Origin of the sequence: Helicobacter cetorum (genome assembly GCF_900198405.1) — a bacterium.
GTDB lineage: Bacteria > Campylobacterota > Campylobacteria > Campylobacterales > Helicobacteraceae > Helicobacter > Helicobacter cetorum_C.
In genome coordinates this window covers 1-57671 of the sequence record NZ_FZMR01000010.1, presented here as the reverse complement: position 1 = coordinate 57671, position 57671 = coordinate 1, and the positions used below count along the sequence as shown (strand labels likewise).

Sequence of the window (57671 nt, the reverse complement as noted above, 5' to 3'; positions counted from 1 at the left end):
TTTTTCAGGCGAAAAATACGCCTTAGAGTTATTAAAAATGACAGGCATTGAGTGCGTTAAAAGTATTAAAGACAAAGAGTGTTTTAAGCCCAAAGACACTTTAATGGAGATTAGGGGGGATTTTAGCATGCTTTTAAAGATTGAACGCACCCTTTTAAATATTTTGCAACATAGTAGCGGAATCGCTACTCTAACAAGGCGTTTTGTAGAAGCTCTAAATTCTAAAAAAGTGCGTTTGTTAGACACAAGAAAAACAAGACCCCTTTTAAGAGTGTTTGAAAAATATTCGGTGCTAAATGGGGGGGCAAGTAACCACCGCTTAGGTTTAGATGACGCTTTAATGCTAAAAGACACGCATTTAAAACATGTGAAAAATTTAAAAAGCTTTTTAGAACATGCCAAAAAGAGTTTGCCCTTTACGGCTAAGATTGAAATTGAATGCGAGAGCTTTGAAGAAGCCAAAAACGCTATGAGTGCGGGAGCGGATATTGTGATGTGCGATAACATGACAACCGAACAAACCAAAGAAATTGTGGCTTATAGAAACGCACATTACCCCTTTGTATTATTAGAAGCAAGCGGTAATATCTCACTAGATACAATCCATTCATACGCTGAAAGTGGGGTGGATGCTATTAGTGTGGGGGCGTTAATCCACCAAGCTACTTTTATTGATATACATATGAAAATGTCCTAAAAATGGACTTGGAGGCACATTTTTTTAAATGGCTCAAAAAAACGCCCATTGCTCAAGGGATAGGCGATGATGGCGTGGTTTTAAGCGCTTCTTTAAAAGGGCATTTTGGGGTTGTTCCTACAAGCCTTAAAGATAAGGTTTTGGCTTTGGATTTGTTTAGTGAGGGAGTGCATTTCAAAAGAGAGTGGTTTTCTTTAAAAGCCCTTGTTCAAAAAGCCTTTTTAGTCAATATTTCTGATATTTTATGCATGAATGCTATACCTAAATACGCTCTTTTAGGCTTGAGTGTGCCAAAAGATTTTGGCATTAAGGAATGGAAACTCTTGCAAGAGGGGATTGAAGAAGTGTGTTTAAAATGGAATATTAAGCTTATTGGGGGTGATACCATTACTTCTAATACTCTTAGTTTTGCGATTACTATGATAGGCGAAACTAGGGGGCGAGCGTTATATAGAAAAGGGGCTAAAAAAGGGGATTTGATTGTGAGTAGTGGTAGGGTTGGCTCTAGCTACAAGGCTTTGCATTCACTTTTAAGGGGAGGGAGTGCTTGTAAAAAATCTCGCTTTTTTCAGTTAGGTTTTAATGTAGATTTCTTTAAAAATTTGACTCGTTTTATCCGCATAGGGCTAGATATTTCTGATGGCATTTACACAGAATGTAATCGCCTCTCTAAACTCAATAAACTAGATTTTAGGCTGTTTAAAAAAGATGAGCGTTATAAGAGTGGCGAAGAATATGAATGGTTGTTTTGCTGTTCGCCTATTCATAAGGTGCATTTAAAGCGGTTGGCTAAACGCTATAGGGCTAAGATTGAAATCTTAGGGCATGTAAAAAGAGGGCGTTCAAGTTACAAAGAAAAGAAGTGGCATTAAGTTTTATCTCTTTTGTTTTTGTGATATTCATTAAAACTTGCTAGAATAGACACAAAAATTATTTTTAAAATCTATGGTTTGTGTTATAGGTTTTATATGAAATGGATGGTTATAGCAAAGATGACAAAGCAGTTGTTTAAGGGGTTGTTGGTAGTTTCTATGGGACTTTCTCTAGCTTTACATGGTGCAGAGGTTAAGGAAAAAAAGCCGGTTAAAGAGAATCCTCAAGAACTAGCTGCTAAAAGGGTTGAGGCGTTTAATCGTTTCACTAATGTGGTTTCAGAGATTGAAAAAAAATATGTGGATAAAATCAGTATTTCTGAGATTATGACAAAAGCTATTGAGGGTTTGCTCTCTAATTTAGACGCACACTCAGCGTATTTGAACGAAAAGAAGTTTAAAGAGTTTCAAGCCCAAACTGATGGCGAATTTGGGGGTCTTGGTATCACAGTTGGCATGCGTGATGGCGTTTTGACCGTTATCGCTCCTTTAGAAGGCACACCAGCGTATAAAGCAGGAGTGAAAGCGGGCGATACAATTTTAAAAATCAATAAAGAAAGCACGCTGAATATGAGTATTGATGATGCTATCAATCTTATGCGAGGCAAGCCAAAAACTCCTATTCAAATCACTGTAGTAAGGAAAAACGAGTCAAAGCCTTTAGTATTTAATATTGTAAGAGATATTATCAAAGTTAAATCTGTCTATGTGAAAAAGATTGAAAAGACCCCTTATTTATATGTGAGAGTTAATTCTTTTGATAAAAATGTAACTAAATCCGTTTTAGATGGCTTGAAAGCTAATCCTAAGGCTAAGGGCATTGTTTTAGATTTAAGAGGGAATCCGGGTGGCTTACTCAATCAAGCGGTAGGTTTATCTAATTTATTCATTAAAGATGGGATTTTGGTCTCTCAAAAAGGTAAAAATAAAGACGAAAATTTAGAATACAAAGCTAATGGCAGAGCTCCTTATGCGAATTTACCTATCGCAGTATTAGTTAATGGTGGCTCAGCGAGTGCGAGTGAAATCGTAGCTGGAGCGTTGCAAGACCATAAGCGAGCCGTTATTATTGGGGAAAACACTTTTGGTAAAGGAAGTGTGCAAATGCTCTTACCGGTCAATAGAAATGAGGCGATTAAAATCACTACTGCACGCTACTATTTGCCAAGCGGCCGCACGATTCAAGCTAAGGGTATCACGCCTGATATTGTGATTTATCCGGGAAAAGTGCCAGAGAATGAAAACAAATTCAGCTTGAAAGAGGCAGATTTAAAACACCATTTAGAGCAAGAGCTTAAAAAAGTTGATGATAAAAACTCTAATACTAAGAGTGCTAATAAAAATAATAAAAGCGAAGAAGAGCAAGATATTACGCCAAAAATGGTCAATAATGATATTCAGCTAAAAGTTGGCATTGATAGCTTAAAAACTTGGACAATAATAGATGAGACCAAAAAATAAAGAATAGAGTTTAATGGGAGTGTACTTGGAATGGCTACAAAAAAATATGGAAAGCTTTTTCAAGTTAAGCAAAGGGGCATTGTCATCACTGAGATTAAAAGCGGTTTGAGTGTTTTTTGTGCTAAGAAATTAGCTAAAAAGATTAGAAGTGTTTTAAGCCATACAATTAGTGCATCGATTAAAAGCATGGGTTTTAGAAGTGAGTTTATCGCTTATGCTTAAGCTAGGGTTTGGCTTATTTAATAGGAGTAGAGATTTTTTTGCTAGGGGGACTAGTCTTAATGTTTATTATTCTTGCAATAACAAGTCCTGTAAAAAGCTTGATATAAACCACTTTAAAAAATATTTAACCCATATTTTAGAACATGGATTTTTAGAGTGTTTGAGAGATTTTTGTGGGTTAAGGGGGAATGCGTGCAAGTAGAAGTGCGTATTTTCTTAAAAGAGGGTGTTTTAGACCCAGAGCTTAAGGCACTTGAAAAATCACTAGATTCTTTAGGTTTTAAGAGTATTAAAAAAATTGCTTTAAGCAAAAGCGTGTTTTTAGAATTGGCAACTACAGATAAGAAACAAGCCTTAGAAGAGGCAAAACAAATGGCAGAGAGGCTTTTAGCTAATCTTGTGATTGAAAACTATGAAGTGCTTTTAAAATAATGATAGTAATTTTAGAGTTTTTAGGCACAAATTGTCAAAAAGACATGAGGCGTGCGTATGATTTTGTGCAAGTTAATAGAGCTTGTAAAATTTCAAGCGTAGTAGTGGAGCATACGCAAAAATCTTTGCCAAAAGAAACGAGTCTAGTGGTTATTCCGGGTGGGTTTAGTTATGGGGATTATTGGCGTTCAGGTTGCATGGCAAGCCAAACACCTATCATGCGCTCAGTTTGTGCGTATGCGCATAATGGAGGGAGAGTTTTAGGAATTTGTAATGGTTTTCAAATCCTTACAGAAAGCAAGCTTTTAGAGGGGACTTTAATGAAAAATAAAGGCTTAAAATTTATCGCTAAAAGTCAAGAATTGCAAGTGGCAAACAATGATAACGCTTTTTTAAAGGATTATAGCCCTTATGAAAAGATTGTATTGCCTATTGCGCATGGAGAGGGGAATTTTTATGCGCCTAAAGAAACTTTGGAACGCTTAGAAGAAAACAAGCAAGTTTTGCTCCGCTATAGCGATGATGTGAATGGCTCTTTAAATCATATTGCTGGCATTTGCAATAAAGATAAGAATGTTTTTGCGCTCATGCCTCACCCTGAAAGGGCTGTTGGGATTAATCAATCTTTGCAAACACCCTCTATAGATGGGGTTAGAATGCTTTTATCTTTGCTTGAGGCGTATTAAAATGCGAATAGTATGGTTTTTAGTGGCTCTTTTTGTGGGGTTTATGCGTACAGAAACGCTTGATGAAAAAGAAGAAGATGTCAAAGCTAAAGTGGTCTATGTGAAAGCTGAAAATTTAGAGACTTTAGAAAACACACCCGTTTATGTGGGGCAAACCATTGCAGTTGCTTATAGTTTATTGCTATTTGATGCGCAATTTTTAGAGGCTAAGATTGAGGGAGAAATCAATAAAGACCAACTAGAGCTTGTCAATAAGATGCCTAAATGGAGAGGGGTAGAAAAGGAGCTGTTTAAGGCGACCTATTACTATAAGATTAAGGGCATTCAAGCTAGTATTCCTGCTTTAAAGGTCAGCGCTTTTTCTAATAAAGATAAATATATAGATTATTCTATAGCCCCTAGCATTGCTTTGCAAGTAACAGATTTATCTCAAAATTCTCGCTATGCAGGAGTGATGGCGCAAAATTTAAAGGTCGTGCAGTATAAGACTAAGGATTATGATAATGAGCATAATATTTTGGTTATGGAACTAGCTTTTAAGGGGGCAAATTGGGAGAGTTTTACGATTAAAGAGGCTATTAAGCAAGGCTTTGATAATTCGTCTTTGGCTCAAAGCAAGGCTAAGGAGGGGAGCGTAATTTATTATTGTGTGTTGCCTAAAAAAATCCAAAGCCTTTCCTTTGATTATTTTTCATTAGAAGATAAGAGTTTTAAAACCTTGCATTTTTCAGTTGTGCCAATCAATGATGCGATTAATGTGCAAAGCGAATTAGTTCCTAAAAATAATTTTTTAGTGTTTTTTAATGTGGCTTTATTAATCTTGTGCGTGTTTTTCTTGCTACTCTTTCTTTTTTTAGGTCGCAAGCTTATTTTCTTATTGCTTGGGGTATTGTGCTTAGGTTTTGCGCTTTATAATTTATTGTTCCAACAGCGTTCGGCTACTTTATTAGCTCAAAAAGAAATCCGCATTCTTCCTACGCAAAATTCTACGATTTTGGGCATTTCTAAGAGTGAAATGCCTATTAAAGTGATTGGTTCACACCAAGATTATTATAAAATTATGACAACACATGAGCAAATAGGATGGGTTAAACGCCATGACATCAAATAAACCAAGAGCCATTTACAGAGCTTTAGTAATCGCTATAGGACTAGCTATTATCATTATTTTTAACTATTTTAATCGCAAGAATAATAACGCTCGTTCTACTCGCAGAGGGTGTCGTTCTTTTTTTCCTTTAACGGGTGTTACTTTAGAAAAAATTGGTGCGTTTGATAGGGAGGCAAGACTGATTGTATTAAACCATCAAAGCTTGCTAGATATTATTTATTTAGAGGCTTATCACCCTGAAAATATCTGTTGGATTGCTAAAAAGGAGCTTGGAGAAATCCCTTTTTATGGGCATGCTTTAACAGATACGCAGATGATTTTAATAGACAGAGAGGATAAAAAAGGGTTAGTTTCATTACTCAAAGAGAGCAAGCAAAAATTAGATGAAGGACGGCCTTTAGTGATTTTTCCTGAAGGTACTAGAGGTAGGGGGCAAGAGGAGTTTTTACCTTTTAGACAAGGGGCTAAAATCATTGCTGAAAAATTCCAGCTTAAAATCCAACCAATGGTCTTAATCAATTCTCGTAAAATATTTAATTCCAAGCCCTTAGAGGCTTTTAAGGCACGCACTCGTTTAGTGATGATGGATAGTTATACGCCTGATTTTAGCTCTAAAAATTGGTATGAGGAACTAGAACAAAAAATGAAAGAAGAATATTTAAAGCATTATCATGAGCTCAATGCTAACGAAAGCTAAACTCACTCTATTATGGCGTGAATTTCTTCAGGGTGAATTTAAAAAGCCTTATTTTTTAGAGATAGAAAGGCGTTATTTAGAGGCCCTAGAGCGTTCAAGCTGTATTTATCCTATAAGCACTAATTTATTTCAAGCTTTGAACTTAACGCCCCCACATGCGGTTAAAATCATTCTTTTAGGACAAGACCCCTATCATTCCACCTACCTAGAAAATGGTATTGAATTGCCTATAGCTATGGGCTTAAGTTTTAGCGTAAATGCTAAAGCACCCATTCCACCAAGCCTAAGAAATATTTATAAGGAATTGCACGATAGCTTAGGTGTTCCAATACCTAAAAGTGGGGATTTGAGTGCATGGGCTAAAAGAGGCATGTTGTTATTAAACGCTGTTTTGAGCGTAGAAAAAGGCAAGCCAAATTCGCATAAACATATGGGTTGGGAGCAATTTAGCGATAGGATATTAGAACGCCTTTTTGAAACTAGGGAGCGTTTGATTGTGGTGTTACTAGGTAAAATCGCTCAAAAAAAGAGCGCTTTTATTGATAAAAAAAGCATGTTGTTTTAGAGGCTCCTCACCCTAGCCCTTTAGCAAGAGGTTTTTTAGGGAGTGGGGTTTTTGTGCGTTTGCAAGAGGCTCACAGAGAAATTTATGGCAAGGATTTTGATTTTAGCTTGTAAGCCAGTTTAGGGCTTGAGGCTTAATGAATAGGGCGAGCAGATGTGAATAAAAAACATCATTAACGCTTTTGATAAGGACATGCTAAAGACAATAAAAACTAAGCTTTCATAGAGTAGCGTTATAATATTTAGTGGTTATTTCTGTATTTTTTCAATTTTTTATTTAGTTTTGTCTGTAGTTTAAGAATGGTTAATTTAAGTCTAATTGTGCTAAAATAGCGTATTTTTAGGATAAAGGGGACACTATCAAAACGCCAATTAAAATCGCTATAAACGGAACCGGACGCATAGGTTTGTGTGCAATAAGGGTAGCTAGTCAAAGAAAAGATATAGAAATTGTAGCTATCAATTCTACTGCTGAGATAGAAACTCTTTTGCATTTGCTACGCCATGACAGCGTGCATGGGCATTTTGAGGCTAGTCTCAATGAGGATAACACGCTTAGTATCGGACATAGTAAAAATATTTTAGTGTTGAGTGAGCGAGATATTAACAAGCTTGATTTTTCTGTAGCCAAAGCTGAAGTGGTTATAGAATGCACCGGAAAATTCAATTCTCTAGATGCCTCTCAAGCACACCTAAAAGATAGCGTTAAAAAAGTGGTTATTTCAGCTCCAGCAAAAAATACGCCCACCTTTGTCTATGGAGTAAATCATACAGATTATCATAACGAAAGCGTGGTTTCTAACGCCTCTTGCACGACTAATGCTACTGCTCCGGTATTAAAAATCTTAGATGAGGCTTTTCATATAGAAAACGCTCTTTTAACCACTATCCATAGCTACACCAACGACCAAAACCTTTTAGATACCAAGCACAAAGACATCCGCCGAGCTAGAGCGGCAAATCTTAATCTTATTCCCACAAGCACCGGCGTGAGTAAAGCTATTTCGCTAGTTTTACCGCATTTAGGTCCTAAAATTAGTGGACTTGCCATTAGAGTGCCTACGCCTAATGTGAGCTTAGTAGATTTGTCTCTTACTTTTAGTCAATCTGTTAGCAAAGAAAGCATTCAGCACGCATTCAAGGAGGCTTGCAAGAATGAATTTAAGGGGCTTGTAGGCATTGATGAAGAAAAGCTTGTTTCAAGTGATTTTATTTCTTCGCCCTTAAGCGCGATAGTGATTGATGACCAAATTATTATCTTAGGAGAAAAAAACGCTAAGGTATTGGCGTGGTATGATAATGAAATGGGCTATAGCGAGCGTTTAATTGATATGGCACAATATATCGCACGGAAATAAAAAGGGGTTTTAAGTGTTGTGTTTTCGCTCTTATTATGATTCTAAAATCTCTCAAAAGCGTTTAGATGAATTATTTAGAGCGCTTGTTAATGAGCGAGAACTTCAAGTGAGTGGCTACTACCGCTTGCCTTATGTGATAGACGCCCTAGAAGATGCCAAAGAATACGCTTTTAAAAATTCTAAATTTTTAAAAAATATAAAAAAGCTTGTGGTTTTAGGGGTTGGAGGGAGTTCTTTAGGCTTAAGAGCGATTGATAAAATGCTTAAAAGTTTGCATAGGCGTAAAGACATTCAATTAGTATTCTTGGAATATACCGATGCAATTAGTATCACTCAATTAAAACTAGACATTAAAGAATGCTTGTTTTGCGTGATTTCAAAAACAGGCACCACGATTGAAACTTCTAGCTTAATGAAATACGCCATGCAACGCTATGATTTATTGAGGCATAAAGAGCATTTATTATTCATTACTGATAAAAATTCTGCCTTGCATGGTTTGGGTAAAGATAAAGAAATTACTACTATTACGATTGATAAAGATATTGGGGGGCGTTTTTCAGTGCTTTCTAGTATTGCCTTAGTGCCTCTATATTTGCTTGGATACCATATAGAAGAGCTTTTAAAGGGTGCGAGATTTTTTATGGATAGTTTTTTTGAACACCAAGAAAACCATCTCTTAAATAAAGCATGCCAGCTCTTTGATGATTCTTTAAAATACCCCATGCACGCACTCTTTTCATATTCGGATATTTTTAGAGGGTTTAACGCATGGTTTGTGCAATTAATAGGGGAATCGCTTGGTAAAATCAATGCGCATGGTAAAAAAGTGGGTTTGACCCCCCTAGCCCTTATAGGCAGTAGCGACCAACATTCGTTTTTACAACTTCTAAAACATGGGCCAAAGGATAAGAGTGTAACATTTTTGAGTTTGTGCCAGAATTTGCATTTGGAATTTGATGAGCCGTTAGTGCCTAGTTTGAATTTGCCTTATTTTGAAAATACCAACTTTGTCAATCAAACGAGTTTTACACGCCTTTTAGATTTGCAAAAATTAGCCACTCTAAAGAGTTTGATAGAAGAAGGCTTGCTAGTAGATTGTATTGAAATAGCCGAACTAGGCGAAAAAAGCGTGGGAATGCTCATCGCTTATTATGAGTTATTGACTTCAGCGCTTGGGATTTTATTTGAAGTCAATGCCTATGACCAGCCGGCTGTGGAATTTGGCAAAGCGTATTTAAAAGAAATGTTTTCATTACAAAATTAAAAAGGATTTTTATGTTAGCTAAAATAACTTTTATGCAAAGCGTTAAGAATATCCAAGAGGTGGATATTAAGAATAAGAGAGTGTTAATTAGGGTGGATTTTAATGTGCCTTTAGATGAGAATCTTAACATTACTGATGACACTCGCATAAGAGAGAGTTTGCCAACCATTCAGTTTTGTATAGATAATCATGCAAAAGATATTGTGTTGGTCAGTCATTTGGGTCGTCCTAAGGGTGTTGAAAGCCGTTTGTCTTTAAAGCCTTTTTTAAAGCGTCTTGAGAGACTCTTAAGCCAAGAAGTGCGTTTTGCACAAAATTTGGAGCAAGTCAAGCGGTTTTTAGAAGAGCCAAGCACAAATTCTAGGATTTTTCTTGTAGAAAATATCCGTTTTTTAAAGGGCGAAGAAGAAAATGATGAAAATTTAGCCAAGGAGTTAGCGAGCTTGTGTGATGTGTTTGTTAATGATGCCTTTGGCACAAGCCACAGAAAGCATGCCAGCACTTATGGGGTAGCTCAATTTGCTCCTATAAAAGTAAGTGGATTTTTGCTTAAAAAAGAAATTGATTCTTTTAATAAGGCGTTTAACCATCCTTTACGCCCTTTGCTTTTGATTGTAGGCGGAGCAAAGGTCAGCTCCAAGCTTACTTTGTTAAAGAATATTTTAGATTTGGTTGATAAACTGATTATTGCGGGGGCGATGAGCAACACTTTTTTAAAAGCTTTAGGGCATGATGTGCAAGATTCATTAGTTGAAGATGGCTTGATAGAAGAGGCGCTAGATTTACTAAAAAGTGCGAAAGAAAAGAAAGTCAAAGTCTATTTGCCTATAGATGCTATTACAACTGATGATATTTTAAATCCTAAAGAGATTAAAATATCGCCGGTTCAAGACATCGCACCTAAGCATAAAATTGCAGATATTGGTCCAGCAAGTGTCAAGCTGTTTTCTGAAGTGATAGAAAGTGCACCTACCATTATATGGAATGGTCCTTTGGGCGTGCATGAAAAGCAAGAGTTTGCTAGAGGGACAACTTTTTTAGCCCATAAGATTGCTGATACTTATGCGTTTTCATTGGTAGGGGGTGGCGATACGATTGATGCTATCAATAGGGCTGGCGAAAAGGATAATATGAGTTTTGTTTCTACGGGCGGTGGGGCGAGTTTAGAACTTTTGGAGGGTAAGATTTTACCTTGTTTTGAAGTGTTAGACCAGCGCCATTGACCTTTTTTGCAAGGAGAGTATATGGTAAATGTGTTTTTTAAACGCCAAGAATTTGTTATTAAGAAACGCTTTAATGATTTTAATGGCTTTAATATGGAAGAAAAAGAGGTCTTATGGTTTGAGCTTATCAACCCCACTCCAAGCGAATTAAGAGCCTTGAGCCAACAATATTCTATGGATTATGAGGCAGATGAATCTGAGCGTGTTTCTTTGGTAACTAAATATTGGGAAGACAGCTCAAGTGTAACTATTAACGCGCTTTTTGTCAATCAAGATGATGGAGATATGTTTCATGTAGAAACGACCACTTTCATTTTAGCACACAACATTCTTTTTACCGTATATTATGGCACTTTGCAAATTTTTAATGAAATTCAAAAAAAGGTCTTAGCTAGTCCTAAGAAATTTGAAAATGGCTTTGATGTGCTTGCAAAAGTTTTTGAGGCGTATTTTGAAAGAGGGGTGGAATACCTAGAGTGGATTCACAAGCAAACAAGCTTGCTAAGAAAAAGCATTGTGTTTAGAAAGACTTCATGCACGCATGATGATGTGCTAGTGCGTTTATCCAATTTGCAAGAATTTAATATGGCATTACGCAATTCTTTATTTGATAAGCGTAGGGTTATTACCGCATTATTGCGTAGCGATAAGGTGGATAAAGACACTAAGAATAACTTAAATATCATTATGAAAGATTTTAGTTCTTTAGTGGAGTCTGCAACGGTCAATCTCAATTCATTAGATAATATTCAAAACTTATTTGCCTCTCAAGTGAATGTAGAGCAAAACGAGATAATTAAGGTCTTTACCGTTGCTACAATGGCGATGATGCCCCCCACTCTCATAGGAACGGTTTATGGCATGAATTTCAAATACATGCCCGAATTAGAATGGCAGTATGGCTATCTTTTTGCGCTCATTATTATGGCGATTTCTACGATTTTACCCGTGATTTATTTTAAGAAAAAAGGTTGGCTATAGGTTTTATGGGAAATCTTGGCACACTGCTAGACGCTCTTTCTGCCATTTTTCTTACTTGGCATGGCGTTCTTTCACTCCTTACACTCACGCTTTTAGAGATTGTTTTAGGGATTGATAATATTATCTTTCTAGTTGTGATTGTTAGCAAATTGCCAAAGCATCAGCAAGATAAGGCACGCATTTTAGGGCTTTCTTTGGCCATGCTAACTCGCATCATGCTTTTGGGGGCATTGTTTTGGGTAAGCCATTTAGAAAAGCCTTTATTTTCAATCGCTACAATCAGCTTTTCTTGGCGTGATGTTGTGCTAGTTGTTGGGGGTATTTTTTTGATGTATAAAGGGCTTATGGAGTTGAAGTCTCAAGCTTTCTTAAGTGAAGAGAGTTATCAGACTAAGGCGTTAGGATTTTTTGTAACTTTAATAGAAATCATGCTCCTTGATATAGTCTTTTCATTAGATTCAGTGATTACGGCAGTAGGCATTGCCAAGCATTTGGAAGTTATGGTTTTAGCGGTAGTATTAGCCGTAATTGTGATGTTATTTTTTTCTAAGATAATTGGAGATTTTATTGAAAAATACCATCGTGTGAAGACTCTAGCGTTTGTCTTTTTATTTTTTGTGGGACTAACTCTGATTTTAGAGGGAGTGCATGTGCATATCAATAAGAATTATTTATATGTAGGCATAGGGTTTGCATTATTAGTGGAGTGCTTAAACATCTTTATAGAAAAACAACAAAATAAAACATAAAAGAGTAGCCACAAAACTACAGAAAGCCAATCAATAAGCCTAGTTTCTTATTATTGCTTTATAAATTGCTTGTCTTTTAAGGCATTTGAATGAGATTTAAACGCTTTTAAAAATAAGAGTTGGTTGGGGCAATCAACTCTTAAAAGCTTTTCTAGCTGTCTTCTTTGAGAGTGTAAGCAATAGGAATTTTTAAATGCACAGCTTCTTCAGGTTTAGGAAACAAGCTTGCAGCGTTTTTAACTGCCTCTAAAGCCGCATGGTTTAAAATCTCGCTAGTATTGCTTTTAACGATTTTAATATCTGTTACACTGCCATCTAAATTAACAATGAAACTCACCAGCACTTCACCTTCAATCCCTCTGATTTGTGCCATTCTTGGATAGCGGTTTTTAGATGAAATTGCCATTTGAATCTTCATCAAAAATTCATCGTTGACACCGGGGTTATAGGCTTGAGCCTCAGAGGTTGCACCCTCAGAAGTTTTGTTAGACTGCTCTTCTTTTTTCTTGTCTTTTATAGGGTCTTTGGTAGCCGTTTTTTGAGGGGCTGTTTCTTCCTTGGTCTCCTTTTTAGGTTCTTCTTTTTTAGGCTCCTCTTTCTTGGGTTCTTCTTTTTTAGGTTCTTCCTCTTTTTTTGGCTCAGGTTTTGGAGTGGGCTTAGGCTCAGGCTTAGGCGTTGGTTTTGGAGTGGGTTTAGGTTTTGGTGTTGGCTTGGGTTTGGGCTTAGGCTTAGGGGTGGGTTTTGGCTTTTCTTGTTTCTTTGGGTCTTCTTTTTTAGGCTCTTCTTTGGGTTTAGCAGATTCAGCGTTAGTTTTTACATTAGAATTGGTGTTAATGCTTGCTAAACTCATTGTAACCTTAGTTGTGCCAGCTTGAGCTAGAGCCATAGGGGCATCTTCGCGCAATAAAAAATAGGCTAAACCCCCAGCATAGAGTAAAAAAGTGATGATAAAGCCCGAAAGGGTTGAAACCTTAATGAGCTTGTGTGGAGATAGAGAAGTTTTCATGGTTATGCTCTTTTAAAATATCCATAATGCTAATGAAAGTCTCAAAGCGTGAATTTTTATCGCTCTTCAAGTCCACAAGGGTTTTTGGGTCAGCTTGCTTGATAATTTCTCCGAGTGCCTCTAAGGTTGTAGGCTTATCATCTACAAAAAGACCATCATGTTCATCTACGGAAATAACAATGACTTTTTGCTCGCTTAGCTGGGATTTTTCAGCGCTTTTGGCACTAGGAAGATTAACTTTAATTTTGCCTTGAGCGATAAAAGTAGAAACGCTTAACACAATCGCTAGTAGCACTAGCATGATGTCAATAAAGGGGACAATATTGAGTCCATCACCTCGCTTGATACTTTTCATTTTGTCATAATCCTAAATTTTTCGCTCAAAACATCAGACTTTCTAAGCAAGCAGTTATAAGCAATCAAAGTAGGAATAGCTACAGCAAGACCTAGGGCCGTCGCCTTTAAAGCCAAAGAGAGACCGACCATAATCGTTTTAGCATCCATGCCACCACTAACGCCCATATCATAGAAAGTTACCATAATTCCTAGAACCGTTCCTAATAATCCCACATAAGGTGCGTTTGAATAAATCACATAAAGAATAGTCAAATTCTTAGTTAAATCAATATTAAGAGCATCAATATCTTGGTAGGCGTTTAACTTAACTTTAGAATAAAAAATAATTCTCTCAATAACAAACCATACCGCTAAAAAGCTTGCAATTCCAAGTGCAACAAACACGAAAAGATCTACATAATCTTTCAATAATTGAACTGAAAAACCTTCTCCCATAAGAAAGCTCCTTATTTTTTGAAATTTAAAGACCATAGTCAAAGCATAGATGCTCAAAAACACAAAGGATAGCATTGAAACAAAATATTCGCATAAATGCTTTAATAATGATAGAAAATACTAGGTTGTTTATTATATTGATTTAATAATAACAAGTCAATAACAACCGATTTGATAATTATAACCAATTTTAAAAACTAAGCAAACTACCATTTTACAACTACAATCAGTATTACTTAAAATATTATTAGATTATTCTAAACAAATGGTTTTTAAAAAATGATTAAGTTGGAGTTAATATAAATTTAGTAGCATGCAAGTGGTGTCTTAAGCATTGGGTAATAAGCAAGACATTAGAGTTGGTCGGCATAATCGGCATAATTAAGGAGATAAATTTTATTTTTAATAAAATTTGTTTTTAGTGTTGATTTTAGTTAGAATAAAGAAGAGCTTTTGGCTTAGAAAGGGGCTTTTATGGATACACATTACAAAGAAGATTCAACGATTCGTTTTTCAGTTTCTTTACAACAGAATTTGTTAGATGAATTAGACAATCGTATTATTAAAAACGGCTATTCATCTCGCTCAGAATTAGTGCGCGATATGATTAGAGAAAAGCTAGTAGAAGATAGTTGGAAAGATGGCGATCCTAGCGAGGAAGATAAAATCGCTGTTTTAGTGGTGATTTATGATCATCATCAACGAGAGTTAAACCAGCGCATGATAGACATTCAGCATGATAGCAACACCCATGTATTATGCACCACTCATGTTCATATGGATACACATAATTGTTTGGAAACGATTATTTTAAAGGGAAGTTCTAGTGAAATCCAGCGTTTGCAACTAGAGATTGGGGGGTTAAAGGGTGTAAAGTTTGCCAAATTGACCAAAGCGTCTAGCTTTGAGGCTAGTGAGTAGTTTTTGCAATCAATAGATTTAAAACTTAAGGGGAGCGAGATAGCTCTCTATGGGGGGAGCTTTGACCCCTTGCATAGAGCGCATTTAGCCATTGTTGAGCAAACTTTAGAATTACTGCCTATAGCCCAACTGATTGTTTTACCAGCCTATCAAAACCCTTTTAAAAAACCATGTTTTTTAGATGCAAAAACTCGTTTTAATCAATTAGAAAAGGCTTTAAAAGGTTTTGAAAGAGTTATTTTGAGCGATTTTGAGATTAAGCAACAGCGTGCTGTGTCAACGATAGAAAGTGTGCGTTATTTTCAAGAGATTTTTGAGCCAAAGACGCTTTATTTAGTGATTGGAGCGGATTGTTTAGCTAGTTTGCCCTCATGGAAAAACGCTACAGAGCTTTTAGAAAAAGTTGAGCTAGTGGTTTTTGAAAGAATTGGTTATGAAAAAGTAGAGTTTAGGGGGCTTTATTTTCCTTTAAAAGGCATTGATGTGCCTATTTCATCAAGTGCGATTAGGGCTAATCTAGCAAGACTTTAAGCGTATTTTTGATGCGTTTTGATATGGCGGTATGCCTCTTGAATGATAGCAAAGCGCTTGGCATACAAGGCTTTTTGTTCTTTATGGGCATGCAAATCAGGGTGGTAAGTTTTAGCAAGCTCTAAATAGCGTTTTTTAACAATATCAAAATGCTCGTGCTTGATAAAGCCTAGCGTTTTATAGCATTCTTTCAGTTTTCGCTCTGCCATAGTGGTATAGCTCTCATTATCAAAGCCGTTAGGATGGCTAAAATGCAAGCATACATTATGCACGATTTTATTTTCATTGAGCGTTAGCACTAATTCCCAAAAGCGTTCCGTGCTACCTCTAGTATGCAGTTCGTTATCGGCGTCTAGGACTATATAGGGGGCAAACCTTTGGCATAAGAAACGCTTGGCAATAGGGTGTTCAGTGATAAACAGCACATATTCCACCCCAAAAGCTAAGACTTTAATTTCAGCGTTTTCTAAAAGGGCGTTTTCTTTAATGATTTTAATGCGTATAGGCAAATGGCTTTTTTGTAACACCACATCAAGTGAGTGTTCGCTGATATCTTTATTATGCTCGCATTCAAGGGCGTGATAGACCCAATTAAGCAAGTAATTTTTCTTAAAGCATTCTGTATCGTTTAAAATCAATAAAGATGAAGAGAGCATGTGGCATTGGCTAAAATGCTTTTTGGCGTATGCTAAAACTTTTTTAAGCAAGGAATGGTCATTTCTTAGCGAAATTTGTGTGTAATTCGCCAACAATTCAATTTTTGCCATTTAGCTTTAAAACTCCCTAAAAATTTTACTCAAAGTTTAATTATATCTAATCTTAAAATATATAGCGCATACCAAGATTACCCATAGTGCTAATGTTAGTATAGCTAAGATTAAAGCGCATGCCAACACCTAAGTTCACATATAATGAACGCCACAAACGCATTTCGCCTCCGGTAGTGAGATTAGCAAAAGTGCCATAAGCTTGTCCATTTCTATAACTCAATGAATTTTCCCCTACAAAACGCACGACCTTATCGCCCAAAGAATGCAAGAATAAATCCCTACTAACCCCAGCAATAACAAAATAATAAGAATTTTTTCCATAGTAATGGCGTGTTTCTAACGCAAGCTCTAAATCTAAAACTTGTTTGTTAGCGGGGTCAGCACTAATTTTAAACTGCTCATAAAGGGGGTCAAGTTTCTTGCCTAGCAGTTGGCCCACGCCAATGTAATAATAAGTCAATCCTACTTGAGGTTTAATAACAATGGAGCGGTTTTTCAATAAAAAATCATAGCCATAATTGCTTGCAATTTGAGTGGTGTAAGTGTTGTAATCATATTGTTGGTTTAAGGCAGAGAGAATGCGGTTGTTAGAAAATAATTGGGCGTTATTCCCCCCATAAGTTTCATTGATTCTAAAAGTTAATTCTTGGCGTTTGAAAAATTTCCTTGCATAAAGCCCTACGCTCACATTATTACCATTATTATGCGTTAAACTCCCTCTAAAACTGCTATACGCATAAGCAATATAACCCCCTAAAATAGTGTCTTTAAACAAGCTATCTGCACCGATATTCATTCCATAAAGAGTGCCTGAGCCTTGAGGAATCAAGCTAACCCCACCAATAGCGCTTGCCCAAAGATTATAGCGGTATTTTTTAGGAGGTTTATAAGCGATAAGAGACAAAATATTTTGATTAGAAGAGCTTGCTAAGCGTTCGTTTTTATAACGCTCAATGCTTTCATCAAATTCAAAAGGCACTCTAGCGTTAAAATCAGAGAGCTTGACTAAACGATTCATTTGGTCAATGTAAGTATTAGTTTGCAAATCTTGGGTGGCTTGGGATTTTAAAGAAGTGTTAGAGATTTGTTCTAAAGCGTTGTCTAAGTCTCTAAGGATTTTTTCTAAGGCTTGCACGCTAGTGGTTTTGAGATAAGAGGGAGCAAAAAGAGGGCTATGAGCCTCTACAATAAGCTGATTAAGCCAACTTAACCCTTGATTACCTCCTAAAGATTTAATACTATCTAGGGCTTTTTGACCCATGATTTCTTTAATGTATTGCGAGATATTAGGAGCGTTAGAAGTCAAACTAGCATTACCGATAGCCACACGGATTTGATTGTAGCCTAGACTTAATTCCATCGTTTCATTTTGAGAATTAGTAAAACGCACAATCAGTCCATTATCTAAAATTTGAACGCTTTTATTATCATAAGTAAGCTTGCCATCAGTCCATGTTAAGTGGTGGTTGTTAAAATCTATGAGCGTATAGAGTTTTAAATAGTCTTTGAGATTAGACATAACATTAGCGCCATTTAAAAAGTAGTTGATGCCTTGCTTGGCGTTTAAAAGCGTGTAAGTGGTGTTATTAGCGTTGAGATTAAAGTTTAAAAAGGCCTTATTGGAAGAGGCATAGATATTAGCTTGCTTATTAGTGCTTAAAGTAGCGTTGTTGCTAAGCGAGAGATTAGCCCCACTAGAGAGAGTGAAATTACCTTGAATATCTTGGTTGCTTTGTAATGACATAGATTGTAAGATATTAAGATTATTGGCTTGCAAAGTGGCGTTAGCGCCTAAAGAAAGGTTGCTAATAGTTGCATTAGTATTAAAGGTAGTTTGAGCGTTAGAATTAATGCTCCCCTTATCAATAAAATTTTTAGCTGTGATTTGGATAGAGTTGTTTTGAGCGCTGATAGTGCCTTGACTTACGCTAAGATTATTGCCTTGAGAATGAATGTTAATACCATTACTAGCATTAATACTTTGGATTTGTATGTTAGAAAGAGCATTAGATTGCAAATTCAAAGTCCCACTAGCATTTTGAAAATTAAAGCTCGTCTTAGGGCTAAAATTCAAACTTTTAGCGCTTTTAAAATTGATTGTGCCTCCATTAGTGAAATTAAAGCTGTTAGTCCCTAGTATGTTTAAATCATTGGCGTTGCTTGTGAAATTTAAAGTTCCGCCATCGCTATAATTAAACGAGTTAGTCCCAGAGAAATTGAGCGCATTAGCGCTAAAGCTGATTTGTCCGCCATCTTTGAGAGTGAAAGAGTTTGTTTGGCTAATGTTTAGGGTATTAGCTTTAAAGTTAAAGCCTCCGCCACTATCATCGCTAAAAGAAGAATTGAGAATTTGGAGTGCTTGGTTGGAACTAAAAGTTTCAGAAGAAGAATATAATCCCACATAGCCATTTGTGATGGTGGCTTGATTAAGTGTAAGGTTTTCGCTCGCCTTAAAGCTGAGATTAGCTGAACCTCCTGTATTAAAGCTATTGCCCGTTACTAAATGATTGGTAAAAAAGATGTTTTGAGCGCTAAAAGAACCTGTAATTTTACCCGTTAAGCCACCTTGCAACCCTGTCCCTCCAAAACGAATGGTGCCTTGAGTTTTGCTCGTAGTTGCTTGATTATTTCCTATAACCAAAGTGCCATTGTTGGCATTGACATTAAAGCTCCCACCACCTAAGCTATAAGTAGTTAGAGTGTTTCCGCTCTGCCCGCTTTGATTGGGGGCATTAGGGTCAATATAGTAAATGCCTTTTTGTGAATGAGTTTGATTAGTAAGGTTATAGACGCCATTCCAAACAGATTGAGATAATACTTTTGGGGTTGGGGCAATGGGCGTTGGTTTTGGCATTGGTGTGGGTTTTTTAGTAACCCCTAAAAACTTGGTTTTAATAGAATTTTGCGAAAAAGTCTCTTGAATGGTTTCATCTTGGTTGTTAATATCATAAACTACATCATAAACGCCATTGCCTAAACTTTTATCGCTAATAGCCTTTTGACCTTGATAATCAATCAAATCCCATAAAGAATTGGAGTTATTGCCATAGTTGATTGTCCCATTTGTATGAAGAATGTCATAAAATTGATTTTTAGAAAGCGTTTGATTGATGTTAAAAACAGCGTTAGAGCTAAAGGATACATTCCCCTTAAGGTTCTTAAAAGGCGTTTTTGAATTTAAGGTGTTTGTGTTAGAAAATTTAATATCATTAGAGCCAAAACTAAAAGAGATGCCTTGATTGAAAGTATCGCCATTAAAGGCTATATTGCCACTACTAAAATTATACACCCCACTATTAAAAGTCGTGTCATTGAAAGTTGCTTGGTCTTTAAAATCAATGTGTGAAGTGCTATTATTTGTTAATTGGGAGTTGGTTAAAGTAGTGTTGCCATTAAAAGTAAGGCTAGAGTTATTGGCTACTTGGATATTGGCATTATTAGCGTTGATATTAGAGCTGTTTAGATTTAAGGTTGTATAACCGCCACCTTTGCCTATTGTTAGAGAGTTGTTAAGGTTGATGGATTGAGCGTTAATAGCGTTATTAACTTGACTGCTATAATAGCTATAAAAATCATCATTACTTAAAGAAATACTAGATTGTTCCAAATTAAAGGTTATATTACCGCCCGCATAAGTGAAGCCATTAAGCGTATAGTTAACGCCTTTATCGCCGATTAAAGTTCCACTTGTTCCACAATAATAACCAAAGCAATAGTAACTTCCCCAATTATAAAGAGTGCTTATACTCCCACTGCCTGTTTGATAGTTATTAGCATTCATCCAACTAACAATGTCGCTATTTTTTCCTAAATCATAGCTTTGCGCCACCAATTTATTCTCAAAAAAACCTAGCAACGCTAAGACAGAGATAAAACTTTGATTTAATAAACATTTATAAATATTATTTAATTTTTTTAAGGCTTTCATGGGCTTTATCTTGGTATAATAATAGGTTAATACACATAACCTATAAATCGGCTATTTTAGCATGCGTTTGACATGTGAGCGCTTAAAAATGGTAACCATAAAGGGTTTTTGTGCTAGACTACAAGCCAATAATCAATTAATGAAAGAATGGAAAATGAAAATAGCCGTATTACTAAGTGGGGGCGTGGATAGCTCTTATAGCGCTTATAGCTTAAAAGAACAAGGGCATGAGTTAGTGGGGATTTATCTCAAACTCCATGCGAGTGAAAAAAAGCATGACTTATACATTAAAAACACTCAAAAAGCATGCGAGTTTTTAGGCATTCCTTTAGAAGTTTTAGACTTTCAAAAGGATTTTAAAAGTGCGGTTTATGATGAGTTTATCCTAGCTTATGAAAAAGGGCAAACCCCTAATCCATGTGCTTTATGCAACCCTTTAATGAAGTTTGGACTAGCCCTAGATTACGCTCTAAAATTAGGGTGTGAAAAAATCGCTACCGGACATTATGCGAGAGTTAAAGAGATAGATAAAGTCAGTTACATTCAAGAAGCCTTTGACAAGTCTAAAGACCAAAGCTATTTTTTATACGCTCTAAAGCATGAAGTGATTGCTAAATTAGTGTTTCCTTTAGGGGGTTTGTTGAAAAATGATATTAAACCTTTAGCTTTAAAAGCGATGCCTTTCTTAGGCACTTTAGAGACTTATAAGGAATCTCAAGAAATTTGCTTTGTAGAAAAAAGTTACATTGATACTTTAAAACAACATGTTGAGGTAGAAAAGGAGGGCGTAGTCAAGAATTTACAAGGCGAGATAGTAGGTTCGCATAAAGGCTATATGCAATACACTATCGGCAAACGAAAGGGTTTTAGTGTTAAGGGAGCGCATACACCGCATTTTGTCCTTAAGATTGATGCTAAGAATAACGAGCTAGTTGTGGGTAAAAAAGAAGATTTAGCCACGCATTTTATAAAAGCCACTAACAAATCCTTGATGAAAGATTTTAAAAGTGGCGAATATTTAGTGAAAGCTCGTTATAGAAGTATCCCCACAAAAGCGTTCGTAAGTTTAAAGGGCGAGATGATTGAAGTGGAATTTAAAGAGCCTTTTTATGGTGTGGCAAGCGGACAAGCTTTGGTAGTCTATGAAAATGATGTAGTGCTTGGTGGGGGCGTGATTATTTAAGGGCTTACTATCGCTTGTTATGCCATATTAGCTCTTGTATGATTTGATTAAAGACGCTTGGCATTTTTATTTTTTAACTTAATCCACTTTTATTTAAAATTTTCTAAGCTAGGAAATCCATGCGAATCTAAGTGAATGTATTTAGGATTTGTTAAGCCCCTTTCATCGCTAGAGATTAAGGGCTTTGGATAGGAAAATTTAGAATGCCCTTTGGCTAGAGTGGCTAGAACTTTTGCGTTTAATGCCATAGTCTCATTTAAAAATGCCATTTGTTTAGTTAATTCGCTTAAAAATTCTACGCTTAAGGTTTTTAGAGTGTGCTCATAATTCGCTAAGATTAGGGCTTGCTTTTCTTTATTGCCCTCAGTGTTTTTTAACTCTTTGTCTCGCTCTATTAGGGCGTTTTGATAGCGGAGTTGCAATTGATTGGCACATGATTTTAAATGTTTTTTGTCGCATAAGAATTGTGATTTTAAAGTCTCTAGGCGTTTTTCTAGGGGTAAAAAGGTTTGTAGGGCGTCTTCTTTGGCTTGAATTTGATTTTTAAGCTCATTGTGGAATTTTTTCAAACGCAAGGCTTGGTAAGCTTGAAAATCCTTATTGACTAAAGCGTTGTATTCTAAGGTCTTATTGTGGAATTTTTCATTTTGCATTTGATTTTCTAAAACCTGTTCGCACAAGATTTTTGAAGCACTCATTAAATCTAATTGTGAAAGTAAATTAGCTGTTTTAGGCTCTTTGAGTAAGAAAAGGGCGTTCTTTTGCTCTTGGATTTCTAAAGAATTTGTGGCTTCTTTTAAGGACTTAATATCACTTAAATAGGGGCAATGCTCTTGTAAAAAAATCATTTTAGATTGCTCTATTAAGCGTTCTTGTTCTACACTCTCTTTCAAGCGTTTTTCTAGGGCTTGTAATTTTTCTAATTCTAAAGCACTTTGTTTTAATAAAGGATTAATATCCATAAGGCGGATTTGACTCGCATTCAAAAAACGCCTTTGACTTGCTAGAGTGCTGTTAGCCTTTTTGATTTCTGCAAGCTGGTTTTGATTGTTCAAAAGCACATTTTGATAGACTTGCAAACTTTCGGTGAGCTTATAGAGCATGTTAGCAAGTTGTTCGTTAGAGCGTGCGAGCTTGGTATTTGCTTGAGAATCAAAAGTCATCATTATCTGTGCGTTTGAGAAAGTTAAAAAACAAACCATAATGCAAAAAAGTTTCATTGAATTATCTTTATTGTAGTTTTATGGCGTCTATTTTATCTCGTTTTTATGCGTGAAAAACACGCAAACCCATAGCTTTTAAGATAAAATAAGAAATTTTTATGCCATTTTTGGAGCGAATGTGGAATTAAGTTATTATGAAATTTTAGAAGTAGAGCAGCACAGCAGTCAAGAGACCATCAAAAAATCTTATAGAAAGCTCGCTTTAAAATACCACCCTGATAGAAATGCCGGCGATAAAGAAGCCGAAGAAAAATTCAAGCTTATTAACGAAGCGTATGGGGTATTGAGCGATGAAAACAAGCGAGCCTTATACGATAGGTATGGTAAGCAAGGCGTAGAACAAGGGGGCTTTAGCCAAGGTGGTTTTTCGGATATTTTTGAAGATTTAGGCTCTATTTTTGAAAGTGCGTTTGGGTTTAACACTAGGGGGGCTAAAAAGCAAAAAAGCTCTATTGAGCCTGATTATTTGCATGCAGTTGAATTGAGCTTTAAAGAAGCGGTTTTTGGTTGCAAAAAAACGATTAAGGTTCAATACCAAAGCGTTTGTGAAGTTTGTAATGGCACAGGAGCTAAGGATAAAGCTTTAGAGACTTGCAAACAATGCAACGGACAAGGGCAAGTGTTTATGCGTCAAGGTTTTATGAGTATTGCTAGAACTTGTGGGGCTTGTAAGGGGGCGGGCAAAATGATTAAAACCCCATGCCAAGCGTGTAAGGGCAAAACCTATACGCTTAAGAATGAAGAAATTGAAGTGCCAATTCCTGAAGGCATTGACAATCAAAACCGCTTAGTTATTCAAAATAAAGGGAATGAATATATAAAAGGTAGAAGAGGGGATTTGTATTTAGAAGCACAAGTGAAAGAAGATGAGCATTTTAAACGGCAAGGCTGTGATTTAATCATTGAAGCTCCGGTTTTTTTCACTTCTATAGCACTTGGTTCTCATATTAAAGTGCCGTCTTTAAAAGGCGAATTAGAATTAAAAATTCCTAGAAACGCTAGAGATAAGCAAACTTTTGCGTTTAAAAATGAAGGCGTGAAAGACCCCCAAAGCTCTTATAGGGGGAGTTTAATCGTAGTATTAAAAGTGATTTATCCTAAAAGCTTGAGTAACGAGCAACAAGAATTATTAGAAAAACTGCATGCAAGTTTTGGCTATGAAAGCGAACCGCATAAAAATGTTTTAGAAACTTGTATTTCTAAATTTAAGGACTGGTTTAAATAAAGGTTTTTTTATGCATGACTTTCTAAAAGCCCTTAAAAACGCTTTTCCTTATACCATTTCTATTTTTTTAGGGTATTTGCTTATGGGAATCACTTTTGGAGTGCTTTTAGTCCAACATGGCTATGATTATAAAACCGCCTTATTTATGGCGTTATTCATCTATGCTGGGGCGGGTCAGTTTGTGGCTATCACGCTTTTAAGCACACAATCAAGCTTGATGAATGTCGTTATTGTTACTTTGCTAGTGAATGCGAGACAAACTTGTTACGCTCTTTCTATGTTAGATAAATTTAAAAACACCAAATGGCGTTTACCCTATTTGGCCCACGCACTCACTGATGAAACCTTTGCCTTATTAAATTTGTATGAGCCTAAGAAAGGGGTTAATAAAGAAGATTTTATTTTTAGTATCACTTTACTTAATCATTCTTATTGGGTTTTAGGGTGTTTAGTAGGTTCATTAGTGGGTTCGCATTTTTCCTTTGACACTCAAGGCATGGGTTTTGTGATGACAGCGATTTTTATCGTGCTGTTTATGGAGCAATACAAACGCACCACTAACCATAAAAACGCATGGCTAGGGATTATTATTGCTACTATTTGTTTAATTCTTTTTGGGGCTAAATATTTTTTACTTATCGCTCTTATTTTAATGGTGCTTGCTCTCATTCTTTTTAGGAAGAAATTAGAATGTTAGAGCATTCTACACTCATTATTTTAGTGGTCATGCTTACAACTTATTTCACTCGCATTTGGCCTTTTATCGTATTTAATGCTAAAAATCCGCCTAATGATTTTGTGCGTTATTTAGGCAGGGCTTTATCATGTTCAGTGATAGGCATGCTAGTGGTTTATTGTTTTAAAGACACTCAAATTTTAGAACCCCCTTATGGGATTAATGAAATCATCGCTTTTTTGTCGGTTGTCTTTTTACACCAAGTTTTTAAGGCGTTTGTTTTAAGCATTACGATACCTACCATTCTCTATATGTTTTTAACTCAAAGCCATGTGTTAGAAAAAATATTTTAATTTCAGTTTTCAAACACCACGCAAAACGAATTTTCATAAAACGAGCTGTTTAAACAAGGTTCGCTATGAATGACTAAACGCATTTTATAACTTTCGCATACCTTTTTAACCAAGTCTAGTCCTATACCATAGCCTAACACACTAGAATTGAAATGCGCATAGCGAATCGTAAGCTCATCAATCTTATCTTTAGGAATTTCATACCCTAAATTTGTAACTTTCAAAAACTCAGGCGTTAGCTCTATATGGATATACCCATGCACTACATTGTATTTAATCGCATTCATCAATAAATTGCTATAAAGCGAAATGAAATCTTGCTCCCTAGCTTTAAATTTCACGATGGCAAGCTCACTTTTAAATTCAAGCTTATGATAGGCTATTATCTCACTAAAAAGCATGTTTTCTTTCATAATGAGGGCTTTTAAATCTAAAATGATGGGGCATTCACGCTCAATATCTTGCATAACTAAGCAAGAGAGTGAGCGATACAAAAAATTCATGCGTTTAATGGCTATTTTAATACGGCGGTGTTGCTCGTTATCTTCTAAGGTTTTTAACGATAAAAGTAAGGCACTCATAGGAGTGTTTAATTCATGCGTAGTGTTTTTTAAAAAATTGTCTATGCGAGTGATTTCATTTCTAATGGGCTTTAAAAACAAACGCCCCAAGAAAACAGAAATCCCTATCACACATAAAAACGCCACTACAAACACCAAAACAATATTGCGGTATAAAGAAGAAAAATTTAAGGGCTTAGAATTTTTAAAAAGCATTTTAGCCACGCCTAAATGGGCGAATGTCCTATCACTGATTAGGTAATAGTTGTTTTTAATTTCATAAAAGCCTATATCTTTATGGTTTTTGATAATTTCTTTAGCATTTTTAATCGTAGAATAAAGAATATTGTGTCTGCTATCAAAAAGTGCGATTTCTAAATCTGTATGGTGTGAAATAAAAGTTTCTAGGGCTTGCTGGTATTTTCCATGAGATTGCATGTGTAATTCTATAATTTCGCTAGTGGCTTTGTGTATCGTAGCGTTCATATCTATTCGCATGGCTCTTAATTGCATGTTTTTTTCGTAGTTAAAAAATAGAATGCCAATAATCAGCATTAAAACAAACGAAGAGCCTAAATAAACCCCTAAAAAGAGTTTGAGAGATTTTTTCTCATAGTGGTTTAAAACAATAGCCCACCCCCTTATGCGTTTGTATACAATCTTTGCCTAAAAACTTACGCAACACTTTAATATAAGTGCGTAAAGTAGAATCCTCAATAGGCTGTTCCCATAGGTTATTTTCTAAGACTTGAGAACTAATGATTTGATTTTTATGCTCCAAAAAGTATTCTAAAAGTTTAGCGACTTTGGGCTGTAAAACTTCTTGTTGATTATGGATATTTAAAACACCATTACAATAAGAAATGTTAGGCATAATCTCTATAGGCTCATCATTAAAAAAGCGTTTAATGCGTGCTTCTAATTCATCTAAGTCAAAAGGCTTTTTCAAATAATCGCTCGCCCCTAAGTTAAAGGCATGTTTTAAAGTGGCATTGTCTTGTAATGCTGTGATGAAAATCGTAGGCGTAGAGATTAAAAAATCGTTTTTGATATTTTTAAATAATTCTAAACTATTCATTTTAGGCACTTGCACATCTAAAAGCAAGAGATGAAAACGCTCAATAGAAAGTATTTCATAAGCTTCTTCGCCATTAAAAGCACAAGCTACCTTATAGCCCAAATGTTCTAAAAATTCCTTGATACTCTCACTTAAGAGATAGTCATCTTCTAGTAAAAAAATCTTTTTTTGCATAGGGGTATTGTAGCAAAAAGAAGGCTCAAAGAATGATAAAAAAGACTACCCCCTTAAGATAAGGGGGCGATATAAAGGGTTATTTTTTAATTCTCACATTCTTAATCACAAAATACGCTGTGGGGATAATAAAAAGCGTTAAGACAACGCTACTCATCATGCCCCCTAGCATGGGGGCAGCAATAGATTTCATAATCTCACTTCCTGTGCCATGACTATACATAATAGGAATAAGTGATGCTAGAATGCTAAAAAAGGTCATAAGCTTGGGTCTTACCCTAAGCACCGCTCCATGCATGATAGCGTCTTTTAGTTTGCTACTAGTTTGTTCTACTAAGGGTGTTTTAATAAACGCTTGGTAGGCATCTTCTAAATAGATAATCATTACAATAGCCGTTTCACTCGCCACCCCCAAAAGGGCTAAAAAGCCCACTAACGCCGCTATACTCATATTAAAGCCCATCACATTCATAAAGATTAACCCCCCTAAGAACGCAAAAGGTAGAGTGAAAAAGCATAATAAGGAGTTAGTGAAATTCTTTAAAGCAAAGACAATGAGAATAAAGATGATAAAGATACTCACCGGCACGATGTATTGTAAAGTCTTAAACGCATCTTCTAAATACTTGCTTTCGCCACTAAATTCATAATAATACCCACTAGGTAATTTCACTTTTTCTAACGCTTTTATGGCTAGTTGTCTGTAGGCATCAGAGCTTACGCCATTTTGTGGCACTATGTAAATGAAATTCACATTCAAGCCCTTTTCGCTTTTTAACACCGCCGGAGAGTTATCATAATACACATGGGCAAATTCTTTTAAGGGCATGTAATTGTAGGCGGTTTTGATATAGAGATTTTTTAATTTCTCAATCGTGTTTCTGTCTGTGTCTTCTAAGCGTAAAGAGATAGGGTAGCTTTCTACACCATTTATCATGGTTGTGAGCGTAGCACCACCTAGGGCGAATTTAATGGTATCTAATACCGCACTTTTATTCACGCCATAACGAGCTAGATTTTCATCATTCAAATCTAGTGTGATGTAGTAGCCATTGTTAGAACGCTCTGCAAAGACAGATAAGCTCTCTTTTAGGGTTTTAAGCTGTTGCTCCATTTGTATGGCTAATTCTTGTAATTTATCCGTGTCATTACCATAGAGCTTGATGCCTAAAGGCGTTCTAATACCGGTTAAGAGCATGTCAGTTCTGCCACGAATGGGGTAAGTCCATGAATTAGTCAAGCCTTTTAATTGTAAGGTTTTTTCTAATTTGTCTCTCACTTCTTTATAACTAAGCTTTTCTTTCCATTCGCTTTGTGGTTTTAATTCAATGTAAGTTTCTATCATTGCTAGTCCTGCCGCATCAGTGCTAGTGTTAGAACGCCCCACTTTACCAAAGACTTGTTTGACAAAATCTAGTTGTTTAATGGCGGTATTGCTTTTTTTCAAATATTCTAGGGCGACATCAATGCCTACGCCATTAGTCGTTACAGGCATATACATAATAACCCCTTCATTGATTTGGGGTATAAATTCCCAGTGGAGTTTCTTATAAGTGAAATACAAGCCCCCTAAACCTAGCACGCTAAGTGCTAAAAAGGCGTATCTAAACTTAAGGACAAAATTCAAGCACACGCCATAAATTTTGATGAAAAAGGCGTTAATAGGGTTTTTAGATTCTTCTAAAATCCGCCCTTTAATGAGCCATACCATTAAAATGGGGACTATTGTAATAGATAATAATGCTCCTACTAGCATGGCAAAGGTTTTGGTATAAGCTAAAGGGGCAAAAAGTTTTTCCTCTTGACCGGTGAGTGCGAAAATTGGCAAGAAAGAGACCACAATAATCATTAAAGCAAAGAATATCGCCCCACCTACATGCTTAACCCCTTCCATAATACCATTCACTCTTTGAGTGTTGTCATTCATATCAATGTGTTGCAAATGCTTGTGAGCGTTTTCTACCATAACAATGGCGGCATCTACCATAGCCCCTATAGCAATCGCAATGCCCCCCAAACTCATAATGCTTGCTTCAATATTAAAATATCTCATAAGCAAGAAAGAAATACATACGGTTAAGGGTAGAGTGATAATCACCACTAACGCACTTCTAAAATGCAACAAGAAAATCGCAATAATGATTAAAACAATCACGCTTTCTTCTATGAGCGTATGCACTAAATTATCAATGCCTTTTTCAATCAACTCGCTTCTATCATACACGCTTGTGATTTTCACATCAGGGTTACTCGCTTGTAAAGTAGCGATTTTTTCTTTAATGGCTTTGAGAACTTTATAGGTATCAGCGTGATAGCGCACCATAACAATTCCGCCCACCACTTCCTTATCGCCATTTAAATTTGCCGCCCCCCTTCGTGGTTTTGGCGTTAATCTCACGCTCGCAATGTCTTTGATTTTTAAAGGGATTGCCCCTTCTTTTTTAACCACAATTTCTTCTAAGTCTTTTAAGGTTTTAATGTAACCAGAAGCACGAATGATTTTTTCAAATCCATTTTCTAAGATAATGCCCCCACCGGTATCGTTATTAGACTTTTTAATCGCATTTGTGATTTGCTCTAAGCTTAGGTTATAACGCACTAAAGCGTCATTTTTAAGCGTAACTTCATAATCCTTGACAAAGCCTCCTACACTTGCTACTTCGCTCACCCCATCAACGCCTAAAAGTGCGTAGCGGTAATAAAAATCTTGTAAGACTTTCAAATCGCTTAAATTCTTGCTATCGCTATGCAAGGCATATTGATACGCCCAGCCAATAGAAGTAGAATCGCTTCCTATTTCTACTTTAGCGTCTTTAGGTAAGTTGCCTACTCTATTTAATTGCTCTAAGACTCTATCTCTAGCCCAGTATAAATCCACGCCATCTTTAAAAATGATGTAAATCAATCCGCTTTCATAGCTAGAAATGCCCCTAACCGTGTCAATATTAGCAATACTCATAAAAGTGGAAACTAACGGATAAGTAACTTGCTCTTGCACAATTTTTGGGCTTTGGTTAGGGTAGGTGATTTGCACGACCACTTGTGCGGGGCTTAAATCAGGCAAAGCGTCAAGGCGCACGGTTTTAATCGCCCACATAGAGCCTAAGAAAATCAGCAGAGTGGCTAGAGTTGTTATAAGCTTGTTTTTAACGCTTAAATCAATGATTTTTTCTATCATTTTTAATAATCCCCATTATTTTGAGCGTCTGCATCTAGCACAAATAAAGCATTATTAGCGACTTCTTCGCCCACTTCTAAACCTTCCAAAATTTCATAACTCCCATCGCTTAAACGAGTGGCTTTAATTTCTAAAGGGCTTAAACCAAAATCATCTTTTTTAAATACAATCGCTTTCCCCCCTTTAATCAAAACCGCCTCTTTAGGCAAGACTTTCATTTTTTTAGCTTTTTGAAAGATTTCTACTTGAGCGAACATGTTAGGGTAGTAGAGTAGTTTAGAATTAGGCACATTGAAACGAGCCTCTAGCATTTTGTCTTTTTCATTGACAATAGGATTGATGTTTTCAAGCGTGATTTCTTGCTTACCCTTAATCCCTTCTACAAATAAAGTGGCTTTAGTTGTGTTTTTTAAAAACTCTAAATCTTCTTGATTAACTTTAGCAATAGCCCATAATTTGCTTAAATCTATGATTTGAAAAAGCTCTTGCCCTTTTTTAATAAAGCTTCCTTCATTTAAGTCCTTGCTTTTTCTAAAAATGATTCCGTTGAAACGAGAGTAGATATTAATTTCGTTTTGGACTTTATGCGTGCTAATCACTTTTTCAATGCTAGAATTTTCTAAGCCTAAAAGGCGTAATTTTTCTTTAATCGCATCCACTTGGTGGTTGAATTTCAATGAGGATAGCAATTCGCTTTGCACGCTCGCTAATTCTGGCGAATAGATAGTGAGTAATTTTTCGCCTTTTTTTACCGGCGTATAAGTCCTATTGGTATAAAGCTTTTCTACATAGCCATCAAAACGCACATTTTGAGAAAAAATAAGCCTTTCATCTGGCTCTAAAGTCGCATAATAACGCCGACTTTGTGCAAACTCTTTTTCTATGACCTTAGTCGTAGAGATATTAAAATGCGTTTTACTCTTGGCTAAAGCGGTTGTTTTTTGGGTTTGCTTAGTTTCTGTTTGGGTTTTATTATCTTGTTGGGTAGCGTTCAAGCTTAGCGTTAAAGCAAGTGCTAAAATTAAAGAGAGTTTCATTCTAATCCTTTAAGGTTTTGTAAAGACAAATAAGCACTATTTAAAGTGCTTAAAGTTTCAAGCTGAGTGATTTCAATGTTGATTTTGTCGTTAAACGAATTGTAATAAGCGTTGTAATCGCTACCAGATGGCAAGTCATCAGCATAGATTTGCACGATTTTTTCATTGGCTTTTAAGATTTTATCAATCGCTTGCAAGTTTTTTTGCAAGGTTTCAATTTTTTTAATGAGTTTCAAAGCCAAGTGGTGCGTTTTGTTTTTAGCGTTTTCTAATTCGCTTTTTGAGGCAAGGCTTTCTTTCTTTTTTTGCTCCACTAATTTAGCTTGCTTGCCATAGATAGGTAAAGGAATTGCCACGCCGATACTGAACATATCGTAGTTATAGTAGCGTTGGCTACGGAAATAATACACGCCGGTTACATTCACATCTTCAAAAAAACTTTTTTTAGCTAAAGTGATGTCTTTTTGGGCTTTTTGTTCATCAATTCTAGCCATAGCAATATCATAGTTAGTGGAGCTAATTTTTTGCATTTCTTGCTCTCTATTGAGTTCAAAATTTTTAGGGGCAATGCTTAAAAGCTCATTTCCTCCAAAGGTTAATTCGCTCATCACATAATGGCTGTTATGCAAGGCATCTTCTAAATTATTCTTTTTGATTTCTAATTGTGATTTTAAAATTTCTAATTTAGCAATCGCTACAAGATTGGGCGAGCTAGAATTATTGGCTTTATAAAGTGTGTTATCTAGGTTTTTAATGGCTACTTCTAAAAGCTTGATTTCTTGCTGATTCTTATAATTTTCAATGCCATTTATCATCAAATTAATTGCTAATTGTTGTTTGGTTTTTTTAAGCTCTAAAATCTTTTTTTGCTTTTCTAAGTCTATAATCTTAGATTGCGTGAAACGCTTACCATTTAAATCTACTTTTTGAGATAGACCTAAACTCATGTTTTGCATTAGGGTGCTATCAAGCCTATAAAAATTACTCACATTAGCGTTGTTGTAGCCTAGATACAAAATAGGGTTATCCCATTTGCTAACTACCTTTGCTTTAGAGCCTAAAGCATCAATTTGGTCTTGTAAGGCTTGTATTTTTTGATTTTTAGAAAGATATTTGGAATAAATAGTGGTTATTTGAATGTTATCTTGGGCTAGTAGCTCTGAATTATAAGCTAACCCAACCAAAAAAAGTCCTAAAAAGCGTGCGAACACGCCTTTTTTAAAAAGTAGCGTGCGCATAGGGTTTCCTTATAAATCTACACTTGTTTTAGTGCGATAAGTTTTACCCTCTTTGGATTTAATATCCACTTTAACTTGCCAAGTCCCACTCATAGATAAATTAGCTTTGGCCTCATAAGCACCATCTTTTTCGCTGACCTTAGCAGTCTCTTTCATCGCTGGCATACCGGGCATTTCGGGCATTAAGAATTGCACACGCACTTGGGCCTTATCCAATACTTTGTTATTTAAAGTAGGGGTTACAATAAAAGTATTTTCGCCCTTAGTAGGATTACCCACAGACTTCATTTTAACTTCCAAGTCATTTGCCTTTAGAGTTTGCTCCCATGCACTCAATCCTGTAAGAGATAAAGCACTTGCCAAAAACAATGTTGCCAATTTTTTCATGTTTTCACCTTTGAAATAAAGTTACAAGGTTAAGCCCTTGTTTATGCTTGTCATTGTAATTCTCTTTTGTGTAAAAATTGTGGAGCTGTTTTTGGATAAAATGACTTTATTTTCAAAAAGAAAGGATTAAAGCCATGCGAACTTTAGGCAAATTTCTAGAAAAAGAGCTTGAAACGAGCTATCTTTTACCCCCCCCCCCCCCATTACAAACGATGAAGTGATGGTGGCGCTAAGCGATAAAAGCAAGACTTTATTTTATGCGAAATACAAAAACTCACAAATTGAGTGGCTTATTGATAGCGTGTGTGAACATATGGGAGGGTGCTTGTGTTCTAATGAAGTTGAATTTAAAGAAGCTTCTTTATTGCAAGTTACGATTTTAAAAAGCCCCATTTTAACCTGTCCTAGCCATTCTTGGAAATTAGACCTTAAAACCTTAACTTATCAAAATGGCATCAAAAAAGCCCCTTTAAAAAATTACACCATTAAAAATAATGTTTTGAATGTATTTAAAAGCTCGCATTTAGAAAATCCATTCAAAGGAGATAAAAAAGGCGCGTCTTCTTGTGAGTATTTAAACCATGCGAGTTTGTTTTTTGAATGTAATGGGGTTAAAATCATCACGGACCCTTGGCTAATAGGGCCTTGTTTTTTAGGTGGTTGGTGGCATAGTAAGCCTAGCTCTAAAAGAGCTATAGAATGTTTAAAGAGTGCGGATTTTATTTATATTTCACACAACCACCCAGACCATTTGAGTGCTCAAACTTTAGCTCTTGTGCCTAAAGACAAACCCTTTATTATTCCTAACTTTGAATCTAAAAGCGTAGAAAATTCCTTAAAAGGCTTAGGCTTTACTAATCTTTATGCCCTTGATTTTAAGGATATTATTGAACTTAGCCCAAAAATTCAAGTAAGCGTTTTAAAATCCGGAGATTTTAGAGATGATAGCGGGTTGTATCTGTGTTTGGATAACCATGAAGTGTTGTTGTCTGTGGATAGTAATTTTTTAAATCATTATGTATTACCTAAAGATATTAGCTTGTTAGCCACTTCCTTTGCGAGTGGCTCAAGTGGGTTTCCCCTATGCTTTGATAACTACTCTTTAGAAGAAAAGCAAAAAATTAGCCATCAAACTAGAATGCAGTTAAAAAATCATGTGGCTAAGATGATGCAAGTTACGACACCACAATTTTATATGCCCTATGCAGGCATGTTTAGCGAAGAGGCTAAAAGAGACAGCTTTATTAAAGAATACAATCTTAAAAACGCTCCCAAGGATTATAAAAGTTTGTGTAAGAAAAATCATATTACTTATATTGAGCCAAGCAACACGACTAGGCTTTCTTTTAAGGACAAAGATTTAATTAAAACCCTTTTAGAAACAAGTTTTATCAAAGATTTTGAGCCAGAATTTTATATTGATTTGTATAAGAAACATTATCAATACAACCCCCATGCTTTAATAGAATATCTAAAAAACGCTCACTATTTTGACAAGCAAATCGTTACTTTCATACCTACTAATGATGATTTTAGTGAAGTGATAGGCGAATGCGTAGAGGCTAATTTTGACACTCAAAACTTTAGAGTTTTAGAGCCTAATGAAACACCCCTAAAAGAGAAAGAAAATTTTAGAGTGATGCAATTAAAAGTGAGAGCTGAGATTTTAGCATGCGTTATCAAACACGCTCTGCCTTTTGAAGACTTTTCTATAGGGTTTCATTGCAGGATTTTACGCAGCCCTAATACCTATGAAAGCGCTTTTTGGTTTCATTTCACTAACATTTATATCAATCCGAGTGCGGTGTGTTTCAAAGAAGTTGAGAAAATTTGTGCTTTATAAGTAGAAGGTATAAGAGTTTATGCTATCTTGTTATGGTTTTTAAATTCAAATTTTAAAGGATTAACATGCAATTTAGAATTGAACATGACACTATGGGCGAAGTTAAAGTAGATGACAGCAAGTATTGGGGGGCTCAAACACAGCGTAGTTTTGAAAATTTCAAAATCGGCACAGAGAAAATGCCAAAAGAGTTAATCGGAGCGTTTGCTAAACTTAAAAGAAGTTTAGCGGTAGTTAATCATAAGCTAGGAAAATTAAGCGAAGAAAAATCACAAGCGATTATTAAAGCGTGCGATAGCATTTTAAAAGGCGAATTGTGTGGCGAGTTTCCCTTAGCTATATGGCAAACTGGTAGTGGCACTCAAACGAATATGAACTTAAATGAAGTCATAGCCAATAAAGCCACTGAGATTTTAGGGGGTAATTTTAGAGAGAAGAAACTTATCCATCCTAATGATGATGTGAATATGAGCCAAAGCTCAAACGACACTTTTCCTACGGCTATGCATATTGTGAGCGTGCTAGAAATCACGCATAAATTACTCCCTAGCTTAGAGAATTTATTAAAAACTTTCAAAGAAAAGAGCGAGAAATTTAAAGAGATTGTTAAAATCGGACGCACGCATTTACAAGACGCTACGCCTTTGACTTTGGGGCAAGAATTTAGTGGTTATGCGAGCATGCTAGAGCATAACAAAGCCCAGATTTTAGAGAGTTTGGAGCATTTAAGAGAATTAGCCATAGGTGGCACAGCCGTAGGCACAGGTTTGAATGCTCACCCAGAGTTGAGCGAAAAAGTCGCTGAAGAACTCACACAATTTAGTGGCGTGAAATTCATCTCAGCCCCTAATAAATTCCACGCCCTTACTAGCCATGACGCTATAGCTTACGCCCATGGGGCTTTTAAAGCCCTAGCCGCAAATTTAATGAAAATCGCTAATGATATTAGGTGGCTTGCTAGTGGGCCGCGCTGTGGTTTAGGCGAATTATCTATCCCTGAAAATGAGCCCGGTAGCTCTATAATGCCTGGCAAAGTTAATCCTACACAATGTGAGGCGATGACTATGGTAGCCGTGCAAGTTATGGGGAATGACACCGCCATAGGTATTGCGGCTAGTCAAGGGAATTTTGAGTTGAATGTTTTTAAACCAGTGATTATTTATAATTTCTTACAGAGTTTAAGGCTATTAGCAGATAGTATGGAAAGCTTTAATATCCATTGTGCGAGCGGTATTGAGCCTAATAGGGAAAAAATTGATTATTACTTGCACCATTCTTTAATGCTGGTAACCGCTCTTAATCCGCATGTAGGCTATGAAAATGCTGCTAAAATTGCTAAAAACGCCCATAAAAAAGGCATCTCTTTGAAAGAAAGTGCGGTGGAGTTAAATCTATTGAGTGCTACTGACTTTGATAAATTTGTTGTGCCTGAAAAAATGATAGGACCTAGGGCGTAAACTAGCTATAGGGAGAAAGAAATGACGCTCCATCAAGCTACTAAGTCTAAAGAAATCCGTGAGCTTTTAAAGGAAGTGTTGAGTGATAATAAAAGTTTGGGATTGTATTTGGATATGGGGGGCAAGCATGCGAAGTTGACTAATGGGGCGCATTCTTTAACTATTCCCTCATCGCCAAGCGACAGAAAAAGCGTGAAAAATTTTCAAAAAGAATTGGTAAAGTTCCTTGAGACTAAGATAAAACACGCTTAATGTTTTGAGGCATTAAGAATAAAACTGATATTTTTGTGCGAGAGGATTAAAGGGGCTAATTTGATTATGTTCTCTTCTTGCATGAACATGTGGATAAGTTTCGTATTTTATTTGAGATTTTTAAGTTGTTAAAGTGTTGTTTTTAAGTTTTCTTAGCTTGATAATTAGATAGCATGGATTAGAGATGACTTCGCAAAGGAAATGCAAAGGAGAACACGATGAAACGAGTGAGTAGCCATAAAGAAACCAACAAAATTGTAAAAAAATACATCAAACTTCTTGGTTTAGAAATCACTAGAAATAAAAAGCATGCATGTTTGAGGCATGGAAAACACCGCTTAACCTTTTCATGCACGCCTAGCGATGGCAATAGTTACAAACAGATAGAGCGTGATATTTTAAAGATATTTGGTGCTCTTTTGCGTGCGAATTAAGACCATTAATGACTTTAGGCATTGATGAGGCGGGTAGGGGGTGTTTAGCCGGTTCGCTTTTTGTAGCTGGGGTAGTGTGTGATGAAAAAATAGCCTTAGAGTTTATAGAAATGGGCGTAAAAGATAGCAAAAAACTCAGTCAAAAGGATTTTATAACATGCATGATAGAATAACATTAATTTTTTAGATTATTGTAGGTTTTTATGGTACAATGATGTGTGGCTTATAAAGGAAGAAGGATAGTTAAGAGTGTTTGTTGTTCAATCAGTTTTACTCTCTCTCGTTTTGAGCTATTTGGTAGCTGTTTTGCTAATTCTATTAACCGTTTTTTTACGATATTTTTTATATTTTTTATTTTTTTCAATAAGGATATGTTATGGCATTAGATTTAAGCAAATATACTATAGAGGAGCGTTTTATTCCGGTGTTTTTAATGTTGGATACGAGCTATTCAATGAATGAGCCTTTAGGAAAACATTCACGCATTGAAGTGCTTAATCTTTGTATTCAAAAAATGATAGAAACTCTAAAACAAGAAGCTAAAAAAGAGCTATTTAGCAAAATGGCCATTATTACTTTTGGAGGTAATGGTGCGTTTTTACACACGCCTTTTAGTGATATTAAAACCATTGATTTTAAGCCTCTAAGTGCAGATGGTGGCACACCTTTTAGTAGTGCATTTAGATTAACTAAGGATTTAATAGAGGATAAAGGCACTTTTCCTACTAAATTTTATAAACCCTATAGTATTTTGGTCTCTGATGGTGAACCTAATAAGGGTGATAAATGGCCAGAGTCTTTATATAGTTTTCATAATGATGGCAAAAGCGCTAAAAGTGTGTGTTGGAGTATATTCATTGGCAATAAAAATGATAACCCACAAGTAAATAAAGATTTTGGTAGAGATGGTGTATTTTGTGCAGATGATGTAGAAAAATTAGTGAAGTTATTTGAAATTATGACTCAAACTATTAGCAAGGGGGGTTCTAATAATAATCATATTAAAGATGATTTAGAGTCTATGATGAATGATTTAAAATAAGGAGGATATTTTTATGGATGTGCATGTTAATGCTGATGAATTAGAAAAATTTGTAGGCGAAGTTAAAGGTTTTTTAGAAACACAGCAAAATGCAACTTCTAGATTAAAAGGGGCTTTTAATCGTTTGGGTAATTCATGGCAAGATAGCAAGCGTAAAGAGTTTGAAAATAATTTTTCAAATCTTTTAAATGCGCTTGCTAGATTTAATGAATTAGCGCAAGGTGATATTAATCATTTAAGAAAACTCATTGCTATTCAAAGAGAATACGAGAGAACGCATCATAGTCATTAAGGGAATTTTGTGCAAAGTTCTATAAAGAGTCTTTCTTCTTTAAATACAAGCATTCAGTCTTTAAATGATATGCAAAAAGAAATACAAGAAAGACTAAAAATGCTGTTATATAAAATCAACCAACAAATTGAACGCATACAAACTCAAGTTAATCTTTCTAAAAGCTTTTTAATCGCTGCACAAGCTAACGAGGCAAAAAAATTAGCCATAGTTACTAAAAGGGGCGTTGAATTTGCTAAAGCTAGTAGAGATTTAGCTAGTTTTAGTGGTTTGCCTATAGCTAGAGAAGCTTTGGCTACAAGAGTAGCCTATTATTCATACAAGCTCAATGAAGCTAAAAATGCCTACACTAAGGCTATAAAAAATAGAAAAAATATGCAAAAAAAGCTTGATTTAAATCAAAAAGCTTTAAAAATCCTTAAAAATACACAAGAACAAACGCATTTAATTGGCAAATCTAAAAGTAATCAAATTAGTATTTATGCACTTAGTGCTACAAGAAAGATTTTAAATATAGAAAACTTGCAAGCACAATATAAATTAACAAGTAATGCAAATGATTTATATCATATAAATGACTCTTTTAACAAGCCTTTTAATATTAGCGATTTAGATATAGACTTAAGCGCTTATAATGAAGTAGAGAGAAAATTTTTAGAAGAATCTAGTTTTGATGTCATAGATGGCAAGATTGTAGCCAAACGCAATAAAATTTTTAATGCACAAGAAAAAGATGGGAATGACAAAAGCAATTTAGAAAGAATGCAAGAAGGTAATGCTCCATTATGCAAAGATGGCATGTCTATGGAATTACACCATTTAAAACAAGAAGATGAAGGTATTGTTATAGAACTCACTAGCACGGAGCATAAAAAATATTATAAAGATTTGCATTTAAATAAAAAAGAAAGTGAAATAAAACGCAACGCTTTTAATGTTTTTCGCAGAAACTACTATAAAAAAAGAGCTAAGGAGTTAGAAAATGAAGCTGCCTAAGGATTTTGAAGATTATTGTAAAGTGTATGGAAATTTTAATGAAAAGGGGCTAGAAATTTTTGGCACTTTAAAAAATCAAGCAACCGATAAATTGCCAGCTTTTCAAGCAGCTACTAGACTCTACTCACAGCACTATGATTTAAAAAAAAATGAGATTGTAATTTATTATGATGACTATTTAAGTTCTATTGTTATTTTAAATGAAAAAGGGGAGGTGTTTAATGTGGGTTTTGAAAATCGTCAAAAAATCGCTGCTTCTTTTAGGGAATGGTTTTTGGCAAAATGTGAAGAATTTGAAATACAAGAAATCAAGGATTTTTAATGCAAGATTTTAAAGAAATTAAAACGCATTTTAGTCAAGCAAAAACTGATTTTTCGGATAATGTAAAAGATGAGGTAGGAGAGCATATTATTCAAAATTATTTTGAACCTATTTTAAATTCTTTAAATCATTTAGTGCGTTTAGAACAAATGGCACAATTGAAATGTAAAAAAGCGGACATTTATTACGCTAGGGCTCTTTTAATTGTGCCTAATATCTAGGAGAATAAAATGGGGTTCTTAAATGAGTATTATACGCTTTATCAAAAATTAGATTCAATTTTAGAAAAATACTTTATTTTAGAGCAACAAAATGAAAAATATCAAGCCTTGTGTTTAAAAAAGGATTATGAAGAAGTTTTAGGAGAGATTTCTTTTTTAAACGATAAAGCAAGAGAAAAACAACCTATCTTTGAAAAGCATTTAAGTCTGTCTAAAGAAGAAAAGGTTTTAGAGTTCGCTATTACTTCACGCATAGAGATAAAGCCTAATGTTTTACAAAAAAATTTAAATAAAGAAACTTTTACTTTTGTATATTTGCAAGAACTACCCTTAAAAAAGGCTTTATATAGCAATGATTTAAAAGATTTTGGTTATATCAAGCAATATATTTTACGCCTTTTGCAATTAAGTCCTTTAAATGCCTTGCATTTTACTTTGATTGACCCTAAGACTTTGGGAGTAAGCTTTAATTTTTTACGCCCTATTTTAGATAATGAATTTATTTATAAACAACGCATTTTAACCTATGAAGAAGAAATTGAAGAGGCTTTATTAAGTCTAGCAAATTATATGGAAAATCTTTTGCAACGGCAATTATGTGGGGTAGAAAGTTATGTGGAGTATAATGCTAAAAATCCTAAGCCATTGCCCTTAAAAGTGCTTGTGATTAATGGACTAGGTATTAAAGTATTTTCTAGTTTAGCGCTTCTTTGTTTAAGGCGTTTGATTAAATTTTCTCATTTAGTGGGGATTAATATTTTTATTATCATTGATGATGAAAGTTTAAAAAATAAAGAAAAGAGTGATTTGTTTGATTGTATTGATTTTTTAAACAAACATGGTGAAAAATTAGGGAGTTTGGGGGGTTTGTCATCGTTAAAACACCTAGTCTTAAAGAGAGTTTTAGAGCCTGAACCCACTGATAGAATCAATATGTTTTTAGAAGAAATCAACACCGCCTATAAGCAAACTAGTTGCATTAAGGGTGAATTAAAAGAGTTGTTAAAAGAAAAGGATTTTTTAAAAAGAGATTCTACTTTGGGCTTAAAAATTCCTTTAGCTTGGGATTTATGTGAAAACGAAATGAGTTTAAATGTAGGTTTTATGGATAGTGAGCCACATACAATCATAGGGGGTCGTAGCGGGAGTGGGAAGAGCAACTTATTGAATGTCTTAATTGCTAGTGCATGTTTTTATTATTCTAGAGATGAATTAGAAGTATATCTATTGGATTATAAGGATGGCGTGGAATTTAATCTTTACACTGAGCCTAATTTATCTCAAGCTAAACTTATTGCCATTAATAGTAATGTGAGTTATGGGCTTTCAGTTTTGGAGTATATCCAAGATGAAAGAATAAGGCGTTCTAGCTTGTTTAAAAAAGCAGGCAGCAAGGTTTCAGATTATATTAGCTACAGAGAGCATACAAGAAAGAAGTTGCCTAGAATTTTAATCATTATTGATGAATTTCAAACTCTTTTTAGCACAAAAGATAGAGATAAAATTGAAGATATTTTGGTAGATATTGTAAGAAAGGGGCGAAGCTTTGGAATCCACTTGGTTTTAAGCACACAAACTTTAAGTGGTATAGAAATGAATAATAGAGCCCAAATTCTAGGTCAGATTGGCAATCGCTTGGCTTTAGTGATGAGCGAAGAAGATAGTTTTACACTTTTAGGAGGGGCTAATAATGCGGCTAGCAAATTAAAGGGTAAGCCCTATGGTTTGTTTAATTTTAACGGAGGACAAATGTCCTATAACAAGGAAGTAAAAATCCCTTATGCAAATAAGAATGAGATTGCCACGCTTTTAGAAAGAATCAAACAAAATCATAATACTACACACACTAAAATTTATGATGGCGATAAGTTGTATCCTATTGATGAAAGTGTTTTAGGGGGCGATGAACTAAACTTTATTTTAGGAAAAGGACAAGATTTTGAGAATAAAGATTTTAAGCTTTTCACAAATCGCAAGCATTTATTGCTAAGCACAACAAATGCTAAGGAAAAAGAGCTTGTATTTAAACACTTGAGTTTGAATGTTAGGGCGTGTTGCTACGAGATAAAAGAAATCAATGATGAAACCAGCTTAAAAGAACTAGAAGGTTTGCTGTCATATCAAAAAGGTGTGATTTTCATTAAAGACTTAGATACTTGTAAAGATTTATTGCCTAGCGATAGCTTTTCTTTTGACCCTATAGATGAGACTAAAACTAAACATGAAGTTTTTAAAGAAATATTAAAACATAGTGCTAAAAATTTAGTGTGTGTAGTGGCATGCATAAACAAGCCTAAACGCCTTTTAAATAATTCACAATATAAAGAGTTTTTTGAAGAAATTTTTTCATTGCGTTTAGGATTTGAATTAGATGCTGAAAGTGTGGGGGTTTTAATGAATGATGTGTATTTGACCAAATCTTTACGCCATAAAAATGCTTTATTTATGGATTTGGACAATGAGATTTATAGATATTTCAAACTTTTTAAAGAGAAAGCATGAAAATCATTATAGATAATTCAGGCTCTATGAATGAAAATGGAAAAAAAGAAGCCCTAAATTTATGGCTTTTAGCTTTTAAACAATTAGCTAAAAACACAAGCATAGAAGAATATGATTTAAAGGATTTAAAAGGGGAATTTAAAGATGCTTTGTTGTTGAGTGATGGGCATTTTATAGAAGAAATTCAAGTTAAAGCTAGCGTGGCTTTTGGAGCTGATTCAAATTCAATCAAGCTTAAAGAAGTCTCTTCTAAGGTATTTGATAGTGCTGAAATTTTTCAAGTATTGCAATTTATGAAAAAACAAAACGATAAGTAATGATAGATTTTAAAGCGTTTGGGACTTCTATTAAAGGAATATACCATGTGTATGCTAATTTGCCTAATCAAGACGCTTTTTTAATTAGAAAAAATCAAAAGGGATTATTACTTGTTTTATGCGATGGTTTAGGGAGCAAAAAAGATTCTTTAGTTGGGGCTAAAAAATTGTGTGAAAGTGTAGAAAAGGCTTTAAATATTATTGACATACGAAATTGTAATTTAGAGTTGTTGGATAAGGTTATTTTTAGTATTTGGGAATGCTTGCTTTATCCTTTTGAGACTTGCAATGCCTTAAGCACTCTACAATTTGTTTTTATAAATGAAACAAAAACATTTATAGGTAAAGTGGGCGATGGTTTATTAGCTATTTTAGGAGAAGAAAACAAGCTTTTTAGAGAGAGTAAGCAAGACTTAACCCATTTTACAACCCCTTTTAATTGCAATACACTTTTAACTTGGGAAGTCTTAGAGAGTAAAAAAATTGATGCACTATTTTTATGCACTGATGGATTAGATGAAAGTTTAATAGACGCAAAACGCTTAGATTTTGTTAAAGATATTATCAATGAATTTAAATATAAAAATAGGGCATCAAAAAAATGCTACACACTTTTAAAAAACCATAAATTTTATGATGATACCAGTTTGATTATAGCGTATAGAAAGGATAGTTTATGGAGTTAGAAGAAATCATTGAATTTATTGATAGTAAGGGGCATATCCATAAGATTACAGAAATTTTAGGAGAAGGGGCTCAAGGTAGAGTGTATCGTTGCCTAGATAAAGATACAGCCATTAAAGTTGTGTTAAAAGATGGCGTTTTTATTAAAGATGAAAAATCGCTTAAAGAATATGAAAAAAGCATTCAAAACTTACGCCTTAAACCCATAGAAGAGCATTTTTCTATGTCAATCCCACTAGCTACCTTAAAGGATAAACAAGGCTATGTGATGAAAATGGCTGAGAGCTATGAACCATTAAAAACTCTTCTAAAAAGGCCTAATGTTTTAGAAAATGAAGAAAAAGAGGGAAAATTAAAAATTAATAGTGTCATTAAAGAGCTTTGTGGAGATAATCTTCCTATGGCTTTAAGTTTAAGCTATTATGCACAAACACAAGGATTAAAATCGCGCTTAAAAATACTTACCCATTTAGCAATGCTTCTTTTTAGATTGCAAAGCAAGGGTTTAGTGTATGGGGATTTGAATTTAAATAATGTGTTTTATAAGGATAATTCAGCCTTTTTAATTGATGCGGATAATGTAAGTTATGAGAGTGAAAAAGCCTTGCTTATTTTTACACCTAATTATGGGTCTTTAGAAATTAGTCAAGCTGTTAAAAATAGCGATACAACTAAATATAACACCATGCTTAGTGATACCTTTTCTTTTACTATTTTGGCTTATGAGCTTTTAACTATGATTCATCCTTTTAATGGGGCTATGGCAGATGATAGCATAGAAAATCATATAGAATTGCCTTGGATTGAAGATGGCACTGACACAAGTAATTCTGAGCAAGTATTGCCTTGTTTTTTAACAAAGGATTTAAAGGATTTATTTAGAGCTATGTTTGAAGAGGGAAAAACAAATCCCTTAAAGCGCCCCACTATGCCTTTATTGATAGAGAGCTTAGAAAGAGCTAGTTTGCAAGTATTAGAATGCAAAAATTGCTTCATGACTTATTATGACAGAGAACATGAAATTTGTCCTTATTGTGATGCAAAAAAACCTATTAGACTTATAGCAACAAGTTATTATCAAAATAAAGAAATTTTTTATTTTGCCTCTAATTTTACAGACCCTATTTTTTTACCAAAAACCTTATTTCAAGGGATTGAGATAGTAAAAAACGAACAGAAATTTGTAGAGATTGTTGATGATATACTAGTTTTTTATCACAATATAGAACAAGAAAATATTTTAGTTAATGATAAAAAATTATACCACCATAAAATAGAGATAAATTTAGAACAAGAATTAAAAATCCAATATAATGATTTTATCATTAAGGTTCAAAAATGCTAAATTTTATAAAAGAAGATAGTATTATCAAAGCTTATAACCTAAATATTACAAAATTAAAGCTAGAAGATAGAGAAAAATTTGGGTTACTAAAAATTGAAAATTCTAAGATATATTTTCAGCTCAATAAAGAGCATTATTTAGAATTAGAAATTATAGGTAAGTTTAAAGAAAAAGAAATTAAGAATGCTTTTTGTAATAACGCCTTTCTTGTAGCTCAAGTTTTAAATTTAAGTAAAGAAAATCAAGAAAAACAAGTTTTAGAATTAAAATGTTATTTTTTCAAACGCCCTATAAAAATTCTTTCTGAGCCACTAAATATTAATTTTAAAGACAAAATTATAGAAAAAATTACAGATAAAAAAATAACGCTAGAAGATTTTAAAAAAATTTGTATTTTAGAAATGGCTGGTTTTACTTATTTTATATGTGTATTGCCTTATGAAGATGAAAAAGAAGAAAAAGATGAAAATAAAGAGATTTTAGAAGAAGATTTTAGGTTGCTAAATGCTAAAGGGGAATTAAGTGTTAAATACACCTTAATGGACACTCAGCATGTCTATGAAGCACTAAATTTAAGGCTTAACAAACAAGAACTAGAGCCTAACTTGTGTTTATTTTTTCAAGGCTCATTAGAATTTAATGATAAGACTATAAAAAGCATGCGAGCAAGCCTTTTAAACCAACTTCAAGAAGATGAAAAATCGTATTTGAAAATTTGGGAAAACTATTTAATTGAAGGTGCTCAAAAAAATTTTAAAAAGACTTTAAAAATAGGGGTTTTAGAGATTGAAAGCATAGATAAAAAGAACGAGGATTTAAAAATTTCTTTTAAGCAAACTTTAGATAAGGATAAAGTAGAAATATTAAAAGCAGGAACATTAATAAAAGGTTATGATTTAGGGGTCTTAAAAGATTTAGACATAGAAAATAAAGAAAAAATTATTGAATTTATTTCGCAAAAAGATAAAGCAAAAATCAAATCAACTAATGAAAAACAGACAATAGAAATAAAAAGTGTTAGCGGGGATTATTTTATAATAGATGACAACCCTTCTATAAAAGTAGGCGATACTTTTTATTTAGATTATATGGGGAGCTTAAATAACCTTAATAAACAATACAATGCTTTAGATAAAACAAAAAAAGGTTTGAGTGTTAACCCTAATTTAGGTTTAATTTTGAATATTAAAGAAGATTCTAATGACAATAAAGATGCTACAGATAGAATTTTAAAAGAGATTCTATTGAACTATAAAGCAAAAGCTCTAGAATTAAATGATGAGGTTAAAAAAAAGATTTTTAAAAATCCGCCCACTAAAAATCAAGAAGAAGCTATAAAAATTGCCCTAAACACCCCTGATATTGCCATTATTCAAGGGCCTCCTGGAACAGGTAAAACCACTGTGATTAATGCCATTATTGAAAGATTGTTTGAAGAATACCCTAAAGATAAAAATATTAAGGGACAAATTTTATTGTGTGCTCAAGGGCATGATGCGACTAATAATGTGCGTGAGCGCCTTAAAGTAGGGGGGTTACCCACTTTTAAATTTGGGGAGCGTTCTAAAAGCACCAAAGAAGAGCGATACAAACAAAATGAAATCTTAAACACACAATTAAGCGAGCTTGCTAATATGCTTATAAAAAATGTGAAAGAAAATTTAAAAAGCTTGGGCGATTATGAAAATATGCAAAAAATCCTAGATTTAGAAGAATCTCTTAGAGTCTATTATTATTCGCCTATCAGTGAATTAGAACTTTTAAAGGAAATAGAAAAAAATGCGAGTTTTTTAAATTCTTCTATGCGTGAGACATTAAATGAATTAAAAGCAAGACATAAAAAACAAGAGGATGCTAATTTATCTGTTATTTATGCTTTACGCACCACACAAAAGGGTTTTGAAGATGATGGACTTATGCGTAATTATGAACTTTTAGAAAGCAAATTTAAAGAAAAACTTACCAAAGAAGATAAAAAGCTTTTAGAATCCCCTAAGCCAAACTTAGAAAAAATACAAGAGCTTAAAATAAGGTTGTTAGAAGAGTGTATTCCTAAGAGAGATTATGAAATTTCTAAACCTAAAGAAGAGGTGGTGCAATTAGCTAATGATTTACTAGATAGTCTTTCTTCTCAAAGTCCTAATGATAAACGCATTAGAGCCTTATTAGAATACATAAGCGTTTTAGAAAGAAATCCAAGCGATTTGGTGGGTTTGTTAAAAGATTATAATTTTGTTTTTTCTAGCACGATAGGGCAATATGATAGGGCGTTAAAAACAAAAGAAAGTTTCTATTTTGATAGTGTGATTATTGATGAAGCCGCTAAGGCTAATCCTTTAGAATTGCTTATGGTTATGGCATTAGCTAAAGAGCGTATTATTTTAGTGGGTGATGACAGACAATTGCCGCATTTTATGGATGATGAAATAGAAGAAAAACTGAAAAACGATAATAAGGATTTTCAAAATTATATAGAAAAAGCCCTAAAAGAGAGCATGTTTAAAAAGCTCAAAGACAGAGTCAAGCAATTAGAAAAACTAGATGGCAAAAAGCGCTTTATCACTTTAGACAAGCAATATAGAACTCATCCTTTATTAGGGCAATTAGTGAGCGACACTTTTTATAAGCCCTATAATGAAAGCTTTGATTCGCCCCTAAAAGAAGAGTGTTTTAAGCACAATCTAAGAGTTTTAGACAATAGGCCATGTGCATGGATAGATGTTAAAAATGATAGAGAGAATAAACATGAGAGTTCTTACTATAGAGAGAGCGAGATTGAAAAAATTAAAGAATATTTAAAGATTTTTATAGAAGATGAGCCAAACTTTACTTTTGGGGTGATTACTTTTTATGGGGAGCAAAAAAGGCGATTAGAACAAGCATTAAAAGATTTTTCTTTAGTAGAAGTAGGCACGGTAGATAGCTTTCAGGGTAAGGAATTTGATGTTGTGTTTTTATCAAGTGTTAGAACTAAACACACTAAAGAATTTGGATTTTTAAAAGATTATCAGCGTCTATGTGTGGCATTAAGCCGCCAAAAAAAAGCGCTTATTGTAGTGGGCGATAAAGATAAATTTAATACATCAAATGCAAAAGATGAAGTCTTAGGTTTATTTAATTTCTTGCGATTATGTGAAGAAAAAGGCAAAATTTTATGAAAATTGTTAGTTTTGAAAATGATTTTTATTGCGACAAACACCTCTTAATTCCTTGTAAAGTTTATTGTGTAGAATTAGAAGTTGCCTATAATGATTTAGGTTTAAACACAATAGAAAAGTGCGCTTTAAAATTGAAAGAATCAGGAATAAAAGACAAAGAATTAAAGGATTTTTTAGGCTTCAAGGGGGAGCTAGAGCCTTTAATGGAGCTTATTTTAGAAAAAATTGAGACTAAAATACACGAAGAGTATAAAAAAATTTATACAAATTTTTATTATAACTTAATTAATGAAGAGTTTTTACATTTTGTAGATTTAGAGTGTAGAGTTAGAAAGGGAAATAAGCTAAAAAATAATCAAGTGGAGTTTTATATAGATAATGAGCCTATTAAAGCAGAGAGCTTGTATTACTCAAAAGAACATAAACTACCACATAATAGAACAGAAATGCTAAAAGAGACTATAAAAACATCTATAAAATACCATCAACAAGATATTTTGCGTTATGCAAAGCCAATATATTCTAACCCTTTAGAGGGGGTTTATTACTTGCATGCTAAAGCGTTTAATGATAATGGGTTAAGAATAGAATGCAAGAATCACCCTATTAAAATGGCAGAAAAATTAAAGGGGAGCAATCCTAAATTTATTGAAAATTTAAGCAAAAGACAATATGTTCAAAATGGCGGATATAAAGAAACAAAACGCATTAAAGTGTTTGAAAAACCTATGGCATTTGATGACAGATTAAGTATTATTGAAAAACACTTATCTAATTTGGATACAAATGACAAAAAGCTAAAAATTTGTGGGGCTTTACATGATGTTTATGAACAAATTTTTGAAGATGAAAAAATATCACAAAGTGTTGCCACATGCCTTGCAATCTCAAAAGATACTCAAGCTATAGCTAGTCATTTAGGCTTTGAAAAATGCTTAAATGTTTTGCAAGACAATAAATTAAACGCTTTATTATTGCATCATGAAAAAGTTATGCAAAGTTTGGCTAAAAATTATCCCAGTTTTTTGCGAGATTTAAACGATTTAAAAAAGTGTAGAGGCGCAACTAAGCATGGAGGGGAATTAAAAGATGATAATTTCTTAACCAGAATAGAATTAGAAAGATATAGAGATGAAATCTATTTTTTAATAGAAAATCTTTTAGAAAACCCTTTGATTAAAGATAGAGAAAATATTAAAGAAAAATCTCATTATAGAAAAAATGCAGAGATTGATGCTCAAATCCAACTATCAAATTTAAATCTCCCTAAATCCTTGTTTGAGTGTTTTGTGGGGGTTAATCTTGCCAAAAATAATAAAGATAGAGAAGAAATAATCTTAAATCTTTATAAGATTTTTGAAACCATTCTTATAAAGGCTATCAAAAAACAACCTAAACTTGATTTTAAAACCAAAAATGAAATTTTAAAAAACTCTTCTTATAAGCTTAATAAATCTTTAGAAGAAGTGAGAGAGAGTTTTTTAGAAAATGCGTTCAAATACAAGCATGCAAGTTTAGGAGCGTATGTATTAGTATTGCTTAGTTGTGGGTATTTTGAGAGCGTGTTTGAAAAAGTCCAAGAATGGCTAGTTTTTATCGCTGAGCTTATTGCTTTAAGAGGGCATGGGCATAAAATGACTAAGAAACTTGAAAAACTAGAAATAAAGAAGTTAGAAGAGTTGGAACAACAAGCGTTAGAATATTTTAAAAAAATGGCAAGTAAATTATATCCAAAGGAGAATCAATGAGTGAAAATAAAGAGTTAGAGTTAAATGAAAGAGAAACTAAGTTAAATGAAATACAAAAGCAACTTAAAATAAATATTGACAAATTCAAGCAAGAAAAAGAGGGTTTTCAAAATGATAAAGACGCTTATTTAAAAGACAAGCAAGAATTTGAAAACTTTATGCAAAATAAAGAAGTCTTTAAAAAAGAATTAGAGCAAAAAGTTAAAGAAAGCTTGCTAGCTTATGAGAGAAAGCAAAAAGAGTCAATACTAGAGAGAGTTAATAAAGAAATACAAGAACAACAAGAGTATCTTAATAAAGACTACAAAAAGAAGTTAGAAAGCATCCAAGAATGTTCTAATAAGCTAGAAAATAATCTTAAAACGCAATTTGACACTCAATTAGCACAATGGGAACAAAGTTTTAGTGGCTATGCAAAACAACTTAATGAAATCTTGCAAACAAAAGAGCAATTAAAATTGGAAAAACAGCAATTTAATGCAAAAAAACAAGCATTTGAAAATCATATGAAACAAAGAGAAGAAGAGATTAAAAAGGGCAAAGAAAGAGAAATGGAGCGTTTAAAAGAAGAAAATAGTGGCTTAAATCAGCAACTAGATGCTATCCAAAGAGAAATTAGAGGTTTAAGACAAGAAAAAAGGGAGCTAGAAGCACAAATTGATTTACAAAGCGATTTTAATAGGGAAAAATTAGAACAAGATAAAAGGCTATTAGAAGAGCATAAAAACGAATTGTTTAAAGATAACGAAGAGTTAAAAAATAAAATCCAAAGCTTAGAAAATGAAAAAAATAAACTTGACCCAAGAGATGAAACAATAAAAGAGTTAGAAGAAAAACTTAGGGGATTAGAAAATATTCAAGCTCAAAAAGAACATAACGATAATCTATATCAAGGACTTTTAGCTAGAAACACAGCCTTACAGGCTGAATTGAATGAACTTAAGGAAAAATTTGAAAATCTGAAAAATATTTATGCGGGCGTAGAAGATTTTGACAAACGCAAGAATAACATTAAAGAACAAATCATAAAAGCTAGCCCTAAAACTTTAAAAACCCCTTCAGATATCACTGATAAAGATGAATTAAAGTTTTTAAATGATATAGAGGAAGGCATGCAAAAATTTCATGTATTTTATCCTAAGCGTTTGTTGTATATGTTCCATACCGCTTTAAAAAGTGCTTCTTTATCGCCACTAAGCGTGTTAAGTGGTGTGAGTGGGACAGGAAAATCTGAATTACCTAAGCTCTATGCGCATTTTGGAGGGTTAAATTTTTTAAGCATTGCCGTGCAGCCTACTTGGGATAGCCCAGAATCCTTAATGGGGTATTTTAATGCGATAGAAAATAAATTTGATGCGACAGAGTTTTTACGCTTTTTTATCCAAACTGCCTTGGATAAAGAGGAGTTAGATTGTAGTTTAAAAGAATCAATGAATATTGTTTTATTAGATGAAATGAATTTAGCTCATATTGAATTGTATTTTGCGGAGTTTTTGAGTAAATTAGAGATTAAGCGCTCTAAAGAAACTAATGTTAGCATTAAGCTAGGCACCGGTTTGACTTGGGAATTGCCCTTAAGAGATAATTTATTGTTTGTAGGCACAATGAATGAAGATGAAAGCACAAAAATGTTAAGCGATAAGGTGCTAGATAGGGCGTTTTGCTTAAACTTTGAAAGACCTAAAGATTTGAAAAGCAAGCAACAAAAACGCCTTTTAGATAATAATAATTATTTAAAGGCTGAAGTTTTTTCTAGTTGGATAAATAAAAAGGGTGATTTAGAGAATAAACTAAAAAAATACAAAACACTAACCGAACGAATTAATGAAAATTTGAGCGCTTGTTCTAGAAGTATCGGACATAGGGTATGGCAGAGCATGAGCGCTTATATGCACAATCACCCTTTAGTCAAATACGCTAATGATAAAGATAAGGCTTTAAAATATGTCTATGAAGAATGCTTGATTTTAAAGATTTTTCCTAAACTTAGAGGGGTTGAGACACGCAAAAATAACCATTTAAAAAATATTCAAGACTTATTAAAGGATTTTAATGTGGTTAAAGATTTTGAACAAGCTATGGAAAATGATTTTAATCAATTTGTCTTTAATAGCGCTAGTTATTTGAATGATAACGAATATGAAAAAATAATCAGTGAGATAAACAAGTAGAATGGGACTAGAAGAACTATACGCCCCTAATAATAAAGAGCGTTTAAAGACACTTAGTTTTTTAAGGGCGATTGCTTTTTTTGATTATTTTAGCGCTTCTTTTGAATATAAAGATTTATTTAGTGTTTTAGAAAATATCGCACAATTTGATTATGCAAAAAAGCCTTATAAAGATGATTTGTATTTCTTATGCAAATTTGTAGAACCAGCCTTAAAGGCTATTTTTAACAATTTAAACACGAATATTTGCAGAGAGTATCTTAAAATGCCTTTAGAAAAGGCTAGGGAATTTGACGCTAAATGTGCACTATATTTAGCCAAGCGACCGGGTCGCAGCTTAAAAGAAAAATTGTATGACAATAAGGTGTTGAGCATCAAGCGTTATACGAATGTCAATACACATGAAAATAGATTTTTAAAGCGTTTTGTGAAAGAGCTTTTAAGAATAATCAATTTGCGTGAAAATGAATTCCAACAAGTTTTTGAAGAACTAATTTTAAATATAAAAATATTTTTAAAGAGTGAAATGGCCCAACAAATTGATGAAAAGCAAGCCATTATCCCTAATAATTTATTGCATTTTCACAAGCATTACAAACGCATTTTTAAAGCTTATAACTGGCTTAATGATGACATAGAGTCATTGCCACAGATGAGCTTAGAGCAGATTTTTTATTTGGAGTATTTATATCAAGCTCAATTTTACACCTCTTTAGAGGTTGAGCCGATATTGATTAAAGATGAAAAAGATTTACAAACATTGATTAAAGATGATTTTTCAATTAAAGATTTATTATTTGAAGACATGCGTTTAAGGGTTAAAGAATTTTTAGAAAAAAAATTAAATCAACCCATAAATTTAAATCAAAAAATCCCTCAACTTGAATTGTGTAAAGAAGTGTATAAAGAAATTTATATTGATATGTTTAGTTCTGAACCTTTTGCACTATTAGTTAGAAATGATAAAAAAATAGAAATAGAGCAACTCCCTCTTTTAGCCAAAAAACAAATAGATAATATTTATATCAATGCTAATAATACTAAGTTTGAAGTAGATAAAAAAGGCTATTTAGCCAACGCTCTTAAAAACTATGATGAAAATCTTGTAGAAGCTTTTATGAAAGACTTTAAAGAGCGTTATAAAATAGAAAAATTATATTATTTATTAGATGATGAAATTAAAAGTTTTGAATTTGCTAAGATTAAACATAAAATAAGCTTGTATTTTAAGGACGCAAAATTTTATCCTAAAAGCGTTGCTTTGGGTCTTAGTAAATTGCTTGAAAATATATTGCAAGAAAATGAGCGTTTGCGTTATAACAACACAGATTTAGTCGTTAAACACCTAGAAAAAGAAAAAAATAAAACTTTTAATCATCGTGGTTTGGTTTTAGAAAGACAAAAAAGTGATGTTTCAAAAGAAGATTATATTTTAAAAGATGAGCCTTTATGTATCGAACAAGCTTTAAAAAAATTTAAAGAAGCCTTAGAGCTAGAAAAACAAGGCATTATTTTGTATAAAGAATGCTTGCCTAAACTTTCTATGGAAGTGATACAAAAGGGGCGTTTTACAAATTTTGAAATCATTAAAGATAAAACAAGTTTAGAAGATAAAGAAATTTTAGAAATCAAAACGCCTTTTATCGTCCCTAAAAATGCAGGAAGCATTGCCTTACCTTTAATTTTAGGAGATGAAAAAATTGCTTATTGTGGCAAGATTGTCTCTAAAGATTTTCCTTTAAAAAATGATGAAGAATATAATCTCACACTCACTTATGACACCAGCACAGAGTTTAATTATCTTTTAGAATTTAAGCCTAGCAATAAAAATTTGTGTGGCATTTCTATAGAATGGGAACAAATTAATTCAAATGGTATTGAACTCCCTACACCTAGTTTTACTAAAAAACTAAGCCTTGATGAATTAAAAAAAGATTTTAATCCTAAAACAGGCAAAAAATCTAATTTGTTTGAGTGGATGCTAAAGCATTTAGAAGCATTAGAGAAGAAACTAGAATATGGCGAAATTTTATGGATAAAAAAAGATAAAAATAACGCTCATTTTTGTATAGTTAAAACAGAAGATAAAGAAGTCTTTTGTCATAGCAATCAATTTGAAAAAGAGGTAAAAATAGAGCAACTTTCACAAGGCGTGCAAGTGTGTTTAGAAGTATCTAAGGATAAAAACGATGCTAATAAATATCAAGGAAGAATTTATGGCTTAAAAGAAAATTTAAAAGAAAATAAAGAAATGATTTTATCCAATATAGCTAAAAATCATTATCAAAAAATACCCCAAGCTGTTAAAGAAAAAGATAGAATAAAAGCGCTTAAAAACATTAATTATCCGTGTTTAAAAATCTTTTCACATTATACGCTTATAGAATTAGAAACTTTAAATCCTAGTTTTACAAATCCTTTTAAAGAGTATTTAAAGCGTTTAGAAAAGTATTATTTTGACCCAACAATAACTAAAGAATTTAAAGATACGCTTTTAAACTTTTTTGGTTATTTGAACGATAGTATGCCCATAAAATTACAACAAGAATTTATTCAATTGTCTTCTACTTCTTTTTTATTAAGCAAATGTTTTGGGTCTCTTAATAAAGGCTTTCAAAAAGAGATTTTTAAAAAACTTATAGATTGTTTTTTTAAATCTCATCGTAATAAAAATGAAGATGTTTGTTTTAAAATACTAAAAATTTTAGCCCAAGCGAGTTGGAGTAATGAAAATTTTTTAAAGAATTTTATAAATCTAACAAGTTTAAAACAACAGAAAGGTTTTTTAAAATGTATAGAAGTATGCCTAAAAAATCCCAAATCATTTTATTTTAGCAGTGCGTGTGAGTTGTTGCTAGCCTTTTTGATTTATCGTAACACGCAAAGACAATTAGATTTAATCCCTGAAAGTGAAAAAACCATGCGTTTATTGGATGGTATAGATAAGGCGATAGAAAATAAGATTGAAATTAAAAGTTTTGTAAAATTAGAGTTAAAAACTCAAGGTTTTGATGAAAGTATTCCGTCTTTATTATTGGCATTGCGCTTGTATTTAAGGGGGGATTTACAAGGTGTTGGAATTGAAATTAAAGGAATAGATGAAAATGAATAAATTAGTGGTTATCAATCGTGCCATTCCAGGTGGGGGCAAGACTTCTTTAACTAAAAAGATTGAAGAATTAGCAAAAAGTTTAGGGCATTCTATTAGTATTCATTCTACTGATGAATATTTCATTCAAACAGATGAAAAAGGCATTAGACATTATGTTTTTGAATTAGAAAAACTTAATGATTATCATAGGCAAAATTTAGAAGCTTTCAGACAATCTTTAAAAGATAATACAGATATTGTGGTGTGCGATAACACTAATTTAGAATCTTGGCAAAGCAAACCTTATACAGATGCGGCTAGAAGCTTTGGTTATAAAATTTTATTGGTTGATTTTAAGCCTAGAGAATTACAAGAGCATTTGAAAGCCCAAAAAATAACTAAAGAACGCCCTGATGCACATCAAGTTCCAGAAGATGTGTTAAAAAGAATGTTTAAAGAGCATAGGATTTCTAGTCCTTGTTTGGATAAGACTAAGATTTTAAGAGAAGATACTTTAGAATGTCCTAATCATTATAAATGGGATGATGTAAAATGCGCTAAGCAGGCGCAAGGTATTGCCAAGCATTATGATTACGATTTTTACTTAGAAAGAATACCGGTTAAAAGTGAGCAAGATTATGAAAAACAAAACAAAGAGTTAAGTTTAAAAGCCTTAGATTTTTTAAAATATAATTTTGATTTTGAAGTGATTTTTCATTTTCTGGGGGAACAGTTAATGCCCATTTTTTTAGGAATGCGTCAATTTAATGCCCAAAAACATGTTTTTGTTACTTCTAGCGTAAAAAATGTTAAAAAATTAAAAGGATTTTTTAAAAAACGCAAAAAGACTAATGAAAGTTTTAAAATTAATGTTGATGCATTTAGTTGTATAGAAGTGAATGTTTTTGAGCCTAAAAATATTTATGAAAAAGTTTTAAATTATATTAAACAACATAATTTAGAAGATAAAAAATTATGTTTTAATCTAACCGGTGGCACTAAAATGATGTTTTTAGCAGGACTAAAAGCATCAGAAAAGGTTCAAGCATCTTATTTTTATATTGAAGAAAAGGCTCAGCAATTACTACTTTTTAAAAATACAAGCGAAATTCAATCTTTTTCTATCCCAACTATTCCCATTAAGGATACAGAGACTTTTTTAGATTTACACACCCCAAATTACACAATAGAGCAAAATGGTATTGTCAATAAAAAGCTTTTAGATAAAATAAAGGAGCGTAAAATTTTAAGCGACTTATTGTATAAACGCCGCACACGCCTTGCTTATCTCTATCAAAAAATTAATGATAGCTATGCTAACAATAAAAAAATAAATATTTGTGAAAATAACATTAAAATTCTCTATGAAAACCATCGGGTTTGTGTGAATGTAGATGGAGAAGAAATCAAGCTTGAATATTCAGAAGATGAAGATGATTTTAGAAATTATATTATAGGGGGTTGGTTTGAAGAATATATTTATTGTGAGTTATTAGAATTATTAGATAGGCAAATAATTTATGATTTACGCTTAAATATGCGTTTGAATATTGATGCTATTACAACTCAAAGATTTTTCCCTATTAATATTAATGAGCTAAAATCATCTAAATCATCTATTTACGCAGAGTTTGATATAGTCTTTAGTGATGGCAAAAATCTTTACATCATAGAATGCAAGAGTGGAAAATTAAAAAATGGCAAAGAGATTTTGGCTAATTTATCTACCAACACTCAAAATTTTGGCGGTGCAAATGCAAAGTGCATTTTAATGTCTAATGATACTTTTTTGAGTTCAAATATACAAGAAAGAATTAAAAGCTTGAATATTAAGTTTATTTCTAAAGATTTTAAAGAAAACATTAAGGGTTATATTGATAACTTTAGGCATTGATGAGGCGGGGAGGGGGTGTTTAGCCGGTTCGCTTTTTGTAGCTGGGGTAGTGTGTGATGAAAAAATAGCCTTAGAGTTTATAGAAATGGGCGTAAAAGATAGCAAAAAACTCACTCAAAAGAAACGCTTTGTTTTAGAAGATAAAATCAAATCGTGCGATGATGTAAAATTCTATATCGCCACAAAAAGTGTAGATGAAATTGATGCTTGGGGTTTAGGGGCGTGCTTGAAACTTGCTATACAAGAAATCTTAGAAAATCTAAGCCCCTATACTAAAAATATTTATATAGATGGAAATACGACATTTGGTCTCAATCAAAAATACTCTAATTTAAACGCTATCATTAAAGGCGATGATAAAATTATTCAAATTTCTATGGCATCCATCTTGGCTAAAACTTCTAAAGATAGAGAAATGCTAGACTTGCATGCGTTGTATCCGCAATATGGCTGGAATAAAAATTGTGGTTATGGGACTAAAAAGCATATGGATATGATAAGGCAATATGGAATAACACCCTTTCACAGAAAGAGTTTTACACTCAAAAGCTCCCCCTCCTTGTTCTCACTATAGGCTTGTATAAGCTTTTTATGAGAGTAAAAGCAAGCTCTCTAAAACCATGCTTAAATCTTTAGAAGTTTCTTTAGAGATTTTAATACCCTTTTGAGACAAAAAATTGACCAAGTCACTAGACTGAATGCGTGGGAATTGAGTCATTACATACACACGATTTTCTTTCTTATCGGTGAAAGTTTCAATAACCACTGATTTAGATACTAGAAAATCAATCAAATAAAAAATGGTGTCAATATTTTCACTTTTAGTTTTGAGTGCCTCATAGATACGCTTGCGAGCTTTTTTAACTAAAAAGAGAGATTCTAATGTGCCATAAGCATTCATTCTAGCTCTTAGTAGGGCAATCTTCTCAGCGTTCTTTTCTGGAGAAATTTTTTCATCGTAATGAACATATTGAGCGTAGAAAAATTGGTGTTTATCCGTAATGGACGCAGAACCCATGTATTGATTGAGCGGATTATCTTGAGCGAAGAGATTTGCTTTGACCCAATCTGGGTAATTAGTGGTATCTTGCAATTTTTCTGCATAAGCCACTTGACTAAAAACACCTAAACTTAAAAGAGCGCATAAACTCAAAGCTTTGAAATTTTTCATAAAATTTCCTTATATGTAACAAAGTTTTTCCTACTTTTAGACTTTATTTCACAAAGAGTGAAAAACAACCAAAAGTAGAAAACTTTAGAATTATATGTTGAATAATTTAACAAATTGTAAAAAATAAGAATTAAGTAGATAAGTAGATAAG

The 57671-nt window shown here is 33.7% G+C and carries 50 protein-coding genes and 4 pseudogenes (1 of these 54 running past the window's edge); 41 read left to right on the top strand and 13 right to left on the bottom strand.

Going from position 1 to position 57671, the window contains the following annotated elements; translation table 11 throughout:
- From nadC to C6H25_RS04025, 14 genes and pseudogenes are all read left to right on the top strand, one after another.
- Positions 1 to 697: the 3' portion of a carboxylating nicotinate-nucleotide diphosphorylase gene (gene nadC / locus C6H25_RS04095; protein ID WP_104748190.1), read on the top strand. The gene continues 125 nt to the left of window position 1, outside the view; only the last 697 of its 822 coding nucleotides appear in the window; its start codon lies off the left edge, out of view; it ends in the stop codon at positions 695 to 697.
- A gap of 2 nt (positions 698 to 699) precedes the next feature.
- Positions 700 to 1569: a thiamine-phosphate kinase gene (locus tag C6H25_RS04090; RefSeq protein WP_104748189.1), complete on the top strand. Its 870-nt coding sequence runs from the start codon at positions 700 to 702 to the stop codon at positions 1567 to 1569.
- Between the two features lie 120 nt (positions 1570 to 1689).
- On the top strand, positions 1690 to 3030 hold the full coding sequence (locus C6H25_RS04085) for a S41 family peptidase (protein WP_199768938.1): 1341 nt from the start codon (positions 1690 to 1692) through the stop codon (positions 3028 to 3030).
- A gap of 30 nt (positions 3031 to 3060) precedes the next feature.
- Positions 3061 to 3252, top strand: coding sequence for a hypothetical protein (locus C6H25_RS04080; RefSeq protein ID WP_104748188.1), 192 nt, complete (start codon positions 3061 to 3063; stop codon positions 3250 to 3252).
- Between the two features lie 171 nt (positions 3253 to 3423).
- On the top strand, positions 3424 to 3684 hold the full coding sequence (purS, locus tag C6H25_RS04070) for a phosphoribosylformylglycinamidine synthase subunit PurS (protein ID WP_233707323.1): 261 nt from the start codon (positions 3424 to 3426) through the stop codon (positions 3682 to 3684).
- On the top strand, positions 3684 to 4370 hold the full coding sequence (gene purQ, locus C6H25_RS04065; RefSeq protein WP_199768935.1) for a phosphoribosylformylglycinamidine synthase subunit PurQ: 687 nt from the start codon (positions 3684 to 3686) through the stop codon (positions 4368 to 4370). The genes purS and purQ overlap by 1 nt, the downstream gene beginning before the upstream one ends.
- A 61-nt stretch (positions 4371 to 4431) precedes the next feature.
- Positions 4432 to 5481, top strand: a pseudogene (locus C6H25_RS04060) (SH3 domain-containing protein); the annotation flags it as partial.
- Positions 5468 to 6178: a 1-acylglycerol-3-phosphate O-acyltransferase gene (locus tag C6H25_RS04055; RefSeq protein WP_104748183.1), complete on the top strand. Its 711-nt coding sequence runs from the start codon at positions 5468 to 5470 to the stop codon at positions 6176 to 6178. The pseudogene C6H25_RS04060 and the gene C6H25_RS04055, both read left to right, overlap by 14 nt.
- Positions 6162 to 6856: pseudogene (ung, locus tag C6H25_RS04050) on the top strand (uracil-DNA glycosylase). Before C6H25_RS04055 ends, ung begins: the two are co-directional and overlap by 17 nt.
- A gap of 245 nt (positions 6857 to 7101) precedes the next feature.
- Positions 7102 to 8100 (top strand): type I glyceraldehyde-3-phosphate dehydrogenase, encoded by a 999-nt coding sequence (gene gap / locus C6H25_RS04045; RefSeq protein WP_104748182.1) that lies wholly within the window; start codon positions 7102 to 7104, stop codon positions 8098 to 8100.
- A 13-nt stretch (positions 8101 to 8113) separates the two neighbouring features.
- Positions 8114 to 9367 (top strand): glucose-6-phosphate isomerase, encoded by a 1254-nt coding sequence (locus tag C6H25_RS04040; protein ID WP_104748181.1) that lies wholly within the window; start codon positions 8114 to 8116, stop codon positions 9365 to 9367.
- An 11-nt stretch (positions 9368 to 9378) separates the two neighbouring features.
- On the top strand, positions 9379 to 10590 hold the full coding sequence (locus C6H25_RS04035; protein WP_104748180.1) for a phosphoglycerate kinase: 1212 nt from the start codon (positions 9379 to 9381) through the stop codon (positions 10588 to 10590).
- A gap of 21 nt (positions 10591 to 10611) precedes the next feature.
- Complete coding sequence (gene corA / locus C6H25_RS04030) at positions 10612 to 11571, top strand: magnesium/cobalt transporter CorA (RefSeq protein WP_104748179.1); 960 nt, start codon at positions 10612 to 10614, stop codon at positions 11569 to 11571.
- Between the two features lie 5 nt (positions 11572 to 11576).
- Positions 11577 to 12320 carry a TerC family protein gene (locus C6H25_RS04025; protein WP_104748206.1) on the top strand — a complete coding sequence of 248 codons (744 nt, stop codon included), beginning with the start codon at positions 11577 to 11579 and terminating at the stop codon, positions 12318 to 12320.
- Positions 12321 to 12471: 151 nt separating this feature from the next.
- Here the strand turns inward: C6H25_RS04025 and C6H25_RS04020 are convergent, their stop codons facing one another.
- Genes C6H25_RS04020 through exbB form a run of 3 tightly spaced genes read right to left on the bottom strand, consistent with a single transcriptional unit; the run spans position 12472 to position 14118 of the window.
- Positions 12472 to 13326 (bottom strand): energy transducer TonB family protein, encoded by an 855-nt coding sequence (locus tag C6H25_RS04020; protein WP_104748178.1) that lies wholly within the window; start codon positions 13324 to 13326, stop codon positions 12472 to 12474.
- A complete protein-coding gene (exbD, locus tag C6H25_RS04015; RefSeq protein WP_104748177.1) occupies positions 13292 to 13681 on the bottom strand; it encodes a TonB system transport protein ExbD in 390 nt (129 codons plus the stop codon). The genes C6H25_RS04020 and exbD overlap by 35 nt, the downstream gene beginning before the upstream one ends.
- Complete coding sequence (gene exbB, locus C6H25_RS04010; RefSeq protein ID WP_104748205.1) at positions 13678 to 14118, bottom strand: TonB-system energizer ExbB; 441 nt, start codon at positions 14116 to 14118, stop codon at positions 13678 to 13680. Before exbB ends, exbD begins: the two co-directional genes overlap by 4 nt.
- Before the next feature lie 474 nt (positions 14119 to 14592).
- Here exbB and nikR point away from each other — a divergent pair, with 474 nt between their 5' ends.
- Together nikR and nadD are read left to right on the top strand one after the other, a co-directional pair.
- Positions 14593 to 15039 carry a nickel-responsive transcriptional regulator NikR gene (nikR, locus tag C6H25_RS04005; protein ID WP_104748176.1) on the top strand — a complete coding sequence of 149 codons (447 nt, stop codon included), beginning with the start codon at positions 14593 to 14595 and terminating at the stop codon, positions 15037 to 15039.
- A 12-nt stretch (positions 15040 to 15051) separates the two neighbouring features.
- Positions 15052 to 15570 (top strand): nicotinate (nicotinamide) nucleotide adenylyltransferase, encoded by a 519-nt coding sequence (gene nadD, locus C6H25_RS04000; protein ID WP_104748204.1) that lies wholly within the window; start codon positions 15052 to 15054, stop codon positions 15568 to 15570.
- Here nadD and C6H25_RS03995 read toward each other — a convergent pair.
- Positions 15567 to 16337 carry a J domain-containing protein gene (locus C6H25_RS03995; RefSeq protein ID WP_104748175.1) on the bottom strand — a complete coding sequence of 257 codons (771 nt, stop codon included), beginning with the start codon at positions 16335 to 16337 and terminating at the stop codon, positions 15567 to 15569. The two genes, nadD and C6H25_RS03995, sit on opposite strands and share 4 nt — an antisense overlap.
- A 52-nt stretch (positions 16338 to 16389) precedes the next feature.
- Positions 16390 to 20268 carry a vacuolating cytotoxin domain-containing protein gene (locus C6H25_RS03990; RefSeq protein WP_104748174.1) on the bottom strand — a complete coding sequence of 1293 codons (3879 nt, stop codon included), beginning with the start codon at positions 20266 to 20268 and terminating at the stop codon, positions 16390 to 16392.
- A gap of 154 nt (positions 20269 to 20422) precedes the next feature.
- On the opposite strand from C6H25_RS03990, the gene mnmA reads away from it, so the two are divergent.
- On the top strand, positions 20423 to 21451 hold the full coding sequence (gene mnmA, locus C6H25_RS03985) for a tRNA 2-thiouridine(34) synthase MnmA (protein ID WP_104748203.1): 1029 nt from the start codon (positions 20423 to 20425) through the stop codon (positions 21449 to 21451).
- 89 nt (positions 21452 to 21540) lie between these two features.
- Here the strand turns inward: mnmA and C6H25_RS03980 are convergent, their stop codons facing one another.
- Entirely contained in the window at positions 21541 to 22671 is a 1131-nt protein-coding gene (locus tag C6H25_RS03980; RefSeq protein WP_104748173.1) for a hypothetical protein, read from the bottom strand.
- Positions 22672 to 22792: 121 nt separating this feature from the next.
- Between C6H25_RS03980 and dnaJ the strand changes: the two genes are divergently transcribed.
- Genes dnaJ through C6H25_RS03965 form a run of 3 tightly spaced genes read left to right on the top strand, consistent with a single transcriptional unit; the run spans position 22793 to position 24928 of the window.
- A complete protein-coding gene (dnaJ, locus tag C6H25_RS03975) occupies positions 22793 to 23899 on the top strand; it encodes a molecular chaperone DnaJ (RefSeq protein WP_104748172.1) in 1107 nt (368 codons plus the stop codon).
- A 10-nt stretch (positions 23900 to 23909) separates the two neighbouring features.
- Positions 23910 to 24596: an azaleucine resistance protein AzlC gene (azlC, locus tag C6H25_RS03970; RefSeq protein WP_104748171.1), complete on the top strand. Its 687-nt coding sequence runs from the start codon at positions 23910 to 23912 to the stop codon at positions 24594 to 24596.
- A complete protein-coding gene (locus C6H25_RS03965) occupies positions 24590 to 24928 on the top strand; it encodes a branched-chain amino acid transporter permease (protein WP_104748170.1) in 339 nt (112 codons plus the stop codon). The genes azlC and C6H25_RS03965 overlap by 7 nt, the downstream gene beginning before the upstream one ends.
- Positions 24929 to 24930: 2 nt before the next feature.
- On the opposite strand, the gene C6H25_RS03960 is transcribed toward C6H25_RS03965, so the two are convergent.
- The 6 genes from C6H25_RS03960 to crdA form a co-directional block, all read right to left on the bottom strand.
- The gene (locus C6H25_RS03960; RefSeq protein ID WP_158653868.1) at positions 24931 to 26043 is read right to left on the bottom strand and encodes a sensor histidine kinase; all 1113 of its coding nucleotides are present in this window, start codon (positions 26041 to 26043) and stop codon (positions 24931 to 24933) included.
- A 55-nt stretch (positions 26044 to 26098) separates the two neighbouring features.
- Positions 26099 to 26740 carry a copper response regulator transcription factor CrdR gene (crdR, locus tag C6H25_RS03955; RefSeq protein WP_104748168.1) on the bottom strand — a complete coding sequence of 214 codons (642 nt, stop codon included), beginning with the start codon at positions 26738 to 26740 and terminating at the stop codon, positions 26099 to 26101.
- A 79-nt stretch (positions 26741 to 26819) separates the two neighbouring features.
- Positions 26820 to 29918 carry an efflux RND transporter permease subunit gene (locus C6H25_RS03950; RefSeq protein WP_104748167.1) on the bottom strand — a complete coding sequence of 1033 codons (3099 nt, stop codon included), beginning with the start codon at positions 29916 to 29918 and terminating at the stop codon, positions 26820 to 26822.
- 2 nt (positions 29919 to 29920) lie between these two features.
- Complete coding sequence (locus tag C6H25_RS03945) at positions 29921 to 30955, bottom strand: efflux RND transporter periplasmic adaptor subunit (RefSeq protein WP_104748166.1); 1035 nt, start codon at positions 30953 to 30955, stop codon at positions 29921 to 29923.
- Positions 30952 to 32193, bottom strand: a complete 1242-nt coding sequence (crdB, locus tag C6H25_RS03940) for a copper resistance outer membrane protein CrdB (RefSeq protein WP_104748165.1) — start codon at positions 32191 to 32193, stop codon at positions 30952 to 30954. The genes C6H25_RS03945 and crdB overlap by 4 nt, the downstream gene beginning before the upstream one ends.
- A gap of 9 nt (positions 32194 to 32202) precedes the next feature.
- Positions 32203 to 32580 carry a copper resistance determinant CrdA gene (crdA, locus tag C6H25_RS03935; RefSeq protein WP_104748164.1) on the bottom strand — a complete coding sequence of 126 codons (378 nt, stop codon included), beginning with the start codon at positions 32578 to 32580 and terminating at the stop codon, positions 32203 to 32205.
- Positions 32581 to 32800: 220 nt separating this feature from the next.
- Between crdA and C6H25_RS03930 the strand changes: the two genes are divergently transcribed.
- The 21 genes and pseudogenes from C6H25_RS03930 (at position 32801) to C6H25_RS03830 (ending at position 56923) form a co-directional block, all read left to right on the top strand.
- Positions 32801 to 34423, top strand: a complete 1623-nt coding sequence (locus C6H25_RS03930) for an MBL fold metallo-hydrolase (RefSeq protein ID WP_233707322.1) — start codon at positions 32801 to 32803, stop codon at positions 34421 to 34423.
- Positions 34424 to 34488: 65 nt separating this feature from the next.
- Complete coding sequence (gene fumC / locus C6H25_RS03925) at positions 34489 to 35880, top strand: class II fumarate hydratase (RefSeq protein ID WP_104748163.1); 1392 nt, start codon at positions 34489 to 34491, stop codon at positions 35878 to 35880.
- Positions 35881 to 35901: 21 nt separating this feature from the next.
- Entirely contained in the window at positions 35902 to 36132 is a 231-nt protein-coding gene (locus C6H25_RS03920) for a hypothetical protein (RefSeq protein ID WP_104748162.1), read from the top strand.
- Positions 36133 to 36350: 218 nt separating this feature from the next.
- Entirely contained in the window at positions 36351 to 36566 is a 216-nt protein-coding gene (locus C6H25_RS03915; protein ID WP_104748161.1) for a hypothetical protein, read from the top strand.
- A gap of 8 nt (positions 36567 to 36574) precedes the next feature.
- Positions 36575 to 36712 (top strand): annotated as a pseudogene (gene rnhB, locus C6H25_RS03910) (ribonuclease HII); the annotation flags it as partial.
- Positions 36713 to 36942: 230 nt separating this feature from the next.
- Entirely contained in the window at positions 36943 to 37608 is a 666-nt protein-coding gene (locus C6H25_RS03905; protein ID WP_199768934.1) for a vWA domain-containing protein, read from the top strand.
- Between the two features lie 13 nt (positions 37609 to 37621).
- Positions 37622 to 37900 carry a WXG100 family type VII secretion target gene (locus C6H25_RS03900; RefSeq protein ID WP_104748160.1) on the top strand — a complete coding sequence of 93 codons (279 nt, stop codon included), beginning with the start codon at positions 37622 to 37624 and terminating at the stop codon, positions 37898 to 37900.
- Positions 37901 to 37909: 9 nt separating this feature from the next.
- Positions 37910 to 38896 carry an HNH/ENDO VII family nuclease gene (locus C6H25_RS08760; RefSeq protein WP_199768933.1) on the top strand — a complete coding sequence of 329 codons (987 nt, stop codon included), beginning with the start codon at positions 37910 to 37912 and terminating at the stop codon, positions 38894 to 38896.
- Positions 38883 to 39218: an SMI1/KNR4 family protein gene (locus C6H25_RS03885; RefSeq protein WP_104748159.1), complete on the top strand. Its 336-nt coding sequence runs from the start codon at positions 38883 to 38885 to the stop codon at positions 39216 to 39218. Before C6H25_RS08760 ends, C6H25_RS03885 begins: the two co-directional genes overlap by 14 nt.
- The gene (locus C6H25_RS03880; RefSeq protein WP_104748158.1) at positions 39218 to 39439 is read left to right on the top strand and encodes a hypothetical protein; all 222 of its coding nucleotides are present in this window, start codon (positions 39218 to 39220) and stop codon (positions 39437 to 39439) included. Before C6H25_RS03885 ends, C6H25_RS03880 begins: the two co-directional genes overlap by 1 nt.
- 9 nt (positions 39440 to 39448) lie before the next feature.
- Positions 39449 to 41941, top strand: a complete 2493-nt coding sequence (locus C6H25_RS03875) for an FtsK/SpoIIIE domain-containing protein (RefSeq protein WP_104748157.1) — start codon at positions 39449 to 39451, stop codon at positions 41939 to 41941.
- Positions 41938 to 42258, top strand: a complete 321-nt coding sequence (locus C6H25_RS03870; RefSeq protein ID WP_104748156.1) for a hypothetical protein — start codon at positions 41938 to 41940, stop codon at positions 42256 to 42258. The genes C6H25_RS03875 and C6H25_RS03870 overlap by 4 nt, the downstream gene beginning before the upstream one ends.
- Complete coding sequence (locus C6H25_RS03865; protein WP_104748155.1) at positions 42258 to 42944, top strand: protein phosphatase 2C domain-containing protein; 687 nt, start codon at positions 42258 to 42260, stop codon at positions 42942 to 42944. The genes C6H25_RS03870 and C6H25_RS03865 overlap by 1 nt, the downstream gene beginning before the upstream one ends.
- Positions 42935 to 44287 carry a protein kinase gene (locus tag C6H25_RS03860; RefSeq protein ID WP_104748154.1) on the top strand — a complete coding sequence of 451 codons (1353 nt, stop codon included), beginning with the start codon at positions 42935 to 42937 and terminating at the stop codon, positions 44285 to 44287. The genes C6H25_RS03865 and C6H25_RS03860 overlap by 10 nt, the downstream gene beginning before the upstream one ends.
- The gene (locus C6H25_RS03855) at positions 44281 to 47445 is read left to right on the top strand and encodes a DEAD/DEAH box helicase family protein (RefSeq protein ID WP_104748153.1); all 3165 of its coding nucleotides are present in this window, start codon (positions 44281 to 44283) and stop codon (positions 47443 to 47445) included. Before C6H25_RS03860 ends, C6H25_RS03855 begins: the two co-directional genes overlap by 7 nt.
- Positions 47442 to 49193: a hypothetical protein gene (locus C6H25_RS03850; protein WP_104748152.1), complete on the top strand. Its 1752-nt coding sequence runs from the start codon at positions 47442 to 47444 to the stop codon at positions 49191 to 49193. The genes C6H25_RS03855 and C6H25_RS03850 overlap by 4 nt, the downstream gene beginning before the upstream one ends.
- Positions 49190 to 51364 (top strand): restriction endonuclease, encoded by a 2175-nt coding sequence (locus C6H25_RS08845; protein ID WP_233707321.1) that lies wholly within the window; start codon positions 49190 to 49192, stop codon positions 51362 to 51364. Before C6H25_RS03850 ends, C6H25_RS08845 begins: the two co-directional genes overlap by 4 nt.
- Position 51365: 1 nt before the next feature.
- Positions 51366 to 54476 (top strand): DUF2357 domain-containing protein, encoded by a 3111-nt coding sequence (locus tag C6H25_RS03840; RefSeq protein ID WP_104748151.1) that lies wholly within the window; start codon positions 51366 to 51368, stop codon positions 54474 to 54476.
- Positions 54463 to 54852: pseudogene (locus tag C6H25_RS09065) on the top strand (AAA family ATPase); the annotation flags it as partial. The gene C6H25_RS03840 and the pseudogene C6H25_RS09065, both read left to right, overlap by 14 nt.
- Positions 54853 to 54903: 51 nt before the next feature.
- Complete coding sequence (locus C6H25_RS03835; protein WP_418904546.1) at positions 54904 to 56349, top strand: Card1-like endonuclease domain-containing protein; 1446 nt, start codon at positions 54904 to 54906, stop codon at positions 56347 to 56349.
- Positions 56333 to 56923, top strand: a complete 591-nt coding sequence (locus C6H25_RS03830) for a ribonuclease HII (RefSeq protein ID WP_104748198.1) — start codon at positions 56333 to 56335, stop codon at positions 56921 to 56923. The genes C6H25_RS03835 and C6H25_RS03830 overlap by 17 nt, the downstream gene beginning before the upstream one ends.
- A gap of 15 nt (positions 56924 to 56938) precedes the next feature.
- Here the strand turns inward: C6H25_RS03830 and C6H25_RS03825 are convergent, their stop codons facing one another.
- The gene (locus tag C6H25_RS03825) at positions 56939 to 57520 is read right to left on the bottom strand and encodes a hypothetical protein (RefSeq protein WP_104748149.1); all 582 of its coding nucleotides are present in this window, start codon (positions 57518 to 57520) and stop codon (positions 56939 to 56941) included.
- Positions 57521 to 57671: the final 151 nt, after the last annotated feature.

Coding starts and splice junctions, on each gene's coding strand:
- azlC (WP_104748171.1), top strand. CDS start 23,910: ATGCATGACTTTCTAAAAGCCCTTAAAAACGCTTTTCCTTATACCATT.
- C6H25_RS03840 (WP_104748151.1), top strand. CDS start 51,366: ATGGGACTAGAAGAACTATACGCCCCTAATAATAAAGAGCGTTTAAAG.
- C6H25_RS03915 (WP_104748161.1), top strand. CDS start 36,351: ATGAAACGAGTGAGTAGCCATAAAGAAACCAACAAAATTGTAAAAAAA.
- C6H25_RS04035 (WP_104748180.1), top strand. CDS start 9,379: ATGTTAGCTAAAATAACTTTTATGCAAAGCGTTAAGAATATCCAAGAG.
- C6H25_RS03875 (WP_104748157.1), top strand. CDS start 39,449: ATGGGGTTCTTAAATGAGTATTATACGCTTTATCAAAAATTAGATTCA.
- C6H25_RS04020 (WP_104748178.1), bottom strand. CDS start 13,326: ATGAAAACTTCTCTATCTCCACACAAGCTCATTAAGGTTTCAACCCTT.
- crdR (WP_104748168.1), bottom strand. CDS start 26,740: ATGCAAAAAAAGATTTTTTTACTAGAAGATGACTATCTCTTAAGTGAG.
- C6H25_RS03905 (WP_199768934.1), top strand. CDS start 36,943: ATGGCATTAGATTTAAGCAAATATACTATAGAGGAGCGTTTTATTCCG.
- C6H25_RS03950 (WP_104748167.1), bottom strand. CDS start 29,918: ATGATAGAAAAAATCATTGATTTAAGCGTTAAAAACAAGCTTATAACA.
- fumC (WP_104748163.1), top strand. CDS start 34,489: ATGCAATTTAGAATTGAACATGACACTATGGGCGAAGTTAAAGTAGAT.
- C6H25_RS03855 (WP_104748153.1), top strand. CDS start 44,281: ATGCTAAATTTTATAAAAGAAGATAGTATTATCAAAGCTTATAACCTA.
- C6H25_RS03825 (WP_104748149.1), bottom strand. CDS start 57,520: ATGAAAAATTTCAAAGCTTTGAGTTTATGCGCTCTTTTAAGTTTAGGT.
- mnmA (WP_104748203.1), top strand. CDS start 20,423: ATGAAAATAGCCGTATTACTAAGTGGGGGCGTGGATAGCTCTTATAGC.
- C6H25_RS03900 (WP_104748160.1), top strand. CDS start 37,622: ATGGATGTGCATGTTAATGCTGATGAATTAGAAAAATTTGTAGGCGAA.
- C6H25_RS03860 (WP_104748154.1), top strand. CDS start 42,935: ATGGAGTTAGAAGAAATCATTGAATTTATTGATAGTAAGGGGCATATC.
- C6H25_RS03965 (WP_104748170.1), top strand. CDS start 24,590: ATGTTAGAGCATTCTACACTCATTATTTTAGTGGTCATGCTTACAACT.
- C6H25_RS03850 (WP_104748152.1), top strand. CDS start 47,442: ATGAAAATTGTTAGTTTTGAAAATGATTTTTATTGCGACAAACACCTC.
- C6H25_RS03835 (WP_418904546.1), top strand. CDS start 54,904: ATGTTTAAAGAGCATAGGATTTCTAGTCCTTGTTTGGATAAGACTAAG.
- C6H25_RS04085 (WP_199768938.1), top strand. CDS start 1,690: ATGACAAAGCAGTTGTTTAAGGGGTTGTTGGTAGTTTCTATGGGACTT.
- C6H25_RS03880 (WP_104748158.1), top strand. CDS start 39,218: ATGCAAGATTTTAAAGAAATTAAAACGCATTTTAGTCAAGCAAAAACT.
- crdB (WP_104748165.1), bottom strand. CDS start 32,193: ATGCGCACGCTACTTTTTAAAAAAGGCGTGTTCGCACGCTTTTTAGGA.
- nikR (WP_104748176.1), top strand. CDS start 14,593: ATGGATACACATTACAAAGAAGATTCAACGATTCGTTTTTCAGTTTCT.
- C6H25_RS04055 (WP_104748183.1), top strand. CDS start 5,468: ATGACATCAAATAAACCAAGAGCCATTTACAGAGCTTTAGTAATCGCT.
- exbB (WP_104748205.1), bottom strand. CDS start 14,118: ATGGGAGAAGGTTTTTCAGTTCAATTATTGAAAGATTATGTAGATCTT.
- C6H25_RS03885 (WP_104748159.1), top strand. CDS start 38,883: ATGAAGCTGCCTAAGGATTTTGAAGATTATTGTAAAGTGTATGGAAAT.
- C6H25_RS03995 (WP_104748175.1), bottom strand. CDS start 16,337: ATGGCAAAAATTGAATTGTTGGCGAATTACACACAAATTTCGCTAAGA.
- exbD (WP_104748177.1), bottom strand. CDS start 13,681: ATGAAAAGTATCAAGCGAGGTGATGGACTCAATATTGTCCCCTTTATT.
- C6H25_RS04080 (WP_104748188.1), top strand. CDS start 3,061: ATGGCTACAAAAAAATATGGAAAGCTTTTTCAAGTTAAGCAAAGGGGC.
- C6H25_RS03960 (WP_158653868.1), bottom strand. CDS start 26,043: ATGCTGATTATTGGCATTCTATTTTTTAACTACGAAAAAAACATGCAA.
- crdA (WP_104748164.1), bottom strand. CDS start 32,580: ATGAAAAAATTGGCAACATTGTTTTTGGCAAGTGCTTTATCTCTTACA.
- C6H25_RS03920 (WP_104748162.1), top strand. CDS start 35,902: ATGACGCTCCATCAAGCTACTAAGTCTAAAGAAATCCGTGAGCTTTTA.
- C6H25_RS08845 (WP_233707321.1), top strand. CDS start 49,190: ATGAGTGAAAATAAAGAGTTAGAGTTAAATGAAAGAGAAACTAAGTTA.
- corA (WP_104748179.1), top strand. CDS start 10,612: ATGGTAAATGTGTTTTTTAAACGCCAAGAATTTGTTATTAAGAAACGC.
- C6H25_RS04025 (WP_104748206.1), top strand. CDS start 11,577: ATGGGAAATCTTGGCACACTGCTAGACGCTCTTTCTGCCATTTTTCTT.
- C6H25_RS03980 (WP_104748173.1), bottom strand. CDS start 22,671: ATGAAACTTTTTTGCATTATGGTTTGTTTTTTAACTTTCTCAAACGCA.
- C6H25_RS03990 (WP_104748174.1), bottom strand. CDS start 20,268: ATGAAAGCCTTAAAAAAATTAAATAATATTTATAAATGTTTATTAAAT.
- purQ (WP_199768935.1), top strand. CDS start 3,684: ATGATAGTAATTTTAGAGTTTTTAGGCACAAATTGTCAAAAAGACATG.
- C6H25_RS03865 (WP_104748155.1), top strand. CDS start 42,258: ATGATAGATTTTAAAGCGTTTGGGACTTCTATTAAAGGAATATACCAT.
- C6H25_RS03870 (WP_104748156.1), top strand. CDS start 41,938: ATGAAAATCATTATAGATAATTCAGGCTCTATGAATGAAAATGGAAAA.
- C6H25_RS04090 (WP_104748189.1), top strand. CDS start 700: ATGGACTTGGAGGCACATTTTTTTAAATGGCTCAAAAAAACGCCCATT.
- C6H25_RS03930 (WP_233707322.1), top strand. CDS start 32,801: ATGGTGGCGCTAAGCGATAAAAGCAAGACTTTATTTTATGCGAAATAC.
- C6H25_RS03945 (WP_104748166.1), bottom strand. CDS start 30,955: ATGAAACTCTCTTTAATTTTAGCACTTGCTTTAACGCTAAGCTTGAAC.